Origin of the sequence: Microcoleus pseudofavosus SVA1_A4 (assembly GCF_036700565.1) — a bacterium.
Taxonomy (GTDB): Bacteria; Cyanobacteriota; Cyanobacteriia; order Cyanobacteriales; family Microcoleaceae; genus Microcoleus.
In genome coordinates this window covers 1-57,671 of sequence record NZ_JAUBPE010000024.1, presented here as the reverse complement: position 1 = coordinate 57,671, position 57,671 = coordinate 1, and the positions used below count along the sequence as shown (strand labels likewise).

Annotated in this window: 47 protein-coding genes and 3 pseudogenes (1 of these 50 running past the window's edge); 27 read left to right on the top strand and 23 right to left on the bottom strand. The window is 44.9% G+C overall.

The genetic code is table 11. The features are described from left to right. Positions 1 to 581, bottom strand: partial view of a Uma2 family endonuclease gene (locus QUA02_RS12700; RefSeq protein WP_333028157.1) — the 5' portion only. 16 nt of this gene lie to the left of the window's left edge; the window shows 581 of its 597 coding nt (coding positions 1–581); the start codon lies at positions 579 to 581; its stop codon lies beyond the left edge, outside the window. A gap of 680 nt (positions 582 to 1,261) precedes the next feature. Here QUA02_RS12700 and QUA02_RS12695 point away from each other — a divergent pair. After that, positions 1,262 to 1,558: a hypothetical protein gene (locus tag QUA02_RS12695; RefSeq protein WP_333028155.1), complete on the top strand. Its 297-nt coding sequence runs from the start codon at positions 1,262 to 1,264 to the stop codon at positions 1,556 to 1,558. A 65-nt stretch (positions 1,559 to 1,623) separates the two neighbouring features. On the opposite strand, the gene QUA02_RS12690 is transcribed toward QUA02_RS12695, so the two are convergent. The 6 genes from QUA02_RS12690 to QUA02_RS12665 all read right to left on the bottom strand — a co-directional run bounded on the left by QUA02_RS12690 (position 1,624) and on the right by QUA02_RS12665 (position 12,228). Then, entirely contained in the window at positions 1,624 to 3,489 is a 1,866-nt protein-coding gene (locus tag QUA02_RS12690; RefSeq protein WP_333028153.1) for an ABC transporter ATP-binding protein, read from the bottom strand. Positions 3,490 to 3,632: 143 nt separating this feature from the next. Continuing rightward, positions 3,633 to 7,382: a WD40 domain-containing protein gene (locus QUA02_RS12685; RefSeq protein ID WP_333028150.1), complete on the bottom strand. Its 3,750-nt coding sequence runs from the start codon at positions 7,380 to 7,382 to the stop codon at positions 3,633 to 3,635. 336 nt (positions 7,383 to 7,718) lie between these two features. Beyond that, entirely contained in the window at positions 7,719 to 8,093 is a 375-nt protein-coding gene (locus tag QUA02_RS12680) for a DUF5615 family PIN-like protein (protein WP_333028148.1), read from the bottom strand. Then, positions 8,068 to 8,412 (bottom strand): DUF433 domain-containing protein, encoded by a 345-nt coding sequence (locus QUA02_RS12675; RefSeq protein ID WP_333028145.1) that lies wholly within the window; start codon positions 8,410 to 8,412, stop codon positions 8,068 to 8,070. Before QUA02_RS12675 ends, QUA02_RS12680 begins: the two co-directional genes overlap by 26 nt. Before the next feature lie 214 nt (positions 8,413 to 8,626). Next, positions 8,627 to 10,963, bottom strand: coding sequence for a glycoside hydrolase family 31 protein (locus tag QUA02_RS12670; protein ID WP_333028144.1), 2,337 nt, complete (start codon positions 10,961 to 10,963; stop codon positions 8,627 to 8,629). A gap of 152 nt (positions 10,964 to 11,115) precedes the next feature. Further along, a complete protein-coding gene (locus tag QUA02_RS12665; protein ID WP_333028143.1) occupies positions 11,116 to 12,228 on the bottom strand; it encodes an ankyrin repeat domain-containing protein in 1,113 nt (370 codons plus the stop codon). Between the two features lie 676 nt (positions 12,229 to 12,904). Between QUA02_RS12665 and QUA02_RS12660 the strand changes: the two genes are divergently transcribed. The 4 genes and pseudogenes from QUA02_RS12660 to QUA02_RS12645 all read left to right on the top strand — a co-directional run bounded on the left by QUA02_RS12660 (position 12,905) and on the right by QUA02_RS12645 (position 19,224). After that, positions 12,905 to 14,059 (top strand): FIST signal transduction protein, encoded by a 1,155-nt coding sequence (locus tag QUA02_RS12660; protein WP_333028142.1) that lies wholly within the window; start codon positions 12,905 to 12,907, stop codon positions 14,057 to 14,059. Positions 14,060 to 14,240: 181 nt separating this feature from the next. Continuing rightward, positions 14,241 to 15,143: pseudogene (locus tag QUA02_RS12655) on the top strand (sensor histidine kinase); the annotation flags it as partial. 404 nt (positions 15,144 to 15,547) lie between these two features. Beyond that, positions 15,548 to 16,159: a 2OG-Fe(II) oxygenase gene (locus QUA02_RS12650; RefSeq protein WP_333028140.1), complete on the top strand. Its 612-nt coding sequence runs from the start codon at positions 15,548 to 15,550 to the stop codon at positions 16,157 to 16,159. Between the two features lie 893 nt (positions 16,160 to 17,052). Continuing rightward, positions 17,053 to 19,224: a glutamine synthetase III family protein gene (locus tag QUA02_RS12645; RefSeq protein ID WP_333028139.1), complete on the top strand. Its 2,172-nt coding sequence runs from the start codon at positions 17,053 to 17,055 to the stop codon at positions 19,222 to 19,224. A 245-nt stretch (positions 19,225 to 19,469) separates the two neighbouring features. Here the strand turns inward: QUA02_RS12645 and QUA02_RS12640 are convergent, their stop codons facing one another. The 5 genes from QUA02_RS12640 to QUA02_RS12620 all read right to left on the bottom strand — a co-directional run bounded on the left by QUA02_RS12640 (position 19,470) and on the right by QUA02_RS12620 (position 26,943). After that, complete coding sequence (locus tag QUA02_RS12640) at positions 19,470 to 22,361, bottom strand: two-partner secretion domain-containing protein (protein WP_333028137.1); 2,892 nt, start codon at positions 22,359 to 22,361, stop codon at positions 19,470 to 19,472. Between the two features lie 141 nt (positions 22,362 to 22,502). Continuing rightward, positions 22,503 to 23,912, bottom strand: a complete 1,410-nt coding sequence (locus QUA02_RS12635) for a cation:proton antiporter (RefSeq protein ID WP_333028135.1) — start codon at positions 23,910 to 23,912, stop codon at positions 22,503 to 22,505. A gap of 224 nt (positions 23,913 to 24,136) precedes the next feature. Continuing rightward, positions 24,137 to 24,910 carry a 1-(5-phosphoribosyl)-5-[(5-phosphoribosylamino)methylideneamino]imidazole-4-carboxamide isomerase gene (gene hisA, locus QUA02_RS12630; RefSeq protein ID WP_333028134.1) on the bottom strand — a complete coding sequence of 258 codons (774 nt, stop codon included), beginning with the start codon at positions 24,908 to 24,910 and terminating at the stop codon, positions 24,137 to 24,139. Positions 24,911 to 25,049: 139 nt separating this feature from the next. Next, the gene (locus QUA02_RS12625) at positions 25,050 to 25,727 is read right to left on the bottom strand and encodes a TIGR02117 family protein (RefSeq protein WP_333028132.1); all 678 of its coding nucleotides are present in this window, start codon (positions 25,725 to 25,727) and stop codon (positions 25,050 to 25,052) included. A 13-nt stretch (positions 25,728 to 25,740) separates the two neighbouring features. After that, positions 25,741 to 26,943: a glycoside hydrolase family 10-like protein gene (locus QUA02_RS12620; protein WP_333028130.1), complete on the bottom strand. Its 1,203-nt coding sequence runs from the start codon at positions 26,941 to 26,943 to the stop codon at positions 25,741 to 25,743. 541 nt (positions 26,944 to 27,484) lie between these two features. On the opposite strand from QUA02_RS12620, the gene QUA02_RS12615 reads away from it, so the two are divergent. From QUA02_RS12615 to QUA02_RS12590, 6 genes are all read left to right on the top strand, one after another. Beyond that, positions 27,485 to 28,255: a cysteine hydrolase family protein gene (locus QUA02_RS12615; protein ID WP_333028127.1), complete on the top strand. Its 771-nt coding sequence runs from the start codon at positions 27,485 to 27,487 to the stop codon at positions 28,253 to 28,255. Between the two features lie 213 nt (positions 28,256 to 28,468). Then, positions 28,469 to 28,921: a cupin domain-containing protein gene (locus QUA02_RS12610; RefSeq protein ID WP_333028125.1), complete on the top strand. Its 453-nt coding sequence runs from the start codon at positions 28,469 to 28,471 to the stop codon at positions 28,919 to 28,921. Positions 28,922 to 29,042: 121 nt separating this feature from the next. Next, entirely contained in the window at positions 29,043 to 29,390 is a 348-nt protein-coding gene (locus tag QUA02_RS12605; RefSeq protein WP_333028122.1) for a DUF952 domain-containing protein, read from the top strand. Between the two features lie 13 nt (positions 29,391 to 29,403). Beyond that, a complete protein-coding gene (locus tag QUA02_RS12600) occupies positions 29,404 to 29,571 on the top strand; it encodes a hypothetical protein (protein WP_333028121.1) in 168 nt (55 codons plus the stop codon). 65 nt (positions 29,572 to 29,636) lie between these two features. Next, on the top strand, positions 29,637 to 30,731 hold the full coding sequence (locus QUA02_RS12595) for a GmrSD restriction endonuclease domain-containing protein (RefSeq protein WP_333028119.1): 1,095 nt from the start codon (positions 29,637 to 29,639) through the stop codon (positions 30,729 to 30,731). Beyond that, positions 30,728 to 31,381 carry an MAE_28990/MAE_18760 family HEPN-like nuclease gene (locus QUA02_RS12590; RefSeq protein WP_333028117.1) on the top strand — a complete coding sequence of 218 codons (654 nt, stop codon included), beginning with the start codon at positions 30,728 to 30,730 and terminating at the stop codon, positions 31,379 to 31,381. Before QUA02_RS12595 ends, QUA02_RS12590 begins: the two co-directional genes overlap by 4 nt. A gap of 19 nt (positions 31,382 to 31,400) precedes the next feature. On the opposite strand, the gene QUA02_RS12585 is transcribed toward QUA02_RS12590, so the two are convergent. Next, entirely contained in the window at positions 31,401 to 32,651 is a 1,251-nt protein-coding gene (locus QUA02_RS12585) for a tRNA nucleotidyltransferase/poly(A) polymerase-related protein (RefSeq protein ID WP_333028207.1), read from the bottom strand. A gap of 107 nt (positions 32,652 to 32,758) precedes the next feature. Here QUA02_RS12585 and QUA02_RS12580 point away from each other — a divergent pair, with 107 nt between their 5' ends. The 3 genes from QUA02_RS12580 to tsaB all read left to right on the top strand — a co-directional run bounded on the left by QUA02_RS12580 (position 32,759) and on the right by tsaB (position 35,643). Further along, positions 32,759 to 33,007 (top strand): Ycf34 family protein, encoded by a 249-nt coding sequence (locus QUA02_RS12580; protein WP_333028115.1) that lies wholly within the window; start codon positions 32,759 to 32,761, stop codon positions 33,005 to 33,007. 204 nt (positions 33,008 to 33,211) lie between these two features. Further along, positions 33,212 to 34,930 carry a protein kinase domain-containing protein gene (locus tag QUA02_RS12575; RefSeq protein WP_333028113.1) on the top strand — a complete coding sequence of 573 codons (1,719 nt, stop codon included), beginning with the start codon at positions 33,212 to 33,214 and terminating at the stop codon, positions 34,928 to 34,930. Between the two features lie 2 nt (positions 34,931 to 34,932). Beyond that, a complete protein-coding gene (gene tsaB, locus QUA02_RS12570) occupies positions 34,933 to 35,643 on the top strand; it encodes a tRNA (adenosine(37)-N6)-threonylcarbamoyltransferase complex dimerization subunit type 1 TsaB (RefSeq protein WP_333028111.1) in 711 nt (236 codons plus the stop codon). 150 nt (positions 35,644 to 35,793) lie between these two features. On the opposite strand, the gene QUA02_RS12565 is transcribed toward tsaB, so the two are convergent. Next, entirely contained in the window at positions 35,794 to 36,057 is a 264-nt protein-coding gene (locus QUA02_RS12565; protein ID WP_333028109.1) for a hypothetical protein, read from the bottom strand. 183 nt (positions 36,058 to 36,240) lie between these two features. Here QUA02_RS12565 and QUA02_RS12560 point away from each other — a divergent pair, with 183 nt between their 5' ends. Continuing rightward, the gene (locus QUA02_RS12560) at positions 36,241 to 39,267 is read left to right on the top strand and encodes a CHAT domain-containing protein (RefSeq protein WP_445305167.1); all 3,027 of its coding nucleotides are present in this window, start codon (positions 36,241 to 36,243) and stop codon (positions 39,265 to 39,267) included. A 264-nt stretch (positions 39,268 to 39,531) separates the two neighbouring features. Here the strand turns inward: QUA02_RS12560 and QUA02_RS12555 are convergent, their stop codons facing one another. Together QUA02_RS12555 and QUA02_RS12550 are read right to left on the bottom strand one after the other, a co-directional pair. Further along, positions 39,532 to 40,353, bottom strand: a complete 822-nt coding sequence (locus QUA02_RS12555; protein WP_333028107.1) for an SDR family NAD(P)-dependent oxidoreductase — start codon at positions 40,351 to 40,353, stop codon at positions 39,532 to 39,534. Positions 40,354 to 41,066: 713 nt separating this feature from the next. Further along, positions 41,067 to 42,500, bottom strand: coding sequence for a carotenoid oxygenase family protein (locus QUA02_RS12550; protein ID WP_333028105.1), 1,434 nt, complete (start codon positions 42,498 to 42,500; stop codon positions 41,067 to 41,069). A 73-nt stretch (positions 42,501 to 42,573) separates the two neighbouring features. Here QUA02_RS12550 and QUA02_RS12545 point away from each other — a divergent pair, with 73 nt between their 5' ends. The 4 genes from QUA02_RS12545 to ctaD all read left to right on the top strand — a co-directional run bounded on the left by QUA02_RS12545 (position 42,574) and on the right by ctaD (position 47,578). Beyond that, positions 42,574 to 43,611: a S66 peptidase family protein gene (locus QUA02_RS12545; RefSeq protein ID WP_333028102.1), complete on the top strand. Its 1,038-nt coding sequence runs from the start codon at positions 42,574 to 42,576 to the stop codon at positions 43,609 to 43,611. Between the two features lie 104 nt (positions 43,612 to 43,715). Beyond that, entirely contained in the window at positions 43,716 to 44,474 is a 759-nt protein-coding gene (locus QUA02_RS12540; protein WP_333028101.1) for a class I SAM-dependent methyltransferase, read from the top strand. A 218-nt stretch (positions 44,475 to 44,692) separates the two neighbouring features. After that, positions 44,693 to 45,694, top strand: a complete 1,002-nt coding sequence (locus QUA02_RS12535) for a cytochrome c oxidase subunit II (protein ID WP_333028099.1) — start codon at positions 44,693 to 44,695, stop codon at positions 45,692 to 45,694. A gap of 78 nt (positions 45,695 to 45,772) precedes the next feature. Next, entirely contained in the window at positions 45,773 to 47,578 is a 1,806-nt protein-coding gene (gene ctaD, locus QUA02_RS12530) for a cytochrome c oxidase subunit I (protein WP_333028097.1), read from the top strand. A 52-nt stretch (positions 47,579 to 47,630) separates the two neighbouring features. Here the strand turns inward: ctaD and QUA02_RS12525 are convergent, their stop codons facing one another. Further along, positions 47,631 to 47,822, bottom strand: coding sequence for a hypothetical protein (locus tag QUA02_RS12525; RefSeq protein WP_333028096.1), 192 nt, complete (start codon positions 47,820 to 47,822; stop codon positions 47,631 to 47,633). Between the two features lie 24 nt (positions 47,823 to 47,846). Here QUA02_RS12525 and QUA02_RS12520 point away from each other — a divergent pair, with 24 nt between their 5' ends. From QUA02_RS12520 to QUA02_RS12510, 3 genes are all read left to right on the top strand, one after another. Next, a complete protein-coding gene (locus tag QUA02_RS12520; RefSeq protein WP_333028094.1) occupies positions 47,847 to 48,470 on the top strand; it encodes a cytochrome c oxidase subunit 3 in 624 nt (207 codons plus the stop codon). Between the two features lie 171 nt (positions 48,471 to 48,641). Further along, positions 48,642 to 48,923, top strand: coding sequence for an HNH endonuclease (locus QUA02_RS12515; RefSeq protein WP_333028092.1), 282 nt, complete (start codon positions 48,642 to 48,644; stop codon positions 48,921 to 48,923). A gap of 88 nt (positions 48,924 to 49,011) precedes the next feature. Then, positions 49,012 to 50,247, top strand: coding sequence for a hypothetical protein (locus QUA02_RS12510; RefSeq protein WP_333028091.1), 1,236 nt, complete (start codon positions 49,012 to 49,014; stop codon positions 50,245 to 50,247). A gap of 14 nt (positions 50,248 to 50,261) precedes the next feature. Here the strand turns inward: QUA02_RS12510 and QUA02_RS12505 are convergent, their stop codons facing one another. From QUA02_RS12505 to QUA02_RS12490, 4 genes and pseudogenes are all read right to left on the bottom strand, one after another. Further along, entirely contained in the window at positions 50,262 to 50,561 is a 300-nt protein-coding gene (locus QUA02_RS12505; protein ID WP_333028089.1) for a (2Fe-2S) ferredoxin domain-containing protein, read from the bottom strand. A 151-nt stretch (positions 50,562 to 50,712) separates the two neighbouring features. After that, positions 50,713 to 51,687, bottom strand: a complete 975-nt coding sequence (locus QUA02_RS12500; protein ID WP_333028087.1) for a cysteine synthase A — start codon at positions 51,685 to 51,687, stop codon at positions 50,713 to 50,715. 65 nt (positions 51,688 to 51,752) lie between these two features. After that, positions 51,753 to 52,337, bottom strand: coding sequence for a Uma2 family endonuclease (locus QUA02_RS12495; protein ID WP_333028085.1), 585 nt, complete (start codon positions 52,335 to 52,337; stop codon positions 51,753 to 51,755). 35 nt (positions 52,338 to 52,372) lie between these two features. Beyond that, a pseudogene (locus QUA02_RS12490) lies at positions 52,373 to 52,456 on the bottom strand (Uma2 family endonuclease); the annotation flags it as partial. Positions 52,457 to 52,514: 58 nt separating this feature from the next. Here QUA02_RS12490 and QUA02_RS12485 point away from each other — a divergent pair. After that, positions 52,515 to 52,694, top strand: coding sequence for a hypothetical protein (locus QUA02_RS12485; protein WP_333028083.1), 180 nt, complete (start codon positions 52,515 to 52,517; stop codon positions 52,692 to 52,694). Positions 52,695 to 52,876: 182 nt separating this feature from the next. Beyond that, positions 52,877 to 53,110: pseudogene (locus QUA02_RS12480) on the top strand (IS66 family transposase); the annotation flags it as partial. 81 nt (positions 53,111 to 53,191) lie between these two features. Here QUA02_RS12480 and rimI read toward each other — a convergent pair. Then, positions 53,192 to 53,806, bottom strand: coding sequence for a ribosomal protein S18-alanine N-acetyltransferase (rimI, locus tag QUA02_RS12475; RefSeq protein ID WP_333028081.1), 615 nt, complete (start codon positions 53,804 to 53,806; stop codon positions 53,192 to 53,194). Between the two features lie 125 nt (positions 53,807 to 53,931). Between rimI and lysA the strand changes: the two genes are divergently transcribed. The 3 genes from lysA to uppS all read left to right on the top strand — a co-directional run bounded on the left by lysA (position 53,932) and on the right by uppS (position 57,191). Further along, positions 53,932 to 55,350: a diaminopimelate decarboxylase gene (lysA, locus tag QUA02_RS12470; RefSeq protein ID WP_333028078.1), complete on the top strand. Its 1,419-nt coding sequence runs from the start codon at positions 53,932 to 53,934 to the stop codon at positions 55,348 to 55,350. 183 nt (positions 55,351 to 55,533) lie between these two features. After that, positions 55,534 to 56,448, top strand: coding sequence for a diadenylate cyclase CdaA (cdaA, locus tag QUA02_RS12465; RefSeq protein ID WP_333028077.1), 915 nt, complete (start codon positions 55,534 to 55,536; stop codon positions 56,446 to 56,448). Further along, on the top strand, positions 56,445 to 57,191 hold the full coding sequence (uppS, locus tag QUA02_RS12460) for an undecaprenyl pyrophosphate synthase (protein WP_333028075.1): 747 nt from the start codon (positions 56,445 to 56,447) through the stop codon (positions 57,189 to 57,191). The genes cdaA and uppS overlap by 4 nt, the downstream gene beginning before the upstream one ends. A 121-nt stretch (positions 57,192 to 57,312) precedes the next feature. On the opposite strand, the gene QUA02_RS12455 is transcribed toward uppS, so the two are convergent. Further along, positions 57,313 to 57,585 (bottom strand): DUF3143 domain-containing protein, encoded by a 273-nt coding sequence (locus tag QUA02_RS12455; protein WP_333028073.1) that lies wholly within the window; start codon positions 57,583 to 57,585, stop codon positions 57,313 to 57,315. Between the last annotated feature and the right edge of the window lie 86 nt (positions 57,586 to 57,671).

Genomic DNA, 57,671 nt, shown 5'->3' with positions numbered 1-57,671 from the left:
GGTGTAATATCTAGAAGAAATCCGGGAAGTACATCTTCACCCGAAAGTGTAGGCGGTTGGTCAAAAGAGAAATTAATCACTTCTGCTACATCTTCAGACAAGCGATAGATTTCTACTAAAGGCGTTTGGGGGTCAATTAGCCAACCTAATCGACAGCCGTTTGTTCGATAATACCGCATTTTAGCCCGCAATGTTTCTAGGGAATCACTTTGCGAGCGCAATTCAATTACAAAGTCCGGGCACAGGGGAGGAAATTTGCGCTTATCTTCTGCGGATAATGCTTCCCAACGTTCTAGGAGTACCCAAGCAGCATCAGGGGAACGCTTCGCACCGTTGGGTAATTGAAAGACAGTGGAAGAGTCAAAGACTTTTCCCAATCGAGTCTGACGATTCCACAAATTTAGGTCTGTAGTCAAATCCGAATTTCTGATGCCGCTTTCGCCGCCTGTTGGAGGCATAATAATTAGTTCTCCTTCGGGGGTTTGTTCTAATCGCCACTCTTCATTAGCGATGGACAATTGATAAAATTGTTCGTCGGTTAAAGCGACGGCGGCAGGTAGGTTGAGAGTTATAGTTTCCATCGTTGATATTATTGCCAACTAGGTTGGTTTTATTATAACTCGCACTTTCTGACAATTTTCTCAAAAAGATCGCACGCTCAGAAACCGGGTTTCTTCCGATATTTCTCTTGCGAGGCCGCAAATTGTCGCAGAAACCCGGTTTCTCGCCACGCAGCGACAGAAATGCGATTCCCTACGGGATAGCTGCGCTTCACGTGAATTCGTCATTGGGTGCGGGGGGGTTTATATAGATTGTTGGTGAGAGTTAGAGATGGTTGATGAACCCGCCCCTACGGGAATTATGTTTATTTAACTCTAAATGTGGGATTTAATGCGCGATCGAAAAGTAAATTTAGTTTAGTATGTAATGGAGGTAGCTCTTTCAGTGTGACTGCTCATGTGTTCGAGGTGGATGCTTGCCGAACTCGATCGAGAAAAGGAGAACCCAACATGGGGTAAGAATGAGTTGGCATAGATGAGCAAATTGCGGTATTTTTAAGTTATAATCTTTAAGTAGTTCCATTAGTATGGAGACATTAAACGTGCTAAAACGCAAGCTTTTCGATGAATACGGTGGATTTCGTGACAAATGAATTAAAAATTTAGACAAGGGTGAGCGTTTTATTATCGACGATCGCTCTCCTACCCAAGATTTTGGTTCGCAGGGATTATATTCATATTTGTGTGAGATATTTGCAGATGTGATTTCAGAAGGTAAAGTTAGAGTTGTTTTATCTGGGAATATTCCAATTAATCAAGGCGTGACAGACTGGATTGCAAGCCATCAAACAGAATTTCGTAATGATGGCAGTTACCTGTCATTTACTGTCGAAAAAGGACAAGAACACACCGTTAATGAGTTGGCTGAGCTTATTGAATCTATAGTTGCTCCGGGTGGAGAGCACTATGATACTTCGAGCTACAAGTATGTTTGTCCTAGGACAGCTAAATCACTTCGTCGGTTTGTAAATATACTTAAAGAATACTGGAACGCTTAGCCATACTTTCAAAAACCTGTTTCTGGTACTCATCAGGCTAACATCGTATGTCAACTGTCAACTGTTTAAATATAGCTGCTAGCTTGACGGGTGAACATCGAGCAGTAAATTCCGTTTGATGCTATCAATTGGTCGTGAGTTCCTATTTCTGCTATTTTACCGTTTTCCATCACGGCGATGCGATCGGCAATTTTTGCTAATCCCAATCTGTGACTGATGACTATGGTTGTTTTCCCGGCGGCTATTTGGCGGAAGATGCTGTAAATTTCGTGTTCTGTCTTGGGGTCGAGGGCGGCGGTTGGTTCGTCAAAAATTAGCACTTCGGCTGTAGAAAGCCGCATTAAGGCGCGGGCGATCGCAATTCTTTGCCACTGTCCCCCCGATAAGTCTATGCCGTCTTCTAATTGTTTCCCCAACGGTGTTTCTAAACCTTGCTCTAAACTGTTGACTTTAGCTGCAATCCCTGCTTCGGAAATAGCTTCGTTAATTGCGGTGTCATCCGACAGTGAAAGCAAGTCGCCGAAACCGACGTTTTCGCGGACTGTGGAGGGGAAACGGGCGTAATCTTGCATGACGACGGCGATGCGCGATCGCACGTATGCTAGAGAGTACGATCGCAAATCTTTGCCGTTCCAGGCGATCGTACCGCTTGTCGGATCGTACAGGCGGCCGAGGAGTTTGCCAAGAGTTGTTTTACCCGCGCCATTTTCACCAACAAGCACTAGCATTTCACCCTGATTAATGGTTAAGTTGATATTTTCAACCGTGCTTTTATTGCTGCCGGGATAGCAAAAAGATAGATGCTTAATCTCGATGCCAATTTTATCTTTTGTGGCGCTAGCATCTTGCCCGCCATTTGGTAAACTAGGCAGGCGAGATGCCACATCCACAAGCGGAGACTGCAATTCTGGTTTGAGTTCCAAAAGTTGAAAAATCGGACTAACGCCGAGGGAAATATCGTACAAATTAGTATAATTGCCAATCAATAATTGTAAACTTTGCTCCACCTGGACAATCAAACCCGAATAAAGCGCCAAATCCCCCAAAGTATAGCGTCCTCCCAAAGCTCCCATTACCACATAAACAAATGGCAAAGCTACTCCTACTCTACTAAACACTGACCAGAAAAGTACAACAATTGCTCCTTTTTTTCGGATGCGTTGCATCTCGCTAAAAAACTGCACAAACTGACCCTGCCAGCGTTTGAGCCAAAGTTCCTGCAAGCCAAACAAACGCAATTCTTTAGCGTATTCTTCTCCCGTCAATACTCTAGAGGATAAGTTCATCTCGCGGCTGATTTTAGCTTGCTTTTTTTGAACTCTCCAGATGATTCTGCTATATTTCCTTTGGATGTAAATTGAGGGAGATGATGAGATTAACATCAGCGCTGGCACCCACCAAGCTATCGCAGCAGCAAGGCTAATAGATGGAATAAATATAAAAATCCCCGTGATGGTCATGCTGAGAGTAAATGCTAGTTGCTGTATTTTGGATACTCCGGTTTTTGCGAGTTCTACAATATTTAATAGTTCGGGGTTTTCAAATAGGGCGATATCGTCGAAATTGGCGACTTTTTCGAGGACTTTTCCTTCGACAAAGCCTTGAACGCGATCGCGCAAAGATGTCGATGCAAAGGAGCTCATTGTTTCGAGGGAGTCGCCGACTAACTTGAGACTTAAAACTCCGCCAATACTCCACAGCAATATGGGGTGAGAAAGCATCAAAGCAAAAGGCTGTGCTGTTTGGGTTTGCGACAGCAACCGAGATACTTCATCAATGATTAATTTATCTAAAAAAAGCACGCCTGATGGGGCCGCACCGCGAATGATGTTGAGTAATATTAAATTGCGGAGTTCTATAGGTGCGGCTTTGATTATCAGGCCCAAGCTGCGCCGCAAAGCTTGGAATGTGGTAATTTGGATGGGTTGCATAGTTTGTGGGTAGGTGTCGGGTCTACTCATCCCCGGACGCTATATTATAACAGTATTTATTAACTGTTTGCCAAGCATTTAAAATTAAATACCTTAGTTAGTTTACTCTGTTAATCCGGGTATTTTATTCATCAATTAAAATTTTATTCCTCCATTAGGTACTCTAAAAAGTTCCTAGCGTCCATATAGGTTAAATAATCAGTATAATTATAATCATATAAATCATTAATACTATAACCATCGTAAAAAAGCTGGCTTCTGTAAAACCAATTATCAATTTTATACTCAAAAACATCGTAATCAACATCCTCCTCTAAAGCTTTAGAATTACTTCTGACATTATCGGTATCATTCTTAAAATCCTTATAAGCACTAACCTTAGCTGCGTCCTCAACAGCATCATCTTGTTCATCACCCCGACCAACTTTATTTGCAGGAACTACAATAACTTCAACATTTGCAGGGACTACAATAACTTCAACATTTGCAGGGACTACAATAACTTCAACATTTGCAGGAACTACAATAACTTCAACAGAAGCACTAATCTTAGCTGCATTAATAAATAGTTGACCAGCCAAGTCTAGAATCCGAGCGACAATCTTAAAGATGTTTTTCTGTAACCACGCTTCTATATCAAAACCAAGGATCTCGGTTTCTTCATTTGTAAAATCTGTTTCTGTATTTTCTGCTTGTTCTGTTTGTTGACCAGTCGTAAAATTACTTTTTATAAGCTCGACAGCCGACTTGAGGATGAAATTACTTTGGGTAAAATTAACCAATGAAAATACATGATATAAAAGCCTCATGTATATTCCTAAGATTAAGAGTTTAGCCCTTACCCCAGATTCAGATATTTCAGTAACAGTAGCTCTTACCTTAAATGTACCTTTGGCATTATGACCGGCAGTAAAATTACCGCTTGGGTCAATTTTTCCACCTGTTGTTTCCCAAGATATTTTTCCAGTATCTATTCGATTGCCATATTGGTCTAAGCCTACTGCTGTAAATTTTTGGCATTCACCAGGCTTGAGCTTTACTACTTTTTGAGGATAAATCTCTAATCGTCTTAAAACTGGGAGCAACGTAACTTTAACTGATTGAGTAATTCCTTCGACTGTAGCATTAACCGTAACTTCACGCTTTTCATAACCTCCTATAAAAGTTCCATTGGTGTTAATTCTTCCCCCTTGAGTACATTGCCAATATACTTGATTAATGTGTATTGGTTCATCTTGTTGATCAAATCCTATAACATCAAAAGTGAAATTTTCTTCTGGTTTAAGTGCTACTTCCTTGGGAAAAATAGAAAAGTATATCAATACAGAAACTACTGTAATATCAGCAAAGGTACTGATATTGTATTCCGTGGAAGTAGCAGTTACTCTAAACTTACCTTTAGCATTGATGTCAGCTATAAAATTGCCATTTTGGTCAATAGTACCGCCTGTTGCTTTCCAAACTATCCGTCCAACTGCGATTTCACGAGCCCACTCATCTAAACCATGAAGCTGGAATTGTTGATGCTGTCCAGGCTTTATTTCTACTTGGTTTGGTGAAATTACTAATGTCGTTAGTTTTGGTGGTTCAACTATAGTGACATCAGCAGAAACGCTTATTTCTCCCAGAGTAGCAGTAACAGTTATTTTCTCTTCTTGATAACTAGCGCGGAACATTCCATTATTCAGAATTGACCCGCCCGTTGTACTCCAGGTTATTTGTCCAATATTTATGTTGTCACCATACTGATCCTCACCTTTTACTCGAAACTGAAAACTCTGCCCAAACTCTAATTGAGATGTTGAGGATGTAATAATTAGTTCTGCTAGCTTCGGAGGTTCAATAATCGTAATTGGGATAACTCGACGAATAGAACTGACTGAAGCGAGAATTTCAAAATTTCCTTGCTTGCTTCCAGCTATAAAATTGCCATTTTGGTTAATTGTTCCACCTCCGCTACTTGCTGACCAAGTAATTTCCCCAGTTTGTATGTTGTTATCATACTGATCTAAGCCCTTAAGTTGAAAGTGAAAGCTCTGACCAAATTCTAATTGAGGTATTGAAGATATAATAATTAGTTCTGCTAGTGTCGGAGGTTCAATAATCGTAATTGGAATAACTCGACGAATTGAACTAACTGAAGCTATAATTTCAAATTTACCTTGCTTGCTTCCAGCTATAAAATTGCCATTTTGGTCAATTTTCCCCCCTCCGCTTACTTCCCATAATACAGTTTCCTGCATCTGATTTCGTCGTTGATCTAAAACTTGTGCTGTGAATTGTTGCGTTTTACCAAACTCTAAAGTAATACTAGAGGGAGCAAAAGAAATATCAGTGATTCTTGGAGGCTGAATAATAGTAATTGTGACAGAAGTCTCAAAAATGCCTATCTTTGCTTTAACTTCAAATCTTCCTTCTCTTTGACCTGCGGTAAATAAACCCTGTTCGATTTTACCACCAGTAGTTTCCCATGTAATATCTTGATCGTTAAAGTTCATTTCTCTATTATTCTGATCTAAAAATTTAACAATAAAATGCTGCTCTTGACCACAAAAGAGTGCTTGGAAAGTTTCATAAATAACAATTTTGCTTAGTTTAGGATAAGAACATCCCTTAATAGCATGAAGTGGTTTTCCGGTTTCTGCCTCCAACAATGTTACCCAATCTTTACCTGCAACAGCAAGAGTTTTTCCATTAGAGTTAATTGCTACAGAGTTAATAAAACCAGACTCTTCTGGTAAATCATAGATGATTTTATTATAATTATCTCGTAAATCAAATATTTTAATGTTTTGGGAAAAGCCTACTACAAGTATATTTTGATTGACATGATAAGCTAGAGAATTAATTGATTGATTGTGAGAGTAAGTATTGGTGCATTCTAAATTTAGAAGAGGTAGTACAGAAGCATCTCCATTATCTGCTGCGGCCACAATAATCCTACCTAAAACCCAAGCCCCTACAGCTATAGGCCCTCCTAATGAAAATCCTGCTATAGTAGCTGCTACATCTACTAAACCTTTACCCAAAACTGAACCTGATTGATTTGAAGACTCTTCTTTAGTTTTGGATTGCCAAAATTTGATAACCCCATCACGACTTCCACTAATTAAGGTTGTGTTGCCTGAAGTAATACTTAAAGATTGAATCCAATCCGAATGCCCTTCAATACTGCGTATGAGTTGACCGCTATCTAAATTCCATAATGTAATTTTATTATTAGTGCTTCCACAAGCGATGACTTTTCCATCATGGCTAATACATAAGCTCAAAACACAAAATAGTTCCTTTTCATTTTTTATGGTTTTACTTAGCTTACCTGTATTTAGCTCCCATATTTTGATGGTTTTATCTGCGCTACCGCTAACAATTCTGCCGTGAGCAGCGATAGCAACAGCAGTAATCCAACTAGAATGACCATTGAGCGTCCGAACAACCTGGCCTGTTTTTAAATTCCATACCTTAATAGTTTTATCTGCACCTCCGCTAACTAATATACTTCCACCCGGACTAATAGCCACAGACAAAACCCAGTGCGAATGTCCTTCAATACTACGAATCAGTACCCCTGTTTGCAAATCCCATACCCAAATTTTTTTCCAACTCCCTCCTACTAAAATAGTATTGCCTGGACTTATTGCTAGACAAGTAATAACATCTGTTGGGCAAGTTGTTAAGTTTTCGGGTGTATTTCCCCTCAAATAAGAATTATCACCACGAAAAACTCTGTAGGCAAATTGTTTAACTCGGTCTGATGGATCTTTGATAGACTGTTCAATCAATAGTTCTAAACCTTGTTGACCATAATTGAGAGTTTTTGATAAAGCAGCGAGTCTTTCTTGCTCAGTTTGACTAGATAACTGCTTCTTAACTTCTTCAATTGTTGTAGACATTCTATTTCTCTCCCAATCATTAACTTTCTGGTTTTTGGGCAGCGACAAGCAACAAATTAGCTAGGTGATAGGGTTCTCCCGTAAATGTGGTTGTAATAAAATTTCCTAGAGATTATAACAGATTATGAGTTGATCAACATTCACTGACTGAAAATTGCGCCAATTTTTCATAGCTATATGGGAGATAATCATTATTTTAACCTAACCCAGAAATAGTTGAGCATATTGGATTTGGCATCTCAAAAATAACTCCGTTATGTAGCCCATAGCGTCCGTTTTTGGGTGTCCATTCCAGAAAGTCGTCAAAAGTTATTAATTTCGGTATCGCTTGAGTCATCAGGAAACCTCTTTAGTGATAGGTAGATGAATAATTTGATCTTGATATTCATTGAGAAAAGAACATTCAGCAATCAAAATTAATTCCTCTATGTTTTGCCCAACGCTTAAATTCGCATTTAAAATAAATATCCCAGGAATATGACGATTTGCTTGCAAATGATCGTTTAAGTGAACGGGCATGGATTTGCGGTTATTCGTGACTAAGATGAAGTCATAATTTTCACACCATTCTAAAATTTCCGGGTCTTTAGTTCCTTTTGCTGGTATGGAAGGTTCGCCAATGACCCGAATAATTAATCCTACTTGTTTTCTCCGAATTTGAGTAGGATAAATTGGGTCAACATTTTCATCCATGAGATACTTGAGTGCCATTTTTTTTATTTCTTTCTTCCTTGATTTTTTGGAGCCTGACCGAAGCTGGATGAGGGTTTAATTCTTGAGCTTTTCGCTGTTCGTGCGACCATTCGAGCCAGTCTGCAATGTATTTATCTAAGGCAGCTTTATTGTTCAAATAATACAGGATTGTCGCATAAACTTGATCGAGGGTCAAAGTGTAAAAGTGTTTTAAGATTTCCTCTGGTGAACGTTGCTGATAAATATATTCATAGAGGATGCTTTCTATTCCTACTCTTGTGCCTTTTACTCGAATGTCATCATCGGCTAAAAACTCAAAATATTCTTCTATTAGCATGGTTTATTTATCCATCTGTTGATTCTTGTTGAGCGGGAGCGTCTCCCTTGCAAGCTACAAGCTCCCACTCTTATGATAACTGATTAACTGGACACGATAGAACATCCACAGGGCAATTTTATCTACCTTCCCAGACTCTATGTTTCCTGCTGTCATCGCCACCATCTCAAAACTCAACTCTACAGACAGGCAATATTCCATCCTTATCCCTACATTATCCAAATATCAAACGCCGCACCGTACCGTCATCTGTAAATCGCTGTTCGGCAACGCCAACAACTTCCACAATAACTTCGCGTTCTGATATCAAAAATTGACCCTCCCGCGCGGCAATTTCAACGATAACTTTTTCCCCTTCCAAATACACCTTGTAATTAGTCGTAGCCCAGACACCTTTTTCATGTTCAAAACTGTGTCCGTCGTCCTCATAAAGCGTCCATTCACCGCTGCCGGGCCAAATTCGCATTTTTAATGACTCAAGGGGTTCTTCGCTGACAAATTGCTGCACGGGCGCGATCGCAATTATGCCCCCACCCCGCACGTAAAGCGGCATTCTCTCCAAAGGTGCATCAGCCAAAATGTGCGTCGGGCCCTGATAGCATTCGCCCGTCCACCAATCGTACCAAGTACCCTCCGGCAAATACACGGCGCGATGCTCAACTCCCGGCCGGTAAACAGGTGCAGCCATCAGCGACGGGCCGAGCAATACTTGATCGTAAAGGTGATAAGTTGTGCGATCGCGCGGAAAGTGATACAGTAGCGGTCGCAAAATCGGCGTTCCCGTCGTCGCAGCTTCCCAAAACAACGTGTAAATATAAGGCAACAACTGATAGCGCAAATTGATGTATTCGCGGCAAATCTTCTCAGTGCGATCGCCAAAAAACCACGGTTCGTGCTGCGCCGTACTAATCGCCGAATGAGCGCGCATCAAGGGATACAGCATTCCCACCTGCATCCACCGCGCGAAAAGTTCAGCGGTTGCATTCTCCGCAAAACCGCCGATGTCGCAACCGACAAACGCCACGCCGGAAAGCCCCATATTGCAAAGCATCGGCATCGACATTTCTAAGTATTCCCACTGCGATTGATTGTCGCCCATCCATACCGAGGAGTAACGCTGAACGCCCGCAAAACCCGATCGCGTCAGCACAAAAGATCGCTCACCCGATCGCACTTTTTGCAGCCCCTGTGCACAAGCTTTCGCCATCATTAAACCATACAAATTGTGCGTTTCAGCGTGGGTGGCGCCCTCGGATTCCGGGCCTTGCGGTGCATCCAGCGGAAACCAGATGTGTTGGTGGCCGTCGCCAAAAGGCCGTTCTGCGATCGAAGGTTCGTTCATGTCGTTCCAAATCCCCGCAACGCCCATATCTGTAAGGTTTTTGTGCAATTCGCCCCACCACTGGCGCACCTCTGGCCGCAAGAAGTCGGGAAACACCGCTTTTTCGGGCCAAACGTAACCGTGGAATAGCCTTCCCTCTGCGGTGCGGACGAAATAGTCGTTTTCCACACCCCGATCGAATACTTCATAATCTCCTTCCGGTTCGTACTTGACACCGGGATCGACAATCGTGACAACCTTAAAACCGGCTGCTTTCAAGTCTGCGATCAGTTTCGCGGGATCGGGGAAACGCTTCGGGCTCCAAGTAAAAACGCGGTAGCCGTCCATATAGTCGATGTCAAGGTGGATGACATCGCAGGGAATCGCCCGATCGCGAAATTCCTTCGCCAACTCGCGCACAACGTCCTCGGATTCGTAGCTCCAGCGGCATTGGTGGTATCCCAGCGCCCATTTTGGCGGAAGTGGCATCCGGCCGGTTAACTGCGTGTAGGTGGCGATAATTTGGGCGGGTTCCGGGCCGTAAATGATGTAGTAATCGAGTTCCGGGCCTCTGGTTTCCATCCGCAAAACTCCCGGTTGTTGGGCGCCGATATCGAATTGACTCCAAAATGTAGTGTTGAAAAAGATGCCGTAAGCGAGATCGGGATTCAGGGCGATATAAAATGGGATCGCCTGGTACATTTCATCGCTGAGGGAATTGTAGTCAAGCGCGTCTATTGTCCAGTTTGTCTTGACTTCGGAGAGTTTGTCGAGAAAGCCGGTGCGTTCGCCGAAACCGTAGAAGTGCTCGTCTGCTTCGATGTGCTTCCAGCCTGCGGTTGCGCCTGTGCGCCATCCCATACTGCGATCGCAGTCGCTAGCAAAGGGTTTTCCCGATTTGTCAAAGCATTCGATTGCAGGGCGATATCGCTTGACTGAAATCGTTATTTGTGCTGTTTCTATTTCTATTTTTTCGTCTGTTTCTCGCACTTCAAATGGTGTAATTTCCCACTCTTCGTCAGCGAGAGTTATTGAGTGCGATCGCTCTTTAAATTCACCCGTGGGGGACATTCGCACTCGGATTAAGGTCGGTGCGAGTACGCTGATTGTGAGAGAGGAATTGGTACAGTTGAAGTGAATTGTGCGATCGGTTTTACTTATAGATTGTACTGAGCCGATCGTTGACCAAGGCTGTTCTGTTGTTTGGAGTTTTCCGAAGTATTGCGGCATGAGTAATTTTAGATTGTGGTTTATAACTATGATGGCAGTGTAGAGAGAAAAGTGCGCTCTCTCTTAGGTTAGAAGCGCTAATAGCTAATGCACAAAACAGCTCGATTTCATTTTATACTGTAATATATGGGATATGTTTCAACCGCCGAGTCTTATCTTTGAGCGCCGTGCTGTTTTAACAGCTTAACAATCTCCGGGGTGGATGATTTATCAGCAATACTTAAAGCCGTTTCACCCTTTTTATTGCGAGCGTTGACATTAGCACCTTTTGAGAGAAATAGCTGAACTAATTCTGGTTTTAATGACGGGGAGATCCCAGTGTTCGGTAGAACAATTTTTATCAAAAGAGTGGTATTGTCATAAGCATCGAACTCGTTCACATCAGCACCGCGCTCGAGCAGTAATTTTGCAACATTAATATCTCCCTGAGACACGGCACTGTACAGCAAGCCAGGAGCGATCGTGGCTCCATTTTTAAGGAGTAACTCAACTATATCTTGTTTTACTTTCCCAGGTTTAAACCTACCAATCACAGCGAACAAAATTTTATCATTTTTCAGATTAGCGCCTCGATTAATCAGGATTTTCATTGCTTCAGCATTACCGCTTTCTGCTGCAACATTAAGTGCTGTGCGTTCGTTCAGATCGATCGCCTCCATATCAGCACCGTTGGAGATTAATAAATCGATAGTGTCACTACCTTTGCCTGCTGCTGCTTTGTGCAAAACCGTTTGTCCAGCTTTGTCGATTGCCTTTATATCCACGCCTTTTTGCAGCAATAATTGGGCGATTTTCCGATCGCCTCCAACAGCCGCCGCGTGTAACAATGTTTGATTTAAGTAAGTCTGGAAATGGATATCTGGATTTTTGGCTATGATTTTTTCAACTTCTGCCAGATTCCCCGTGTAAGCGGCACTAAACAGCAGAATATTGATATTATCTATTTTTGGTAATTCCCATTGATCGAACATCCCAACCTCAACACGCTCCCCCCGCCAATCTACAGAAACAAGTTGAACCATCTCAAAGCTTTTACTTTTCAACTCTCTTCCAGACGCATCAAAAAGATATACATCGCAGGGAGCATCGCTTCCTCCACCAGGCATAGAAAACAGCAGCGGATGTCTGACAATCGCGATCGAATATTTGCCATCAGGGCTGAACCCAGCGCTGCGAATACCCGATTTTTTAATTTCTCGCGGCGCAACTGAGAGGATAATTAACAAACCTAAAAGACCAATACAGCCGAAACGAAAGAAACGCATAACTAGATAAAAATAGTTGATTCTGGGGAATATTTTAACATAAAGTTCGATCGCCCTTTACCTCCTATCTTCATAAACTGAAAATACATTTTCATTTCTAGCCTACTATCTCTCAAATTTTGCAAAATTATACGTAATAAGCTGTTCGGCATTTAAAGGAGGATAGTAGGGTGCGTCAGTAAAGAAGCGTTTCCCATGTATAGTAAGCGTTCTAGCTGACGCACCTTACCTGGATCGTTAATGGTTTAAATGCGTAACAGCTTACTACCGATAGGATTTTTTCAAGGTGCTTGCGTTCCTCAGCGCTCCATCTCCCTAGTGTTAAAAATTTTACCAGCAACCAAAATTTTGACGATCGCCCGCCAACACCAGTTCCCATCTCCTCTTCTAAAATTTCAAATAAAGTGCGATTTGTTCCGGTTTTTCAGTTGCTGAGTATGCTATATTGATTGGAAAGGTTTAATGCTAAGGAAACAAGTCTGTTAGAATCGCAATATAAATTTTAAAGTGGTAATTCATTCAAGTTTACTACTTCCCTGTCATAAAAACTCAACTCTAAATACTGAATGACTTTTCCTAGATTAAGATGGACAGGCATTGGCTTATAAGTATTTTCACTCACGCAGAGCAGTCACCTTTACACTTGTACTGACGGTACAATTACTGGAGTAAACCGATGTTAAAAACTGTAGTTGGTCATAGCAACGATCCTGACTCTCTCTCGGCCATAACAGAGGTACTAGAGCAATGTCAGCAATCCCTCTCAGGATCATCTCCTCAAGCAGGTATATTGTTCGCTGCCATTGACTTTGAACATACTCTAATCTTAAATCAAATTCATGAGACTTATCCAGGAATTGAGCTAATTGGTGGCACAACCGATGGAGAGATGTCTTCTATTTTAGGATTTGAACAGGATTCACTCACTCTGATGTTATTTTGTTCGGACAGCATCACGATTCGTGCTGGAATTGGACGAGACATTTCCCAGGACTTGAACGGCGCCATTCAAACGGCTATTGTTCAAGCAACAACAGGTCATACAGATCCGATTAAACTCTGTATTGCTTTGCCAGAAAGTCTCAGCACCAGCGCCGTTTTGATTTTAGATAGCTTGAATCAAGCTTTAGGGGAAAAAGTCCCTATTTTTGGCGGACTCACGGCGGATAGATGGCAGTTCAAACAAACCTATCAATTTTACAAAACAGAAGTTTGTAGCGATTCAATTCCCATTCTCTTAATCTCTGGGCCTATTCTATTTTCTCATAGTATTGCTAGTGGTTGGAATCCCGTTGGTAAGCCAGGTAAAGTTACGAAAGCTTCTCAAAACGTAGTCTACGAAATTGATGGTCAACCCGCTCTAGAGTTTTATCACCACTATTTAGGGAAAATGCCACCATCCTTAGAATATCCCCTAGCCGTGTTTGATGTCAATAAAACTCATTACTATATGCGAGCGCCCAGCGGATTTTATGATTCCGCAGTTGGCAGCGTGACCTTTTTTGGGGATATTCCAGAACAAGCGATCGTTCAAATTACCGAAACCACCCACGATCGTATTCTCTCTGCATCTCGAACATCGATGATGCAAGCCTTAGAGAATTATCCAGGTAAAGAACCTGCCGCCGCTCTGTATTTTTCCTGTTGCGGTAGGCGACAGATTCTAGGTACTCGCACTAAAGAAGAATATGCACTAACTCAAACCTGCTTGACCAAATCATTGCCGAGTTGTGGCTTCTACACCAATGGCGAAATTTCTCCCTTAGAACAGCAGGGCATCTCCTATTTTCACAATGAAACATTTATCACTTTGCTACTAGGAGAAGCGTAAGATGAAGTCAGAACAAATAGATGCTCTGGCAAGGATTCAGCAGCTTGAAAAAGAAAATCGCATTTTGCGAAAAAAGTTAGAGCGTTCGGAGACAACTTGCCTAGGACTCGAGCAAACGAATCAAAAGAAAGAGTATTTGCTCCGACAGATCATCAATGAGCTAGAAAATTCACAAAAAGAAGTCAAAGAAAAGCGTCAGTTAGAACAGACTCTGCTCGAACTTCAACGAACTCAAGCCCAACTCGTTCATGCTGAAAAGATGTCCAGCTTAGGGCAACTTGTAGCGGGTGTGGCTCATGAAATTAATAATCCAGTTAACTTCATCCACGGCAACCTAAGATACCTTGAGGAATATTCTCAAAATCTGCTGAATCTCGTGCAACTTTACCAGCATCACTACCCGAATGCGGTAGCTGAAATTCAAGCGCAGGAAGATGCAATTGACCTAGATTTTTTGCAGAAAGACTTGCTCAAAATTATGAACTCTATGAAGCTGGGGACAGATCGCATTCGGAACATTGTGCTGTCCCTCCGCAATTTTTCCCGCACCGACGAAGTTGATATTAAACCAGTAAACATCCATGAAGGGCTCGACAGCACTCTGATGATTTTGCAACACCGCCTGAAAGCTCGCTCAGAAAGACCGGAAATTCAGGTGATTAAAGACTACGCTTCTCTACCGCTGGTGGAGTGCTATGCAGGCCCGCTGAATCAGGTGTTTATGAATATTCTCTCCAATGCCATTGATGCCTTGGAAGAGAATAATGCGCGGCCCAAGTACCGGGAAATTCAAGAAAATCCCAGTCAAATTACCATCCGAACCTCTGCAATCGATGCCCAGTGGGTTGAGATTGCGATCGCCGATAACGGTTCGGGTATACCGAAAGAGATCGGGCAGCGCATTTTCGATCCTTTCTTCACAACTAAACCTGTTGGCAAAGGAACGGGAATGGGGATGTCGATCAGCTATCAAATTGTTACTGAAAAACATCGGGGAAAGCTGGAGTGTTTCTCTACTCTGGGTGAGGGAACAGAGTTTGCAATCAAAATACCTGTCAGACAAAAAATTGACCGCGTTAGCTAATACTAAAAATAGTTTTTAATTTTGATTTGTGAGTTGTGAGTTTGAAATTAAAGAGTTAACAAGTTTTTAGTTCATTAATAAATCAAAAACTTCTGGCTGCGCCCCCGCACGTTACCCCTACCTACAGTTTGTAGGGTGCGTAAGGCGCGCCTCCCCCTTACTTATAGCGGGTTAAAAAATTTGTAGGTCTGAGTTTTGCCATCGGACGATCGCAGAAACAGTCGATCGCCTGTATAGTGATATTCTGCAGTTGCTAGTCGGTTGCGAAACTTGCGGGCGATCGCTTTGACTTAAGTACGCGGACACAAATAAACATTATTATGTCCGCAGCAAGGAACGAAGCAATCCCAAGTATCAGCGATTGCTGCATTCCTATCTGCTGTTTCCTTAAACTTTAACGATTTTTGAGCGCCTTGAAATACTACAGCCAACATCCTAACGCTTTCTCGATCGACTACCTCAACGACTTGCGAGGAGCAATTCTAGCGTCCCCTTATCTAGCAATCAACAACCTCAACCGCGATTTCATTGGCACAAAAGGGTTTTCCGTGGTGTTTCAACGTTCCGAAATCGCCGAAGTAGAACGGCGGTTTCCCTTGTTCAAACCCTATCTAGACCAAGCATTACAGCCTGAATGCAATGCTTTTTACCTCAACCCGCTGCTGCTGGGTGCAGGTTCCCGCGTCGATCCGCATATCGATCGATCTTTGCGATCGTACTGCAAAACTGTTGAACCTCCCGCAGCCGTCAGCGTTTTGTACGTGCAAGTGCCGCCGAACTTGCAAGGGGGAGAGTTGATACTGCGGCGCAACAAACAGCAAGTCGGACTCATTAAGCCGCAAGCCAACTCGTTGGTCTATTTTCAAGGAGATTTGACTCATTCTGTCAACGCTGTTAAAAGTACCGGGACTCGTTTGAGTTTGGTTTGCGAACAGTACAGTTTGAGCGAAACTCAATTGCAAGATATTCCCGGATTCACAGTGGAATCAAGGGCTGTGAAAGCAAAAATTAAGTAAGGTTTATTGGATAATTGATATCTAGTCCTGTAAATTAACCACAATACTTGTAGGGGCGGCTTTCACCAACAATCTTTCATTCACATCCACAATATCTATAAACCCGCGCCGACTCGATAGATAAAATTTTATAACGGGCAATTCAACGGACATGATATGACAGGTAAACTTCGGCCAGGAAGTTAGTAGGGCGCGTCAGCTTTGAGCCGTGAGTTATTGATAAAATAACGCGCTGCTGAGGCACCATACAACTGATTTTTACCCGCTCAGCTTCGCCGAAGGGAGCCTTCTGCACGTGCGATCGCCCCCAGTTTCAGCGAGCATGGCGTCGTGTTAAACTGAAATCCTGCGGTTGTCTGCTATCCGTGCGATCGACCGTTCAGAAAAAAAACTCATTTTTTGTAGCTGGCGATACATTTATTTCGTTAATGATTGTTTAGACTCTCCAAGTGTAGATTGTGTACTATCCATAATTCTCCAAAACTCTAAACAAGTGTGTTGTTAGCTGGACTGCGATTTATCGATCGCACAACAGTGAAAAACCCTAAATCGATCGGCACAAAATTTTTCAGCTTACTCGGGGTTAAGGATTAGGTACTAAATCTGTGCAATGTTGACATCTATAATATTGACGCAAGTTTAGTACGCGCTCTTGTCATCTATTGTTTTGCTAATAACCGAAATCCCACCGCATCTGAAACTGGATAGTCATCAACATGATGGTAAAGCGATCGCACATCGCTATAATTAGCATAATTAAGATTGGGTTGTAGTAAGGACTAAAGTCCTTATAGGAAAACAAGAAAGAGGACAAACGTCCTCACTAACAACCGGCTTTTCCTAAGCCGGATCTTTTCAAAACTACTCGTCTCACAATCCCCATAAAAATAACCATGAGTGGAAACGAATCGCGCGTTCAAGCAATTTCTCAAATCGTCAACCGCAAACTGATGCCGGCCAGGCCTCCCAAGCGGCTAGAAGATATGTGGGCAACAGACGTTTTTAGTCTGAGCAAGATGCAAGAATGTCTGCCCAAAAGCATTTTCAAATCAGTAAAAAATACCGTTCAAACCGGCAAAAAACTCGACGAGTCAGTCGCTGATGTAGTTGCAGTAGCAATGAAAGATTGGGCTATTTCCAAAGGAGCGCTGTACTACGCCCACGTATTTTACCCGCTCACCAACAGCACCGCCGAAAAGCACGACGGTTTCATCTCAGTCCAAAGCGACGGCTCAGTCATCTCAGAATTTGCCGGTAAAGTTCTCGTACAAGGCGAACCCGACGGCTCGTCCTTCCCCAACGGCGGCATCCGTTCCACCGCCGCCGCTCGCGGATATACAGCCTGGGATGTCACCAGCCCCGCCTACGTCATGGAAACAGACAACGGCATGACATTGTGCATTCCCACTGTTTTCATCTCCTGGACAGGCGAAGCATTAGACAAGAAAACGCCGCTTTTACGTTCGATTGCCGCAATGAACAAAGCAGCAACCCGAGTGTTAAAGCTGTTAGGAAATACCGAAGTTGCCCCGGTAAATTCCAGTTGCGGTGCCGAACAAGAATACTTCCTGATAGATTCAAATTTTGCTAACAATCGCCCGGACTTAATGTTAGCAGGTCGCACACTTTTTGGAAAACCTCCTGCCAAAGGTCAGCAATTTGACGACCACTATTTTGGAGCAATTCCAGAACGCGTTCAAGTTTTCATGCAGGAAGTAGAAGAAAGAATGTACCGCCTGGGCATTCCTGCCAAAACTCGCCACAACGAAGTAGCTCCCGGTCAATTTGAAATTGCACCATTTTTTGAATCAGCAAACGTCGCCAGCGACCACCAACAATTAACCATGACAATTCTTCGCAACACAGCGAAGAAACACGGTTTTGCCTGTTTGCTGCACGAAAAGCCCTTTGCAGGCATTAACGGTTCCGGCAAACACGTCAATTGGTCTGTTGGCAATGCCACCCAAGGAAACTTATTAGACCCCGGCGATACACCGCACTCAAACGTGCAGTTCCTCGTTTTCTGCGGCGCTGTAATTCGCGGCGTTCACAAATACGGGTCGCTGTTGCGCGCGGTAGTTGCGACTGCCAGCAACGACCACAGATTGGGTGCTAATGAAGCTCCCCCAGCGATTATCTCTGTCTATTTGGGATCGCAATTAGAAGATATCTTCGAGCAAATTAGCAAGGGAGGAGTTAAGGATTCTCAAGGCCGGGGCATCATGAATTTAGGTGTAGAAACACTGCCTACTTTCATGAAGGATGCCGGCGACAGAAACCGGACATCGCCCTTTGCTTTTACTGGCAACCGTTTTGAATTCCGCGCAGTAGGTTCGGGTCAGTCTGTTTCCGGCCCGCTGGTGGCGATGAACACAATTCTGGCAGATTCTTTGGACTGGGTTGCTAACAAATTAGAAAGCGATTTGGCTAACGGAACTGAACTCCATGCTGCTATCCAAACTCTCCTGAAAGAAGTGATGGACGAGCACGGTGCGGTGGTATTTGGCGGCAACGGCTATTCTGAAGAATGGCACAAAATGGCCGAGGAACGGGGTTTAGCCAACTTGCGGACTACGGCAGATGCTTTGCCCGTGTTGAAGGAAGGATACATTGAAGACTTGTTTGAAAAGACAGGTGTTCTGACTCCTGTTGAATTGGAAAGCCGTTACGATGTCTATGCAGAGCAGTATTTGCTGGCAATTGAAGTCGAAGCAAAACTGGTATCAAGCATGGCAAAAACCATGATTTATCCGGCAGCAGTCAGCTATTTGTCGGATCTTTCCAACACAATTGCTGGCTTGAAAGAGATTGGCATTGACCTAGAAAAAGAAACTGCTCAAACAGTAGCCACCCTGGTTAAATCGATGATGGATAGTGCGAGCAAGTTGAGTGCTGCTTTGAGCCAGCACGATTTTGCTTCGACAGAAGAGCATATGCAGTATGCTTCGCAAACAATTCGTCCTTTGATGGATGAGGTTCGCCAGTATGCGGATGCTCTGGAAGCTGAAATAGCTGATGATTTGTGGCCGCTGCCTACTTATCAGGAAATGCTGTTTGTTAAGTAATCGGAAATTTGGTTAATTTCTGATGAGATTTGTAGGGACACGGCAGTGCCGTGTCCTTTGATGTTATGGGGGAAATTTGTATTTTGAGCAACGCCTTATATCAAGTTCGGTTAATTGCTTATAAGAACCAGCCGGGCGGGTTTATGAAATTGTCAGTTTTAGGCAATTATTATTGGTGAACCCGCCCCTACAAAAATTATATCTATTTAACCGAACCTGATATTACAGCCGCGATCGACCAGATTTCAGCGCTCCCGGCAAACAGGCAAAGCTCGCCTCGATCGCTGCGGAACTCGATCCGTTGTATTGTAAGCTACAAGCGTTACTTGACCTCGATCGTCCATCACCCAACCTCCAGCAGGAATAACTGCCTTTGGCTGAATTTCTCTTTCTGCCTTTGTACCCTGTACATTCTGACTTCCACCGACGGGTGGTTCCACCCAATTAAACTGAGCATAATCCCTACTGAGCACATCATTAGGATTCGGCGGTACTCCTCCTTTACCAGTAATATTAAACTCATTTCCCGCCTCTATATTGCAAGGATTAGTCACAATTAACTGCGTTGGATCGACAACATTTTGCGGCAATTCTACTAATCCTTGAGCCGGATTGACACCAGTCGTGCTAAAGGTTACTGCCCCTTGCAAAGCCGGGCCAGCTTGTTGAGAAATGGCGGCGATATCGCTAGTGGGAAGTAAAGAAGTTGGATTGACTTGTAAGTCGGCAAATTCAGCGTCAGTCAGTTCTAAACTACTTCTAGCTGCTTCGCGATTAACAGCCGTAAAACCAAATATATTCGGTACATTGACTGTAACTTGTCCTCCAGTAGCTGTACGAGCATTAGCTGTGATATCGCTATTTTCTCGCGGGAGGGCAACCAAAATATCGCTGTTAATCCTGATATTGCCACCGTCAGAACTACCTGCATCCGTCGTAATTCTGCTGTTGCGCCGCAATTGAATGGATCGCGCTTGGAGGTTAATATTTGCTCCAGTACCGGAGACAGTTGTACCGTCTATGCTGGCTTTGTTATCGAGGGCGATCGAGTCTGCAACCACATTAATATTACCAGCACGACCACTTCCCAAAGCCTCAACATTGACTGTGCCTCCATCTCGGACAATCAATCGATTTACATTCAGATTCAACGAGCCGGCATTCCCCGTAGCATTGGGATTGACAAAAGTATTTGCGCTGCCAACCGAAGCCTCAATTTTACTCCTGAAGCCACCGTTACTCCCGATGCCTTGCACTTCTGTACGATCGGCATTAACTGTAATATCTCCCGCATCTGCTGCACTCAAAGAGCCCGCAGAAATAATCCCCCCATTCCGCACAGCGAGCAGGGGCGTGAAGAGGCGGATATCTCCACCTCTACCAGAGGTTGTAGTTTGAGTACCCAGGGCACTCGGTGCGAAGCCCCCATTCCCCAAAACTCCAGACACGCCGCTCACTTCGATCGACTCTGAGGCTCTAACAGTTAAACTTCCTCCAGGCCCCCCACTCCTAGAAAAAACGAATCCGCCAATAATCGCACCCGTCGATAAAGTAATTACAGCTCCATCCGAAACAGTCAGCCGCTTAGTGTCGATGGTAATATCCCCGGCTTTCCCATTCCCATCGAAAGAGTTAGCAGCAAGCGCCGTTTGCGCCGTACTTCCAGGAAGACTCCCCGACAATTCTACCGATTCATTCGCTTTAATCGCGATATTCCCTGATGCTCCATTACTGCGACTGATGCTGACGAGATTGGAGCCATCGCGCATGATTAACCGTTGTGCGTCAACAGTTATGCTTCCGCCTTGACCGGTACTTACCCTAGTTGTTCCGTTGCTGAGTACAGAACTAACGATCTCGACGGTATTGGCGCGGAAAGTCATATTTCCACCATTTCCAGCACTAAATGTAGAGGTACCGCCCACTACGCCATCGCGCAGCAGCAGCCGTCCGGTGTCAACGTTAATATCTCCGGAGGCTCCGCTGCCAACAGTACCAGCATTCAGAACAATTTGCGGATCGAAGGGGTTGAGCGTTCCAGATGCCACATATTGGCTGTAAACTCGCTGATAGCCTTCAATTCCCAGCCCGGTAAGTTCTACTGAGTCAGTAACGCGGAGGTTGATATCGCTCCCCTTCCCCTCTGCCAGTGTAGCAGTGAAAATTTGCGACCCCCCCTCTACTCGCAAGTTTTGGGCGTTTATGTCGATACCTCTGCCATCTATATTTCCTAGTGTTAGTCCATAAATTCCCGAACGGCTGAGGGTGACGTTTGATGCCCTGATGTCAATTTTCCCACCTCCTAATCCGCTGGTGTTTATCAACGCACCGTTCATTTCAATATTGCCGAAATTCTGAATATTGCCGTAGTTTAAATTCACACCTAAAGCTGTTTGTTCAAATTGCACCAAACCTGGACTTTTGACGCTACCCAACAGAATTTGTCCGCTATAAGCGGTTAGATTTCCTTCTTGTAGTTGGATCTCTCCCCCGATTAACCCTAAAGTTTGACCGGGGTCTACTGTTAAACCAAGTTTGTTAGAAACAGGAATTTCTACGGGCAGTGGCGGTAAGGTTGGTGTTGGGCCAATTGCTTCTGAAGAGTTGACAATTGTGCCGGGATTTTCTCTAAATCTCAAAGCCACAGGAATATTAATCGCTAACAATGGCACGGCGCTGGGGTTATTACTGCTAAATTCAAAGCCATTATTAAACAGAACGTCGCTAGCAGTTGCACCGATAAATGAGCCGCGCAAATCTAACCGCGCATTGGGGCCGAAGATAATTCCTTTCGGGTTGAGTAAGAATAAGTTGGCGTTTCCTTGTACTCCTAATGTTCCTAATATATTGGAAGGATTGCCACCTGTGATGCGGGTGAAAATATTAGCAATGCCGTTAGGAATGGCAAAATATGCTCCTCTGCCTTCACCGACGTTGAATTCTCGGAAACTGTGAAATAAGTTAGGGCCGCGAGTTGCACCGCCTTCAATGCGGTCTGATGGTAGATTATTGATAGTATCGGATACGGTGCGGGAGTTTTCAGTGCCTAGAGTGCGATCGGGGACGATTTGAGCGAGAGTGGCCGTGGGAAATAGCAGCAAGAAAGCAAACAATAGAGTGGAAGATATGCGGGACATAGTTCAGCTTCCTATATAATATTTGAGGGTAAAATAATCTTTTTGTTAGATACCCGACTTCTTTAAAAAGTCGGATATCTGGCTACTGTATTTGTGTTTCCAAATCAGCCGATCGCCCAGACTAACATTCCCTAACCTGAATCAAACGATTTGCTCGCTAGAAGGTTCTCCTGTAGCTGGAGGTTCTACCGGTTCGCCAAAAGCAATCCGCAAAAATGGCGGCGCTAAAAATGTCGTCAGAATCACCATGATAATAATCGAGACTTCCAGCGGTTTATCCAAAACCCCACTCGCGGAACCGATGCCGGCAAAAACTAACCCGACTTCCCCCCGAGGAACCATCCCCACTCCGATCGCCAATCGATTGATTCCAGGCTGACCAAACACCGCCCAACCTGTTACGATCTTGCCCAAAATAGCAACCACAATCAAAAATACAGCAATCAAAAGTCCCGCCCGATTGTCCGGCACTGTTGGGTTCAAAACCCCCAAATCCGCCCGAGCCCCCACCGTTACAAAGAAGATGGGCACAAATAAATCGGCGATCGGCTTCACCATTTCATCCAACTCATTGCGCGCATCGCTTTCATCCAACACCAAACCAGCCGCAAACGCACCCAAAATCGCTTCGAGATGAATTGCGTTGCCCAGAAAAGCCATGAAGTAGGCAAAAATAAATGCCGGGATGATAATATTGCCGCGAGTTTTGAGTTGACCCACCACCGCCGAGAAGGTTTTGTCGAAGACACCACCCAACAGAATCGAACCTAGCAGAAAAACAGTTGCACTGACAATCAAATAGATGACATTAACAACATCAATCTCCCCGGTTTTGGCTAAACTGGCGACAACAGCCAGGACAATAATTCCCAACACATCATCAATCACCGCCGCACCGACAATAATTTGACCTTCTTTAGAGTTCAGTTGTCCTAAATCAGACAACACTTTAGATGTAATTCCGATGCTGGTTGCCGTCAAAGCTGCCCCCGCAAAAATTGCTGGAATTGCCGCCGTGTGGAAAATTATCATCAAGCCCGCAGTACCGGCGGCAAAGGGAACTGCCACACCTACGCAGGCGACAACGGTAGCTTGAATTCCGACTTGCTTGAGTTGTTTGAGATCCGACTCTAAGCCAATTTCAAACAGCAGAATAATCACGCCTAATTCAGCTAGCACTGCAATGACTTCACTCTGGGATTCAAAGACGCTGGTGAGGGCGGCAGGAGACAGATGATTAATCGATTGCAGAACTGTCATAATCCCTGAGTTGGATGCTGACAGCCCGCTTCCGGGAAAAACGATCAAGTGTAAAGCAGATACCCCAATAATCACCCCTGCTACAAGTTCACCCAAAACCGGCGGAAAATCAAATTTTAGAGCAACTTCCGCGCCGATTTTACTGGCGAGATAAATCACTACCAAACTGAGCAAAACTCCGCTCATAACGATCGGCGAATTTTCTGCCTCGACTGTTGCTAGCAAAGGTATGGGAGCAACTAGGGATGCCATCCCAGAACTGAAAGCTGTAATTGTATGGTTCAAAAACATGGGTACGATGATGGTAAGAAAGACGATTCTACGCTGACTGTTGACTGTTGACTGTTGACTGTTGACTGTTGATTGTTGATTGTTGATTGTTGACTGTTGACTGATGACTGATGACTGATGACTAATGACTAATGACTAATGACTGATGACTGTAGACTGTTGACTGTGAGGGGGAAAATTGATAACTGTTACATATTGGGTAGCCAGTTAACTCGACATTACTATCAAGCAAAGCTTGAAGAACCCAAATCTGGCGGTACATCCTGCCACCGCCCTTGTCCTACTGCTTGAATTGCTTCTTTTAGCAAGATATCGCCGGTATAAATTGCCCTACCGACGATCGCACTTTTGACACCAATTGGTTCCAAAGCCAGCAAACTCAACAAATCTGCGATCGAACTAACGCCGCCGGAAGCAATCACCGGAATCGAAATAGCGTTAGCAATTTCCCGCAAAGATTCCAAATTCGGCCCTTCCATAGTACCGTCGCGGTGAATGTCAGTGTAAATAATTTCAGCCGCCCCTAACTCTGCCATTTTTTGCGCCAATTCAGTTGCTAAAACTTCCGAAGTTTCTAGCCACGCTCTAGTCGCAACTTTACCATTTCTGGCATCGATGCCGACCAGAATTCGGTCGGGAAATTCGGCGCACAATTCGCCGACTAATTGCGGTTGTTCGACGGCGACAGTGCCGAGGATGACGCGCCGAACGCCTAAATTGAGGATAGCAGCAACAGAAGCGCGATCGCGCATTCCCCCACCTACTTGACAGGGAACGTCTACCGATCGGACGATCGCTTCAATAGCTGCTTGGTTGACTGGATGACCTGCTTTGGCGCCGTCGAGGTCTACTAAATGCAGCATGGTTGCGCCTTCATTTACCCACTCTCTGGCGACTGCGACGGGGTTGTCGTTAAAAGTTTGAGACTTCGCGTAGTCTCCCTGATACAATCTGACGCATTTTCCATCCAATAAGTCGATCGCTGGAATTACATTCATGATTTTTCCTCAAATTGGTAATTATACCAGTTTCAAAAAAGAATGCAACTTTAGGCAAGAGCCCAACCCATACATAATCATTCATTCCGAATTTTAAAATCTAAAATCTAAAATCTAAAATGGTATTACCCATTACCATTTATTTTTGACATTCGCAACCGCTATTTAAATGAAACATAATTGCCGAAGAAAGCGTTGACCATAAAGGAGTATTGACATCGGTTTTTTGCAAAGCTTCTGCCGTCCAGTCGTTGCAAGTTCTTAAAATATAGTAACTGCCTTTGGCTTCATAAAAACTGTCGCTGTTACCGTAGCCGTAGCTAATTTTCATTTTCTTACCTGCTGCGTCTAATTGGAATGAATTTTTAATAAAATTTACCAGCATCAGATAATTTTTCCCACTAATTTTAACACATTTGGTTTCAATATTTAGGGGAAGAACCCGATAACCTTGAACGTGTAGAGTAGAGGGAGTAAGGAGAAATAGCGCCTTAAAAGCTGTAATTGGGTTGATACTTCCTGATGTGGGAGTTTCCAGCATAAAATCTCTATCTCCCCAGCCAAAAGACAAATATTTATAATCAGAATTGGCATCCCGCCCTATTTCTGGTAGAGGTAAAAACTTATTCCAGTCAAAATATTCATTTTTAACTGGAACGATGATTTCGGTGTGGATGCCTTGGTTGGAAATGTATAGAGAGATTGTGCAATCTGCTTGCGAGTAATTTCCCCACTTTCTGGGAGTTAGATAGCCAATTGTTAGGAAAGCGGTTAAAGATAAGATGACAATTCCTAAACGCTGTATGATTTTTCTCATTTTAACCGTGGTGTCAAATTCTGCTTTCGGATGGCGGGCGCTGCATCTTTGTGGGAAAGAATTCTTGCAAGGCAGAATTGCGCTGTTCGGGGGTTTCGCTGGCCCAATTCGACAAACTTTCGTAGAAAAAGAAAGACACGCCAGCGAAATCTCTTTTTCGCACTTCTTGCACTTGTTCTTGAATTTGTTTTAGGGGCACGGAATTATTTTTAAGACCAGTTAAAATGCCGATCGCAGTTGGAATGTGAAGTTTAGCCAGTTTGACTTCTTCCCGTTCCAGTTCCGCACTAAAACGCTTGATATCGCTGCGATAAACCTGCAATACAATTTCTTGGATGTAGCCGCGTCTTTCCCAGGTAAACCAGTCCTGCAAGTGGGCGGGTAAAGCAAAGTGAAAAGGGTTTGGAGATAAGCTGACAATACATTTTTCTTTGCGGGATTTGATGGCGCGGGAAACTCGCCCCATGAAGTCATTAATTTTGTCCGCGCGCCAGCGCACCCAGAAGGTTTCGCGGGCGTCGTCGGAGGGATGGCTTTTGATTTGTTCCTGATACATTGACACTGTTAGCGGCTCGTAGCCAAATTCTACTGGCAAGCCGAAATGGTCGTCAAATTGAATGCCATCTATATCATAATTATCGACAACTTCTAGGATTAAATCTAAGATAAATTGCTGGACTTCGGGATGAAAGGGATTCAGCCAAACTCGCTCGTGTTCGCCTTCTTTCCAAATAGTTGAACCGTCGCGCCGCATCGCCAGCCAGTCTGGGTGAAGTGTGGCTAATTCCGATTCGGCGGGAGCCATGAAACCAAACTCAAACCAGGGGATTACTGCTATACCTTTTTGGCGGGATTGTGCTATAATTTCTTTGAGGATGTCTCGGTCTTTCAATCCGGGCGATGGGTCGATCGACTGTCCGAATACTCGTTGGGCGGCAGCACTCGGATAAAGCGTATAGCCTCCTTGCCAAACCGTGGGATAGATGGTATTAAAATTGAGTAGATCGAGTCGATTTACAGCGTCAATGATGTTGTTGGGGGAGAAAATAACGTCGCTGTCAATGTTCGTCAGCCAGACGCCGCGCAATTCGGTTGTTGGGGTGGTGGGCGGGGTTTGAGCCAAGAGACGCGGGGATAAAATCGCGGAGGAGGTAAGGGCGATCGCAAAAACAACTATTAAAGCCAGTATCCGCTGCCATTGGTGCAGTTTAATCATCAATTTTTCGCAAATATGATTATTGTGAGAGTTCTATTTTACCTCACTCAATAGCACCATTCTCAGCAACAGGCAAGATGCCTGTTCCACAAGAGTGAATTTTTTTCTTGTGGGGTGGGCTTCTAGCCCGCCCTTAAAAAGCTTATTCAAAATGATGCAATATCTCAGTTTTACCTCATATGTTGCACCATTCTCAATAATCCTTTTAGGAACAGGCATCTTGCCTGTTCCACCAGAAAATTCGGCGTTGCTGATTCACGGTATGAAGCAACTTTTCGCTTGATGTTACAAAACTCACCTTACTTGACTTATAGCAATTCCGAAATCTTCCATTCATACCTGTATTCAGCAACGCCAATTTTTATTTTATGATTCCCAGGCGCTAACATTGGCGATCGCCCCACTGTAATAAAGTTAATAAATCCTAAAAATTCTAAAAAAGTGGCTGCGGATACTTAAATTTAGCAAATATTTAAGATATGACAAGTTAGTAACAATCAAATAGTTATAAGATTGAAATTGTTTTTGAGTCAAAATTCCTATGAATCCTGATTCTCTCCGCACCTTGGGCGTGCCGCCGAATGCTTGGAAAGTTGATGCCAAAATTGCCGACATCACCCGATCGCCGATCGCACCTCAACCTGTTACTCTGGAAACAGAAACTAAAACCCTGCGTTTGGACTTAGCCAAAGCAGCAATGTTGGTGATAGATATGCAAAACGATTTCTGTCATCCCGACGGTTGGCTGGCGCATATTGGCGTAGATGTAACGCCCGCCAGAACTCCAATTAATCCTTTAATAAATTTGCTGCCAAAATTGCGATCGCACGCAATGCCAATTATTTGGATAAACTGGGGAAATCGCCCCGATTTGCTCAATATTAGTGCAGCTTCCCGTCACGTTTACAATCCCACAGGCGACGGCGTAGGTTTGGGAGATCCGCTGCCAAAAAACAACGCACCTGTACTGATGGCAGGGAGTTGGGCGGCGCAGGTTGTCGATGAATTGGAACCGAAATCGGAGGATATTTGCGTTGATAAATATCGGATGAGCGGCTTTTGGGATACTCCTTTAGATAGTATCTTGCGGAACCTCGGCAGAACTACACTTTTCTTCGGAGGAGTAAACGCCGATCAGTGCGTCATGGCTACACTGCAAGATGCTAATTTTCTCGGTTACGACTGCATTTTGGTCAAAGATTGTACAGCTACGACATCGCCAGATTATTGCTGGCAAGCTACTCTTTATAACGTTAAACAATGTTTTGGCTTTTTGTCGGATTCTCAGGCTATGTTAGAAGCAATTAAATAGCAGTCATCAGGGGACTATCCCTCTGGAGTGTAAAAAGCGTTTTTTAGGAGTGCGAGATTCCCGCAAAGCTTTGCCTATATATCTCGCTTCCTGCTCTGACAGCGAACTCTCCTGTGAAATCAATAAACTTTGGAGGTTGAGCGGCGGACTAATGACTCTGGATTCTCACTAATGACAGCAGAAACATAACCACTGACAACTAACAATAAAAAAATGACAAACCAGTGCGTGATTCCTGTTATAAAGTCTCCGAAAGACTACCAAGCATTTCGCATCAGTCCGGGCGATACTAATCGATTAGCGATCGTCTTCGATCCGGCAACAGCTAATGTGTCATTAACTGTTTGCGTGGAGATTTTTGATGCGGGCGGTAAAACTCCTCCCAACCGCCATCAATTTGCAGTAGAAATGTTTTTTGTACTCAAAGGAAGAGGGCAAGCAACCTGCGACGGAAAAACAGTTAGTATTAAACCGGGAGATAGTTTGTTAGTGCCTCCAACGGGCACTCACCTAATTGAGAATACGGGCAGTGAACGTTTGTACACTTTGTGCATTATGGTGCCGAATGAAAATTTTGTGGAACTGATTCGCAGCGGTACGCCAGTGGAACTTGACGAGGAAGATTTGAGAGTTCTCGGGCGATCGGATGTACTCGTATCGTGCTAGTTTTGTAGTAAGGACTTTAGTGTTTTAATCTTCTAGGCTCTGCCTGGGAAAGCAGATCCCCGACTGCTTAAACAAGTCGGGGATCTAACAAAATACTGTTTTACGTTAAAAGTATTCAATTATGAGCGTTATATTTCACATTGCTAAAAGCCAACAGTGGCAAGAAGCAAAACACCTTCAATCCTATCGCGGCGATACCCTAGACTCTGAAGGATTCATCCACTGTTCGACACTCCCGCAAGTTACTAGAAGTGCCAACAAATTTTTTGTCGGACAAACAGGATTGCTTTTGCTGTGGATTGACTCGGAAAAAGTAGAATCTGAAATTAAGTATGAATTGGCTGCGGGTGAGAATTACCCGCACATTTACGGACCGCTGAATGTTGATGCTGTGTTGAAAGTTGTTGGGTTTGAACCGGGTGCAGATGGCAAGTTTGAATTGCCGGCCGAATTAAAAGATATTACCTAACATAATTTGATAAATGTTGAGTTTGGCTTGTTTTCGCGCTGGCGATGTAAATGCGGGAACCGCGATCACTGTGAGGAAAACGCAGGCGATCGATGCTAAAATTGTTGCACTGACTGTGAGTTGCGGTGGCGAGCGTCCTGAAAGAGCATTGTTAGGTGCGATGGAAATCAATTATAATTAGATATGTCACCTTTCAACTGAGAATCTCATTATTAATAGCTTGATTAGCTAAGGAGGTAAAATAGTATGAGCTTGCAAGAAGAAATTACCACAAAAACTAAAGAATTTCGCACACTGAGTTATTCTATGTCTATTGGGGAAATCGCTAATCTTTATAAAGATGGCGAACTCATCATCGATCCAGAATTTCAAAGATATTTTAGATGGAGCTTACAACAAAAGTCAAAATTTATTGAATCTTTATTGCTTGGTATACCCACCCCTCCTATTTTTGTATATCAAAGAGAAGATGGTATCTGGGAGTTAGTAGATGGATTGCAAAGAATATCAACTATTTTAGAATTTATGGGTTATCTAAAAGAGGAAAAAGGACATGAAAAACCGCCCTTGGTTCTTGAAGGGACGGAACTGCTTCCCAGTTTAAAAGATGCGGTATGGGAAACTGAGGAACGCAATAATACTGCGATTTTTCCTAAATTTGATTTCCGAAGAGCTAAAATCAACGTAGAAATTATTCAAAAAAGCTCAGATATTAATGCCAAGTTTGAAGTATTTGAAAGGCTGAATACAGGCGGTTCCTTTTTGTCGTATCAAGAGGTTCGCAATTCTTTGTTGGTAATGATTAACAAAGATTTTTATTTGTGGTTATCTGATTTAGCAAGTAATGAAGATTTCCAAAACTGTATTTCCATAACAGACAGGCTTTTGCTAGAGCGTTACGATATGGAACTTGCCTTAAGGTATGTAATTTGTTCACACTTTGACTTAAAAAATATGAAAGATGTGAATCAGTATTTAACTGACTGTTTGGTGAAGTTATGTAAAAACAATGACTTTGATCTTGAATTAGAAAAAGGAAAATTCTACAAAGTATTCTCGCTTCTGAGCAAATCGACGGGAGAGAATAGTTTCAAAAAATATGACGGGGAAAAGTTTAAGGGAAAGTTTCTGGAATCTGCGTATGAAGCAGTTACCATTGGATTAGGTGCAAACGTTGATAGATATTCAGACACGGAGTCTGACCGAGAATTGTTAACTGAAAAAGTAAAGCAGATGTGGTCAGAAAGTGATTTTATTGCTTACAGCGGCTCTGGTTCCAATGCGCGCGTTAGAATTCCTAAAATGCGTCAGTTTGGGATCGCGTACTTTAGCAAGCAATGAGTAAAGAAAATAGAACTCTTCTCGCTCTTCAGGATAACATAGATCGAGATTTGGCCTGGAGAATCAAGGAACTTAGCCTACTTAAAAGTAAAATTCCCAATACACCTAACAGAGATCCTTTACAAGATGTACTAATCAGAGCCGGTGTCACAATGTTATACGCTCATTGGGAAGGTTTTGTCAAGTGTGCGGCAGAGAATTATTTAAATTATGTATCATTAAAAAGATTGAGGCACGATCAACTTGAGTCATGCTTTGTGGCTCTTTGTCTCAAAAAGAAAATTAATGAAATGGATAATACTAATAGATTTGACCTGCAAACAGCAGCCGTTGATTTTATGTTACAGCAGTTAAATGAAAGGGCTTATATTCCCTATCAAGGAATAATTCAAACAAAATCAAACTTGAGTTTTTTTGTTTTTCGCGATATTTGTACTGTTATTGGGATTGATTATAAAAAATATCAGCTTCAAGACACCTTGATAGATCGACAGCTACTTTCATTAAGAAATAGCATAGCTCACGGGAAATATTTAAGTATAAATTTTAATGAATATCTTGAGATTTACGATCAACTTATTAAAATGATGCGAGATATAAAAGACGATATACTGAATGCAGCAGCTACTGAAAAATTCAAAAGAAGCTGATAATTTAGATATCTATCTTTTAGTTATCTACCAACTCTGCCGCCAATTTTAGCGCATCTTCGCGAGTCGCAATTCTCCCCTCCACGCGCGCTAATTGAATCTCCATCAACAATTTACCTATGCGCGGACTTCTGGGCAAATTTAAATATTCCATTAAATCATTGCCGCTCACTAATTGTGTGGGATGAGCAATAATATCATCCCTATCGAGATAGCGATTAATTAAGATTGAAATATTCTCAACTGCAACTCCCGCCGCCACCGCCAAAACTGCTAAGGCTGGAAATACTATTCCCACATCCCGAAACAAAAAATACTGTTCTCGCAAAGACATTTCCGCAATTGGTTTTGCTTGCAATTGTGGCAAGTATTTCAAAAGCCCGATCGCACTTTTAATCTCCGCATTGCTATACTTCAACCGCAGCAACTGGGTTTCAGCAATTGTGGGGTCGGAATCTGCCAAAACAGCCAACTTCGCAACCGCCAACAACGGCGTTTTAATTGTATCTCGAATCTGACGCCCGAATTCCTTCCCTAATTCCGGGTAAATTGCCGCTAATTTGTCAGCAGATGCGTCAATTTTTGTCAAAATATCAAAACGGTCGATCGCACTTTCAAACCAAATCGAAAACAAACCGTCTTCGCAACCGCGACAAATCCAAGGAACACCGTCAGGATTGCTCAACAAATAACCTAATTCCGTCCGCACCCGTTCCACCGCTACCCGACTCAACAGCGGCGCTAATTCCCGAATCGCCGATTGAGTTTCAGGTTCGATCGCAAAACCCAACTGCGCCGCTTGGCGGTAAGCTCTTAATAACCTGAGCGGATCGTCCTCCAAATTTGACCGCGAAACCATCCGCAGCAAACCCAACCGCAAATCAGTTTGACCGTCCAAAGGATCGATGATTTCTCCTGTAAAAGGATTGCAGGCGATCGCATTTATCCGAAAATCCCGGCGCAGCAAATCCCCCTCCAGACTCCCCCCTTCCGCTTGCGCCAAATCCACCGTACCGCCCGCAAACACCACCCGCGCAATTTGGCGTTCCGCATCCAACAAGACAAATCCACCTTTCGTGCGATCGGCAATGTTTCGAGCAGTCTTCACCGCCCGTGTTAGCATAACGAAATCCAAATCAAAATAGTGCGATCGCCTCCCCAGCAGCGCATCCCGCACCGCACCGCCCACCAAATAAACAGGCGGCGTCAGCAGTTCCAAATCAAACGGCCAAGTATCAGGAGATAGCACAGGTGGCAAATTAATCGGCATCGCAACAAAAATAAATAAACTTACAAACAATAAAGCTCTTGCTACGCTAGATTAACAGAAAGCTCAAAATTCACCAATCTTTTTGAAATGCACAGAGGATATCAAGAATGTGTATTTGTATTAACTGCCACTATGTAGACCGCTGCTTCACCTACCACGCCGTAGAAGGACAGCACGAACAGATTCATCTCACCGAAACACCTGATTTCGACCCCGTAGAACCGACAATCAACGTCAACATCCGCCCCCGCCAAGACGAAATTGAAATGGAATGGGATGTAGTCGGATGTCAAAGTTTCAAGCAAGAGACCGGCAAATGGGCTGCATTGCGGCCAGGCGAACTCGTCCCGACTTAAGGAAGAAGTCATTAGTCAGTAGTCATTAGTCATTAGTCATTAGTTATTTGTTGGTTGTTGGTTGCTATTTGTTGTTTTTTATGGTTTTTTTGTGAGTAGTTGGCGATAACAACCAATAACCAATTCCCAATTCCCAATTCCCGATGCCCGATGCCCAATTCCCAATTACCAATTACCAATCTAAAATCTAAAATCTAAAATCCAATGTGCTATTGCTTAAACCCAACTTGTCACAATCCGCAAAACCTCGGTGATGCAGAGTTGTGCCAAAGTTGCGGCTCAAAATTGTTGTTGACTATTGACCCAGAAACGCCATCAGCATCTCGCTACCGAACCATAAAGCCGATCGGACAAGGAGGCTTTGGCAGAACATTTCTAGCAGTTGATGAAACAAAACCCCTGATTTTTTCGCAGTGCGTAATCAAGCAATTTTTGCAGCAAAATACCGCAGCCGAAAAAGCCGCTCAACTATTTCACCAAGAAGCAGCCCAGCTAGAAACCTTGGGCAAACATCCCCAAATTCCAGAATTAATCGCGCATTTTGAACAAGAGGGGAGACAGTATTTAGTACAAGAATTTATAGACGGCAAAAACCTAGCCAGAGAATTAGAACAAAAAGGAGCATTCACCGAAACTCAAATTCGGCAAATCCTCAACGATTTATTGCCAGTGCTCCACTTCGTCCACAAATCCAAAGTTATTCACCGCGATATCAAACCAGAAAATATAATTCGCCGCCGGCTATCTCCAACTCCTTTACCCGCCTTAGAAACTTCCTATCAACCCTCTCCTTTCCAAAAAGATATTGTTTTAGTAGACTTTGGTGCAGCTAAGAAAGTAACAGCAACTGGCTTGCCGCAAACTGGTACAATCATCGGCAGTGCTGCTTATACAGCCCCAGAACAATTGATGGGGAAAGCAGTTTTTGCCAGCGATATCTACAGTTTGGGCGTTACTTGCATTCACTTGCTGACTGAAATTCCTCCCTTCGATTTGTTCGACAGTACAGAAGATTCTTGGGCTTGGCGAAATTATTTGAAAACCGCTGTTAGCGATGATTTCGGCCGCATCCTCGACACCATGCTCCAAAGTGCCACCAATCGGCGCTACAGTTCAGCATCAGCAGTCATCCGGCACTTGAACCCCAAACCGGTACCGGTGTATTTAGATGCTTCGCCTGTGTTAGACGCGCCGGAAACGCCCGCAGAACGGGTGGTTACACCTGCGCCCGGTGTGTCGCTTTTCACTCGCCAACAGCAAGCCGAAATTCAGCAAGCTTTGCAAGAGGCGATCGCCCCGTACAATGTTACAATCCAAGTCAGTCAAGCCAAGCAACAGCTCAATATCGTCATCAACAGAACCGAAGACAACCCAGTTTACTATCCGCACTTATCTCAAATAATTGCCACCCGACTCACCGATTTGCAGTTAAATAAAGTCGCAGCCGTGAAGCTGTTGGGAAGAGTCAACAATTCTCGCCGCCCGGAGTGGAAGCAAATATTGCAAATCGATCCCAAGATTAAATTGAGAAACAAACTCGTGCGGCTGCAACACAATCAATTACTCAAGAAAATCGCCTCTGTTACTACCCAAGAATTTTGGCTGCCGAAGTTGAAAACTCAGGATTTTTGGATAGATGCGCTAATGTTTGCCTTAGTTTGGTTTATCTTTGGTTCTCAAATAGTCATTTTTAATTCGTGGTTTGCGCTAATAGTTTCTTCGGGTTTTATGGCCGTCAAGCATCAAGTTTCCCAAAAGAAAGAATTTGCCAATAAAAATTTATTTGCAAGTTTAGTAGTGCTGTTCTTGATGACTGGGGGCATGGGTAATTCCAGGATTTTAAATACGGGAATATTTGGCATTCTTTTGGGTTGCTTAGTTGTGGCTTTGCCGCTGTTTTTTGTTAAGGAAAATTATCAGTAATCGTGAATAGCAATCCCCAAGACGGAACATCAGTTAAAAAATACGGCTTAGCCTTGCACACAGCTAGTCGGGAACTCGGTTTAGCCATCAGCAATTTTGCCGGGGATTCTCGCTGCCAAACTTGGAATTTGGATCGCGATTTAGCCACTCATTTGCATCAGTATTTAGTCGAGTTTATTCAGCCGCAAACTTGGGCGGATTTGGCTTTTATTGCAGTGGCGAAGGGGCCCGGAGGTTTCACGGGGACTCGGATGGGTATGGTGACGGCGCGGACTTTGGCTCAACAGTTGGATATTCCTGTTTTTGCGATTTCAACTTTGGCGGCTGTCGCTTGGGCGGAACCCCCCCTTGCTAAGAGGCTTTTGGAATTAGAACCCCCCCAACCCCCCCTTACTAAGGGGGGGCTTTTGAGAGATGATATGGCGCTGCAAATGCCTGCACAGCGGGGACAATTGTTTGGCGCTGTTTATTCAGTTAACAAAGATTCTGGTTTAACTGAGTTGTTTCCTGATACGGTGATGACGGCGGAATTCTGGCAGGAAAAGTTGGAAAGTTGGGAAAATTCTTATCAGTTAATTGAAGTTGGCAGCGAGTTGGGCTGGTCGGTTTCTAGTGTGTTGGAATTGGCTTATTTGGAGTGGCAAATGGGAAGTCGTCCTGATTGGTCGGATGCTTTGCCTTTTTACGGTCAACATCCGGTTAAGGGACACTGAATATTGGGAAGAGGGCATTGGGAATAGGGAATTGGGCATTATTTCGTTTCAGTTAAATCAACTTGTAGAGTGCGTTTTTTTTCCGACCATGCCCGATGCCCGATGCCCGTAAATGATTTATAAGCAATTAAGCAGACTTTATATCGTTGTTTATTTAAGGGCGATACAAACTTCGAGGCAAAAAGTTAATGTTAGGGGGTCTGGGCTTTCGGTTCGCAATCGATCGATCTCAGCTCGATCGCAGCCGCGAGATTCCATAAAATCGAGCATCCAGTTAGTTATTGTCGCGAGATCGATGTATTTTGCTCCGAGACAAACAGGGCAAATTTCGGGGCTGAGGGTACCGGTGCCGCCGCATTCGGGGCAATCCCAGTGGGTTGTTACGGGATCGGGGGTAGTTAGGATGTTGTTCATGCTGGGAAAAAGTACGCGCGGCGTAGCGATCCCGCAGGGAATCGCACTACTCGTTAACTCTAGCAAAAATGCCGATCGCCCTTACTTCTTCCTGCCTTTACACTAAGGGGGCTAGTGATTAAAATTGACAACAATACAAAAGGGGTGGCTATGTTCGATCGCACTCAATGGTTTTTGGCTGGTATGTCGATCGCACTTTCGCTTCAGTTAAGTCAGCCAGTGGCAGCAGCCGTGCTCGTTGGCAACGCCGTACAAACAGCACAAACTAACAGTAGCGAGGCTGCCCAAAAAGTATATGAAGAAGCAGAGAAACTCTACGAACAAGGAACAGCGGAAGCCTTAAGAGGTTCGATCGTCAAATATGAAGAAGCATTAAAACTGTATCGAAAAGCGGGCGATCGCGAGAAAGAAGCTGTCACCCTTAACAGCATCGGTTTAGTTTACTCAGAATTGGGAGAGCAACAGAAAGCGCTACAGTATTTGAACCAGTCGCTTCCCCTGAGTCAAGCAGTCGGCGATCGCTCGCAAGCAGCTATTACCCTTAACAGCATCGGTTTAGTTTACTCAAAATTGGGAGAGCCACAAAAAGCGCTACAGTATTTCAACCAATCCCTGCCGCTGGGGAGAGCCGTCGGCGATCGCAGCGGGGAAGCTATCACCCTCAGCAACATCGGCAAAGTCTACTCGGATTTGGGAGAAAAACAGACAGCTTTAGAATATTACAACCAATCTCTTCCCCCCACTCGCGCCTTGGGCGATCGCCACGGGGAAGCTATCACTCTCAACAACATCGGCAAAGTTTACTCGGATTTGGGAGAAACACAAAAAGCTTTAGAATATTACAACCGATCGCTTCCCTTGAGTCGGGAAATTGGCGATCGCTTGCAAGCGGCTACCACGCTCAACAACATTGGCGCTGTCTACTTAGCTTTGGGAGAGCAACAGAAAGCTTTAGAGTATTTCAGCAAATCCCTTCCCCTGAGTCGGGAAGTCGGCGATCGTAGCGGGGAAGCTGTCACCCTCAGCAACATGGGCAAAGTCTACTCAGATTTGGGAGAGAAACAGAAAGCTTTAGAGTATTACAACAAATCCCTTCCCCTCAGTCAGGCAGTCGGCGATCGATGGGCGCAAGCTAATATCCTCAACAGCATCGGGGCTGTCTACTCAGATTTGCGAGAGCAAAAGAAAGCTTTGGAATATTACCATCAATCCCTTCATCTAAGTCGGGAAATCGGCGATCGCAGCGGGGGATCTATCACCTTCAACAACATTGGCAGAATCTACGACGATTCGGGAGACAAACAAAAAGCTTTAGAGTATTACAACCAATCCCTTCGCCTGAGTCGGGAAGTTGGCGATCGCAGCAGGGAAGCTACCATCCTCAAAAACATCGGCTTAGTTTACTTAAAGTCGGAAGAGAAACAAAAAGCGCTACAGTATTTTAGCCAATCCCTGCTTCTGAGTCGGGCTGTCAGCCACCCCGTAATAGAAGCTGTCAACCTTTTCGGCATGGCTTCTGTCAAGCGCGATTTAAGTAATTTTAACGAAGCCCTCAAAGACATCGAAGCCTCTCTCAAAATTATCGAAAACCTCCGCACCAAAATTGCCAGCCCAGAACTCCGCAGCTCATACTTTGCCACAGTCCAGAACTACTACGAATTCTACATCGATTTGTTAATGCAACTGCATAAAACTAATCCTAAATCCGGTTATGATACAACAGCCTTAGAAGCCAGCGAACGTTCTCGTGCCCGCAGCCTCCTCGAACTTCTCCAAGAAAGTAACGCCAACATTCGCGAAGGTATTTCCCCCGAGTTACTGCAACAAGAAAAGAGCCTGCAACAGCAACTCGATGCCATTGAAAAGCAGCGCATCGAAACAATCAGCAGCCCCAACCCCAACGCAACTAAAATCGCTGAAATCGACAAACAGCGCCTCGCACTTTTGCAAGAATATCAGCAAATTCAAGCCCAGATTCGTAGCGCCAGCCCCCGCTACGCCGCCCTCACCCAACCCCAACCTTTAACACGGCCTGAAATTCAAAAACAGATTCTCGATGAAAACACGATTTTATTGCAGTATTCCCTCGGCAAAGACCGCAGTTATTTGTGGGTTGTGACATCAACGGGACTAACTAGCTATGAATTGCCAAAACGCGCCGACATTGAAACAGCAGCAGTGGCTTTCCGCACCGCAGTCACTAGCCCAACCCAGAGAAATATTCCCCAAAAAGTTGCCCAAGCAAGTGCAAATCTCGGTCAAATAATTTTACAGCCTGCCGCAGCCCAATTAGCAAACAAACGCTTATTAATTGTTCCCGACGGCGTGCTGCACTATACCCCTTTTCCCGCTTTAACTCTTCCCCAAACCGCCGGACAAAATACCAATGTTCCCTTAATTGCCGAACATGAAATTATTACCCTGCCTTCCGCCTCAACTCTCGCCATTCTCCGGCAAAATTACGGAGATAGAAAACCGCCCAGCCAAACTTTAGCAATTTTAGCAGACCCTGTTTTCAGTCCAGACGATGAAAGAATTAAAGGAAAAATCACCCAAGCAACAACAGAAAAATTAGAAGCAAATAACCTCGGTTTAAATCGCTCGGTTCGCGCTTCCGAGATAAAATGGCCCCCCGATCGTCTACCATTTACCCGCCAAGAAGCCCAAACAATATCCAGCTTATTCCCCTCAGCTTCTAGCCGTCAAATATTTGATTTTGATGCCAGTCGCACTACCGCTACCGATGGAAATTTAGTCAATTATCAAATCATTCACTTAGCCACCCACGGCCTTGCCAACAGTAAAAATCCCGAACTGTCAGGAATGGTGATGTCGATGGTAGATGACAAGGGCAATCTTGTCAATGGTTTTTTGCGCCTCACGGATATTTTCAACTTGAAACTGGCGGCAAATTTAGTGGTTTTAAGTGCTTGCCAATCGGGCATGGGACAGAATGTTAAAGGCGAAGGAATGGTGGGATTAACGAGGGGGTTTATGTATGCAGGGGCGCAGCGGATAGCGGTGAGTTTGTGGAGTGTGGATGATGAAGGAACTGCTGTGTTAATGCAAAAGTTTTATCAAAAAATGCTGCAACAAAAGTTAACATCGGCGGCAGCTTTGAGGGCGGCGCAGATGGAAATGATGCAGCAGGAAAAATGGAAGTCTCCCTATTATTGGGCTGCTTTTACGTTGCAGGGCGAGTGGAAATGATATCAACTCCGGTAGCATCGGAATTAATATTACTCACAGTCAGGACACGGCAGTGCCGTGTCCCTACCCCCATTAATTGTAGGGACACGGCACTGCCGTGTCCTCGGTATCATTCCGATGCAACCGGAAACGATATGACTAACCGTTAAAGTGTTTGCCAAATGTAAGGTGCGCTTAGCAACGGGCAAGATGCCCGTTCCACAACACATCCAATTTCTTGTGGGGAGTAGGGGTTGGGCCGAAGAGCCCGCCCTACTAAAAAGTTTATCGCCCGCTAGCTAAAGCCTCCCGCAATTTGCGGCCCCGCGATTTATCCCGAAGTTCGGGAGTCGCCATCCGCAACACAAAATCCAGCAGCCAAGGAGCAATTCGGTGACACCAAACTGCTAGATGACTTTGATATCCTACCAAGATTTCCGGCGCATCTTTGTGCAATCCCGCGACAAGTGCTAGGGCAACTTTTTCGGGAGTTGTCGGCACTACCCAGCGGAATTGTTCCAAGTCTCGCACCATGTCGGTATCTGTTAGAGATGGCAGTAAAGCTGTGACTCGAACATTGTACTGACTTAACTCGCTGCGTAAAGCTTGGGTGAATCCCAAAATCGCAAATTTGGTAGCAGAATAAGTGGCCATTGTCGGAGCGGCAATTTTTCCCATCAAGCTCGAAACATTTACGATTGTTCCCTCTTTTTGAGTCGCCATTCGCCTCGCAATCAAACGGGTAATTGTGTAGGTTCCGAGCAAATTTAAGGCGATTTCTTCCTCGATTAACGGCAGCGGGGAACGCAAGAATGATGCTTGGTGGGCGACGCCCGCACAGTTGACTAGCAGGTGAATCGGGCCGCAATCTCGCCAAGCTTGGGCGATCGCAATATTCACCGCTACCGACTGAGTTAAATCCAAAGCTAACGGCACTACTTCTGTGCCAAAAAGATCGATTTCCTCTGCCAGTTCAATTAATTGCTTGCGGTTGCGCGCCACAATCAACAAACGTTTGACTCCTTGTCTCGCTAATTCCAGGGCGATCGATCGCCCAATTCCGCGCGAAGCTCCTGTAACAAGAGCTGTTTTTCCTTGAAGTTGCATAGATTAAACCTTTTGGTTGATGCTCACCGCGGCACGGAGTTATGAGTTGTGAGTTGTGAATTATTAGTTATGAGTTGAATGTTTTGGCGGTAACAACTCATAATTCATAATTTTGGGAAAGGCTATCTTGTTCCGATAAGCCTAATTTATTCGTGGGGTTAACTCAAAACAAAAAACTTTTGAATCGCTAACGTGCGCGTGAGTTGAACTAAACTTTGAGTTTGCCAGGAATCAGTCAAATATCTTGTCACTTAACCTCATGCAAGCAGACAAACGTGAGACGATAAAACCTAGTCGTGAATCATGCCAAAGCTGGCTTTAGTACCGCTCTTTCTTCAGTTAGCGGAGGGGGACTTGGCCTGTGCAGCCGCGAATAAACTCGCCGGAGATTGGTTTTCTTCAGTCCGCAGAGGCGGACTTTGCCTGTGTAGTCGCGAATTTATTCGCCGGGAATATTCGCCTGGATTGGTTATTCGCCAGGGCTTAATTACCCCTCTTTTTTTAGTCCGCAGAGGCAGACGATATCCTGTGCAGCCGCGACTGAAAATCACCGGGGATTCGTGCGAATTGGCACAGGATAATTGAGCAATGCAGATTGTCAAATCCACACCTCCTAGATATGAGAATTTCCTATCTACACACACCTTAACAACTAGAAGTTAAAGCGGCAACAATTTTTAATAAATCTTCCGCAACACTTCTTTACAATTTTCTCAGACTGCCGGTTTCCAAGTGCCGTGAAAGCCCAAAGGTATGACACCGGGCAATTCTAGCTGGCAAACAGGAGAATCTGAAAGTCCGTCGCTGTCAAATATCCAGACTTCGCTGCTGTCAGAATTGCCGTCATAAATAACTGTTACTATCCAACCTTTCTCCGAGGAAATATCTGGAACGTAGATGGGCTCTGTGGGATAGCGATTTTCGCCCAAGTCGGCAATTGTGAGATGGCGGCTTTGCGTGTCAAAACGGGCGATCGCACCGTAACGTTCCGCTACAATATCAACGTCAGGCCGATACATTGCCAGATAAATATATCGCGAGTCTTGCCCTATTTCTGAAGCAGGTACCGTCGGAAACTCGCAAGGTTTATCCAGCAATTCTTCGGCTGCTGTCACTTTGCCCGTCAGAGGATTGAGATGCACCCGCCACAGAGTCCCCTCCGCATCGGTGCGAGTTTCACCCGCCGCTACTTCTTTCAGCCGCTGATTAGTTTGAAAGTCAGCGAAGCGCACAAAATCTACAGCCACCGAACCATCTTCTTTGACAAAACCGTTAGCAAAATGCCACTGAAACCAAGAATCGGTTTCGCCGCGACTAACTAAAGATAGAGTTTTAGAGTCAATAACTAATATCTGCGTTCCTAACTCCGGTTTCCATTCCAAAGAGTCGCTGTAACTGCTAATTCCAGCTAACACTGGCAAAAATTTTACTCGTACTGGCGGCACAAAAAATATTACATACTTTCCAGCCAAAACAAAATCGTGGAGCATAGGAGGGCCATCTAAAGCAACAGTTGCTTGTTGCACAATTTTGCCTGTAGGATCGCTTTTATACAGATTCAACTTTGTACTCGCACCATGTGTAATTCCAAAGTTAAAAATATTGCCAGTAATCGGGTCGCGCTTGCAGTGAGCGGAATAAGAAGATCCACTCTCTAAACTTCCTAAATCGTCCGTTCCCTGAGTTTCCAAGGTTTGCAAATCGAGGCTGTGAGGCAAGCCGCCTTCCCACAAAGCTAAAAGGCGATCGGGCAAAGCTAACACTGAAGTATTGGCAGCATTTTTAACAGATTTAGTCCAGCGGAACCACGCAGGCCCCGGTGCTGTCATGCCATAATTACTGTAGAGAAATTTATCAGATTTTTCCTCAGCTTGATATCCCGCTGTTTCCACGTAGCGATAAACAGCCGCAGCACCCGCATCGGTAAAATGTACTGCCAAAATTGCACCGTCGCCGTCAAACCAGTGTCCCGCATTCATGCCGCCGCGTTGCAAACGTGCGGGCCCGTTGCGGTAGAGAGTGCCCCGCAATCCTGCGGGAACTTTACCGCTTTTAACCAATAGCTGAGTCAGCGGAAATTCCGCAGCCGGACGGGCTAAAGCTTTAGCCCAAGATTTTTTAGCTGAGATTTTAGTGTCTGTTTTCATTTGAAACTCGCAATTTTAAACTGATATGACAGATATTTTGCTATACAATTATAGCAAAAATTAACTAACAGCTATGACTCTCCGCCGCCGCGCTCTGATCAGAACTTTTGGGCTGACTGCTATTGGTACTCAGCTTTTGCCGTTAGCGAAGCCCTCGAAGAGGATCGCCCAAACCAACCTATCTCCCAAAAGTGCGATCGTTAAGCCGCGCCGCCTGCAAGTTGGCGATACTATAGCTTTAATCAATCCTGCCGCTTTCAATTACAAAAAAGAAATCGAGGATTTTTTTAAAGTTATCGAAAATCTGGGATTAAAAGTTAAACTGGGAGAGCATTTTTACGATCGCTACGGCTATTTAGCGGGCAAGGATGCCGATCGCGCCGCCGATGTCAACGCAGCCTTTGCCGATGACTCAGTGCGAGCTATTTTTACCGGGATGGGCGGCTGGGGCTGCGGTCGGATCTTGCCGCTCCTGGATTACAATATTATCCGCAACAATCCCAAAATTATTATGGGATTCAGCGATATTACTGCGCTGTTATTGGCGATTTATGCTAAAACTAATAGAGTTACTTTTCACGGCCCTTTAGGTGCGTCAACTTGGAGTCCCTTTACAGTGGATTACGTCAAAAAAGTTTTGTTTGACGGAGGTTCTGTGACGATGCAAAACTCCAAAAGCGTGCAAGTTCAAACAATCGGGCGGGGCACAGCTAGGGGGAAACTAATCGGCGGCAATTTATCAGTAATCGCAGCAATGGTGGGTTCTGCATATTTACCGCCGTGGGAAAACAGTATTTTGTTTGTTGAGGAAGTTGGCGAAGAGGTTTATCGCATCGATAGAATGTTGACGCAGCTCAAATTAGCAGGCATTCTCGATAAAATATCAGGTTTTATTTTCGGACAGTGTACCAAGTGCGAAGCTGAAAAACCGCAAGAGTCCCTAACCTTAGCTCAAGTCTTGTCCGACCACATTCGCCCTTTGAAGATTCCCGCGTGGTACGGTTCAATGGTGGGACACATTCGGGAACAGTTCACTTTGCCGATCGGTCTAGAAGTTGAAATTGACGCTGACTCTGGTACAATTAAACTGTTAGAATCCGCTGTCAATTAAGTCTTGAACTCTTCTGGGTATTACCGAGGCAGAGCCTCTGGATATGCGTTCCCCGGCAGAGCCAGGGAACGAGAAATAAATTTAAACACAAAATCAGAAATATCGTGAAAAAAACAGCACAATTAATTAAACCCCTAACATTAATAATCTTCGCAATAATTTGCCTGTTGCCGCTCAATGCCTGTGCAGCAGCAAGTAAAACCGCAAATGGCGACACAATTTACCAGCAGCGAACCGTCCACAATCCCGACGGCACAGGCAAATTTTACATGGGTCGAGAAATTGCCCAAGTCATGGGATATCAAGGTGCTGGTTGGCTGGAAAGACCGTCTCGCGGCATGGAAGAAAAATCAGCTCGATTAGTGAACAATCTCGATTTAAAACCAACCGATATTGTAGCAGATATTGGAGCGGGAACGGGATATTTTAGCTTTCGCATCGCTCCCTTAGTTCCAGAAGGAAAGGTTTTGGCAGTTGACGTGCAGCCGGAGATGCTCAATCTTATTGAGTTGAATAAAAAAGAAAAAAATATCGCTAACGTTGAGCCAGTTTTGGGCAGTATCGACAATCCGAATTTGCCGGAAAACAGCGTGGATTTAGTGGTGATGGTGGATGCTTATCACGAATTTGCATATCCCAGAGAAATGATGCAAGGAATTGTGAAAGCACTCAAACCGGGAGGCCGCACGGTATCGATCGAGTATCGGGGCGAAAACCCGCTGATTCCCATTAAAGGTTTGCACAAAATGACGCAGAAGCAGGTGAAAAAAGAAATGGCAGCCGTCGGTTTAGTATGGAAAGAGACAAAAGATATGTTGCCCCAGCAGCATTTAATGGTGTTTGAGAAACAATCTCAAATTTAGCAGCCAAACAGAGCGATTATATAGCATTTTTAATCAATTTTGTCAAGGTACAAAAGACGTATTTATGCGCCGGGGCGATCGGTCAAACATACTAAGCCTTAAGTAACCCTTAAGATAGACATTTTACTAAAAATACCATTTACAATTAAAAATTGATAACCCAGAGGCGCTTCCTTCCTTTTTCAAGCGAAGAAGTGTCGCTACTAAGAAGTACCAGCGTGAACATTCCAAGTTCCATCCTCACCATGCTCGCCGGCATCGGAGTGACTCTGATCAGTCTCTGGTACGGGCAGAATCACGGTTTACTGCCGATCGCCGCCTCTGATGAAGCATCCGATATAGACGCACTATTCAATACAATGATGACCATTTCCACTGGATTATTTATCATGGTCCAGGGAGTGCTGATCTTTGCTGCAATTAAATATCGCCGCCGTGAAGGAGACAACACAGATGGGCCGCCTTGGCATGACAACTTTCCCTTAGAAATTCTTTGGACAGCCGTGCCGGCGGTGATTATTTTAGGAATCGGAGTCTACAGTTTTGAGATTTACAACTCAATGGGAGGCCTCGATCCGATGGGAAATCACGACCACGGCACCATGCAAGCGCACTCTAAAATGCGGGGAAGTGCGATCGCCGCCACACTCTCAGATACACCCCAAAACACCCCTCAAATTCCGCCTCAAAAACTCGTTGCTCTAGGCGTAGGCGCTTCCCCAGAAAATGAAGACAAACCAGCAGATTTAGTTGTAAATGTCATGGGTTTGCAGTACGCCTGGATTTTTAGCTATCCAGAAAGCGGCGTTAGTTCCGGCGAACTGCATATGCCAGCCAACCGCGACGTACAGCTAAATATCTCAGCCCAAGATGTGCTGCACGCATTTTGGCTGCCAGAATTTCGCCTCAAACAAGATGCAATTCCCGGGCGGCCGAGCGAGCTGAGATTTACAGCAAATAAAGTCGGCGAATACCGGGTTGTTTGTGCTGAATTGTGCGGCGCTTATCACGGAGCGATGAAAGCTTTAGCAGTCGTTCACACGCCCGAAGACTTCGACAGTTGGCTGCAAAGTCAGCAAGTTGCTAGCAGTCAAAACTTAGAGCAAGCAGTTGCCGTCAATCCGGGGAAATTGTCAGACGGAGAATTTTTGGCTCCCTACGTCCGGGAAATAAAAGTTAATTCCGAAACCCTAGAACAACTTCACCCAACTCATCACTAAAAATAGTCATTAGTTCCTGGCACTGGGTCTTCGATCCTTAGCTAATAACTAATGACTAATAACTAATGACTAATAACTATGACACAAGCACAGTTCCAAGAAAGTGCCAACACTGAGGCTCGCGGAACAGCGCCCGCTGAGAGACATTGGCGCGACTACTTCACTTTTAATACCGACCACAAAGTCATAGGTATTCAATACCTGGTAACAACATTTACTTTCTATCTAATCGGCGGCGTGATGGCCACTTTGGTGCGAACAGAACTCGCCACCCCCGACTCCGATTTTGTCAGCCCCGAACTCTACAACAGTTTATTTACTGTTCACGCGACGGTGATGATCTTCCTGTGGATCGTACCCGCCGGAGCCGGATTTGCTAACTTTTTGATCCCCTTAATGATTGGGGCACAAGACATGGCATTTCCCAGGCTGAATGCGATCGCCTTTTGGCTGATTCCCGTAGGCGGCGTGTTGCTATTGAGCAGTTTTTTGGTGGGAGCTCCGCAGGCGGGTTGGACTTCCTATCCGCCTTTGAGCTTAGTTACTGCTCAAGCCGGGGAAGAAATTTGGATTCTCAGCGTTTTGATTCTCGGAACTTCTTCGATTTTGGGGGCGGTGAATTTTGCCGTTACCATCTTTACCATGCGGGTTCCGAGCATGAGTCTCAATGAAATGCCTTTGTTTTGCTGGGCGATGATTGCGACTTCAGCGCTGACTTTAATTGCTACTCCAGTCTTAGCCGCAGCTTTGATTTTGCTGTCGTTTGACTTGTTAGCAGGGACGGCCTTTTTTAACCCGACCGGCAACGGCGATCCCATCGTCTACCAGCATTTATTCTGGTTTTATTCGCACCCGGCAGTTTACATTATGATTATGCCCTTTTTCGGGGTGATTTCAGAAGTTTTGCCGGTGCATTCGCGCAAGCCAATTTTTGGTTATTTGGCGATCGCCTATTCCAGTCTCGCGATCAGCTTTTTGGGCTTGATCGTGTGGGCGCACCATATGTTTACCAGCGGCACACCAGGCTGGCTGCGGATGTTTTTTATGATCACGACTATGATCATCGCCGTACCAACTGGGATTAAAATATTTAGCTGGTTGGCAACTATTTGGGGAGGAAAACTCCGGCTCGTTAGCGCCATGCTATTTGGGATGGGTTTTATCTCAACATTTGTCCTCGGCGGCATCACCGGGATCATGGTAGCTTCCGTACCTTTCGACATTCACGTTCACGACACTTATTTTATCGTCGCTCACCTGCACTACGTGCTGTTTGGTGGCTCGGTGTTTGGAATTTACGCTGCTTTTTACCACTGGTTCCCCAAAATGACGGGGCGGATGATTAATGAATTTTGGGGTAGAGTTCACTTTGTTTTAACCTATGTTGGCTTTACTGTAACTTTCTTGCCGATGCACGCTTTGGGGATGCAAGGAATGCCCCGGCGGGTGGCAATGTACGACCCGAAATTTACCACAATTAATGTCATTTGTACTGTCGGTGCTTATATGCTGGCAGTGTCTACAATCCCATTTATCATTAATGTGATTTGGAGCTGGAGGTACGGCCCGAAAGCAGGTGACAATCCTTGGCAAGCTTTGAGTTTGGAATGGATGACGACTTCGCCGCCACCTATCGAAAATTTTGAAGGAGTGCCGGTGTTGGCAACGGGGCCTTACGATTACGGCATGGAAAAAATTCAGCGGACAGGGGAACGTCTCAGGCTCAAGTTGAGGGAAAATGCCAGCCGCAACGCCCAGAAAACAGGTATTCCTATTGCGGAGGCTCAAGCTTCAACTTTCTTTGGCGGTACTGCAACTTTGGTCGCTCCTGAATCAGAGATAAATGTTGATTCTCCTGCTGATGAAAGTCAAGATGGCGAATAGTTATTAGTCATCAGTCATCAGTCATTAGTCATTAGTCATTAGTCATGAGTTATTAGTTATTGCACGTTACAATATGAGAACTTTTGACTGATGACTTTTGACAGCAACAGCACACCCGCAATGTAGGGATAAAATTTTTCCCCTCTTCCCTCTTCCCTCTTCCTTCTTCATTCTTCCTGACATCCGTTACATCCGTTACATCCGTTACAGAATCCGTTGCCGAACTTCCTTCTTCCTTCAACATCCCATTACCAACTAGCAATTTATTATGCAAATTCCAGCGATCGATCCGGCAAAAACAGCCCTGAATTACCACCACAATGCCGAGGTAGAAGCACACGGTGTCGAGCATCCCGACCACCGAATGTTAGGTGTAATTGTGTTCCTGTGCGCTGAAGGCATGATATTTTTCGGTATGTTTGCCGCGTATTTGATTTATCGGGCGATGGCCCCCGTGTGGCCTCCTGAAGGTACGCCGGCGCGAGAGTTATTGCTGCCGGGAATTAATACGCTGATTTTGATTTCTAGCAGTTTTGTGATTCACAATGCTGATACTGCAATCAAAAAGAATGATGCCGCCGGAATGCGAAATTGGTTGCTCGTAACTATTGCTATGGGCGCAGTTTTCTTGTTCGGTCAGGTTTACGAATACACTCATTTAGAGTTTGGCTTGACGACGAATTTGTATGCCAGTTGCTTTTACGTTTTGACTGCTTTTCACGGCTTGCACGTTACGTTGGGAGTGCTGCTGATGGTGGCGGTGGTGTGGCGATCGCGCGCGCAAGGTCACTATTCTAGCGAGCACCACTTCGGAATCGAAGCGACTGAGCTTTACTGGCACTTTGTGGATGTTATTTGGATTGTTTTGTTTTTGTTGCTGTATATTTTGTGATCCCAGAGGCTTTTCTGCCTCTGCCACAAGAGATTTGTATGACCCCCAATTGGGGGTTTTTTATTGTTTGGAGAGTGCGATCGACTTTCATTCACCCTCTCAAAGCCGATCGCGCTAAATTAAGCTAAATTAAAAATAGCAATTCTCCTATCCAGCAGCATTGAGAAAATTATGCCGTGCGAATTGTGCGATCGACCAATGGAAGCATTAACCGCCCATCACCTCATCCCCAAACAAAACACCAAGCGGAAAAACGAAGATCCCAGCCCGACGATCGACATTTGCTCGGCCTGTCACCGCCAGATTCACTCTCTATTCGACAACAAACACCTCGCCCAAGAGCTCAACACCCTCGAAAAGCTCAAAAATGACCCTGAACTCCAGAAATTTATCTCTTGGATTAAGAAACAAAAAACCGACAAACGCATTCAAGTACGCGGCAAAAAAAACTGAATCCAACCATCGATTCCGGGTGCATAGCGATCGCCCCCGAACTCAGGTATAGTTATTTATCTATTCCGACGGGCTACAATCAACTATTATGAACCCAACTCCCCTAGAAATTGCAAAAGACCGATCGCGCATCTTTAAAAACTACCTCCAAATCGAAATAGATGCCAAAGCTAACATAAACAAACTAGCCTTTTTAGACCGGGGCATTCAAAACTTCCCTTACCAAAAAGAAATTAAAAACTATCCCGATTATCTCAAACATAAACCCGACGGCTTAAAAGTAATTAGCAACATTCCCCCAGCCAATAATCCTCTCAAACTCAGCCTCTTTCCCAGCCTCGGACAACAACCTCAAATTAACCCACAAGCTTTAAACTTTCTCCACGAAGACATCAAACAAGCCTGCGTTTGCATTGGCACTTTTGTTGACGGCAAAATTCAGGCGCAGTGGCTGGGAAAAAACGCACTTACCAAGGCTCAGTTCTGGAGTGCTACTAAAATTATCCCGCTCCTTAACATCGTCAGTCAAGTAAATAGCAAATATCCTGACTGCGACATTGACAACTGCGTTATTAGAGATGGCAACGGGCAAAAACAAGATTTTTACTTTTATGATGTAGCAAAAGACATGATTAGCTATACCTCAAATATAGCAAGTTCAAACTCCTTAGCCGCGATGTTCAAACGCTTCGATACTCGTACAGGACTAGAGCAGTGGCTGAAGAACACTACTGGCAATAACGACCTAAATTTTCGCAGTGATTACGGCGAAATCCCTTATCTCAACAACCCCAAAATATTCGATCTAAGCAAAAAACAAGTGCTGCTAACTGCGGCAGAAAACAGCACCCAACAAAATAATTTTGTATCTGCTTATGACTTGACCAGGCTGATTTCAATGTTAGGATGGCACTTCCATCTCGAAGGGCGATCGCGCATGAGAGGATCTCAGTGGAACAGCCTAGAAACCATTGTCAGAGCAATGGGACATGACACCGCTCGATACGCGGACGAAGCAATCAAAACTTTGGGGATGGATAGCGCCATCACTTCTCCAGTAATTATCTCAAAATTGGGTTACGGAGTGAGCTCGCTCAGGGGAACCCTAGAAACAGTTTATGTGGCTTTAGTGCGGTTTGTTGACGAGCGGCCTTATGCTGCGGGAAAGCCGGCAAAACTCAGAACTTTAGCCCTGACTTTGCGGGGTGAAAAAGTTTTAGACGGTTCCAGCAGTGGCGATCGCAAAGCGATAGAACTCGACGCTAGAGTCTGCGCCGAAGTCACCGAAATTCTCCGCCGGTTGTTTGCGGAAGAATTTTTGTAAACGCGGGCGATCGACTAATGAGAAAGCTGGTGAAACTTGCGGTAAAGCATCCTCTCTACGGGCTTTCCTCCCCGCAAATGTTGCTCAGCTATTGTCGCAACTTCCTCCTGACAAACACCGCTATACCAAACCTCTTCTGGCAGCACCAACACCATCGGCCCGTTGCCGCACTGTCCCAAACAACTGCTAGCAACAACTTCAACTTCTGAACCAGACAATTTCTGAAAAGCTGCCAGTACCTTTGCGGCACTTTGCTTGCGACAAGTGCGGTTTTGGCAAACAAGAACTTGTCTAGAAGATTCTTTAATTTTCATGTTTTTTTACTTGACATTCTGCTACATATATGCTATTTTTTTATCATGGGAATAGGTATGGCCATATATGCCCGAATTGTCAGGTGATTTTTAGTAGGGACACGGCATTGCTTTTTAGTAGGGACACGGCATTGCCGTGTCCCTACTACGGTTAATCTGGTGACAAACCTTTGGAAGCCAACCATTGTCGATCGAACAAACGCGACTGATACCGAGCCCCGCCGTCGCAGAGTACCGTAACAATCGTATGTCCAGGCCCCATTTGCTTCGCTAAAGCCACCGCCGCCGCGACATTAATCCCCACAGAACCGCCCATAAACAGCCCTTCTTTCCTCAGCAGTTGATAAATTACCCTCACAGCTTCAGTATCGTTAATTTGGATGGCGTCGTCTACCGGGGCATTCTCCATATTTGCAGTCACGCGAGTGGTGCCAATTCCCTCAGTAATCGAACTGCCTTCAGTTTTAATTTCCCCAGTTTTGAAATAACTGTAAAGCCCGCTGCCCATCGGGTCTGCCAAGACAATTCTAACAGCAGGATTTTTTTCTTTCAAAAACATTCCTACGCCAGCAAAAGTGCCGCCTGTACCGGTAGCTGTTACCCAAGCATCAATTTTCCCGTTTGTTTGTTCCCAAATTTCCGGGCCAGTTGTCTCGTAATGAGCTCGGCGATTGGCTAAATTGTCAAACTGATTTGCCCAGACTGCATTCTCCATTTCCTCCGCCAATCTTCCCGACAATTTGACATAATTATTCGGGTCTTTGTAAGGAACAGCGGGGACAGTCCGAACTTCAGCGCCCAAGGTTTTCAAAGCATCGATTTTTTCTTGAGATTGGTTATCGGGAATCACGATCAAACATTTGTAACCTTTAGCGTTGCAAATGTGTGCCAAGCCGATGCCTGTATTGCCCGCAGTGCCTTCTACTACAGTTCCCCCCGGTTTCAGCAAGCCTTTTTCTTCAGCGTCTTTGATGATGTATAAAGCGGCCCGGTCTTTGACGGAACCGCCGGGATTGAGAAACTCTGCTTTGCCGAGAATTTCGCAGCCAGTTTCATCGCTGAAGCTGTTTAAGCGAATTAGTGGGGTGTTGCCGATTGTGCCTACAAAGCCGTTTTTAATATCCATATTTTTTGCGTGTTTGCATCCTATTATTAATTTTTACAATAAGTTGATATTTATTGCTAGCAGTTCTACCAAATCTTGCTCATATTGAGTACGAAGCCGGGCAAAACGGGGTCGCCCCTAACTGTAGCCGGATTCTCCAAACATTCCTCTGGCAAACCGGGACGGTAAATGTAAACGCGGCGATTTTTGCGGTCAATCAACCAGCCTAACTGCACTCCTGGTTCTCTCATATATTCTTGCATTTTTTCTTGCAATGGCTTGAGATTGTCAGAAGCCGACCTGAGCTCTACTACAAAATCCGGGCAAATCGGGGCAAATTTTTGCTTTTGTTCTGGTGACAAAGCATTCCACCGTTCCAGTTTAATCCAAGCAGCATCCGGCGACTTTTGTGCACCTGTTGACAGAGTAAATCCTGTACTCGAAGTAAACGCTAAACCAGTACCATTTTGTTCTGCCCAAACCCACAACGGCCCAAATATATTACCTTCTCGGTTTCCCGTCTCCGAACCAGTAGGGGGCATAATTAGCAATTCTCCCGATTTGTTGCGTTCAATGCGCAACTCACTATTGATTTGACAGAACTCGAAAAACTCGTCGTCTGTCATTTGCAATTCTGGTGGTATTCGCAATACGATTGTTGATGTCAACATAATTGATTTCCTCGATCGTTGCTCCTATACTAAGCTTACCAAATCTTGCTCATATTGAGTACGAATCCTGGCAAAACGGGGTCGCCGCTGACTGTCGCGGGATTCTCCAAACATTCTTCTGGCGTAAGGATTCAGGTCAAAAAAGACTTAAGTGTCAAAAGCTGGTAAAATAAAGGAATGAAAAAGCCCGCAGCCACCAGAGAGCAGAAAAAAACCGAAATAGAGCAGTTGAGCCAAGCTGAACTCGTGGAAATGGTGTTGGGGCTGCAAAAAATCATTGAAGAATTACAAGAAAAACTAGCGATTGCTACGGGAAAAGGTCGAACAACCGTAAGGATTCAGGTATCTGAAACGTAGTCACAGAAGGACTTGTAGAATTAAAGCCTTCGCTAAATCAACAGTTTCATTCTCAATAGGTACGAAAATAAAAGCTTTCATGGTTTCTTAATAAGAATGGATATTTGATGATTATTCAATCAAATGGTTACACCGTATAGGTTTTACTGTTTTTCACATGACCTGAATCCTTACGAACAACCAGTAAAACTTCTTCAATTCCTCCATCAACGGATCTACTCCAAAAACCAGAGAAAGTAACAGTCAAAACAGAAGAAGACCAGAAAAAGAAACCAGGTGGACAACCAGGTCATCAGGGGAAAACGCGAAAAGGATTTGGACGAGTAGACAGAACAGAAATTAGCTCACCCAGCATCTGTCTTAATTGTGGTAGTCAAGAATTAAGTGAAGTAATTAACATCCACAGGCAGGCAGTGCCGTTTCCCTACAATTAATCCCGGTAGGGAAACGGCACTGCCGTGTCCTCCGTTGCTTATTAAATTATTAACAAATTACACTCACAACTCAAAAATGTCGATCGCCCAATGCCAATTTTTCAGATACAGCCGATCGCACATCTCCTGTTCCTCAACCGCCAAATATCGCTGAAATTCCGGTTTTTCCAGGCCGCTGCGCCACATTACCAGAGCATCTTCTCCGGTATCTTCGTAGTATCGTTTCCGCCGTCCAGCTTCTTTAAAACCAAACTTTTTGTACAGAGAAACTGCCGCTAAATTAGAATCCCGCACTTCTAAAGTTGCGCGCTCTAATTGTCTGTCGCAAGCCGATTTTAGCAAAGCCAAAAGCAGAGCTTGTCCCAAACCCTGACGTTGAAAGCTAGGATGAATTGCCAGCATGATAATGTGAGCTTCCTCTAAAATCGCCCACAAACAACCGATACCGATGAGAGTTGGGGGAATCTGTAGGGGCAGTGCCCCCGTGCCCCCCAACTTTTGAGCGGATTCAGAGTCCTCAGTTTCCCACGTCCACAAACCCAGTAAATCGCTGTTAGGACTGTCTAACTCGCGCCTGTAGCCTTCGATCGCCCAAAGTCCCCCAAAACAAAGTCGATCGAGTTCTACCGCACAAGGCAGGTGTTCTGGGCCCAGATGTTTAATTTCTATAAAACGCACAGGGGATTTTAGATTTTAGATTTTAGATTTTAAAATTACTCAAAAGCATCAATCTGGGGCCTGATGACCCAATTGCTTGCGGTCAATTGTACACTGGAGAACACAGTAAGGATAGTTATTTCGCGATGGTATCAACTCAATCTGTCGGGGTGGAATCTGGACTTCAGTACCTGTCTGAGTCTCAAGATGCCCTGCAAAGTCGATCGCCCAATCAAGAGCTTTTACCGCTGACAGCCAGTGTTAACAGTCGCGATCGGTTGGAAATAGGAGGCTGCGAGGTGACAGCTTTGGTGGAGCAATTTGGCTCGCCACTGTACATCTTAGATGAAGAAACGCTGCGAGCGACCAGCAGCCAGTACCGAGATGCTTTTAAACGGTACTATCCGGGCGAATCTCAAGTGCTCTATGCTTCTAAAGCTTGGAGTTGTTTGGCAGTTTGCGCGATCGCAGCTTCGGAAGGTTTAGGCATAGATGTGGTATCTGCGGGGGAAATCTACACTGCACTGCAAGCCGGCGTGAATCCCGACAAAATCTATTTTCACGGGAACAACAAATCCCGCGAGGAAATCCAGCTAGCTGTCGAAAGCGGCTGCGTTACCGTAGCCGACAATTGGCTTGATTTGGAGACTCTAGCAGAGTTGGGAAAATTGGGTGTCAGCAGCAAGAGTGGCGGACCGACACGGGTTATGGTGCGGTTTACCCCTGGAATTGAGTGTCACACTCACGAATACATTCAAACTGGCCAAATCGACAGTAAATTTGGCTTCGATCCCAACTCGCTCGATCGAGTTTTTAGTTTCCTCAGCAAGCAACCCTCGTTATCGTGCGTGGGAGTACACGCTCACATCGGCTCTCAGATTTTTGAAGTGAAACCGCATCATGATTTAGCCGAAGTCATAATTCAGGCCTTGACAAAAGCACATAGTTATGATTTAAAACCGACAGAAATTAATATTGGCGGCGGGTTGGGCATTCGCTATACTGAAGCGGACGATCCTCCCAGCATTCAAAAGTGGGCTCATACAATTTGCACCGCAGTGGTAGCAGCTTGCGATCGGCATGACTTGCCATTGCCTAAGTTGCTTTGCGAACCGGGTCGATCGCTCGTGGGTACAGCCTGCGTCACCGCTTATACCGTTGGCTCTCAAAAAGTCATTCCGGGAATGCGGACATATTTAGCAGTCGATGGCGGTATGTCGGACAATCCGCGCCCTATTACCTACCAATCAGTTTATCGAGTTCTCGCAGCCAACCAAATGTCTGCTCCCTTAACGGAAACAGTGACAGTTGCTGGCAAACACTGCGAATCAGGCGATATTCTGATTAAAGATGCTAAGTTGCCAGAGTGTCAGGCAGGAGATGTCCTCGTCGTCACGGCTACAGGGGCATACAATTACAGCATGGCTTCTAACTACAACCGAGTTCCCAGGCCGGCTGCGGTTTTGGTGAGAAATGGGGAAGTTAACACGATCGTACAGCGGGAAACTTACCAAGATTTGCTGAGGTTTGACCGCCTTCCTGAACGACTCGGAGCTCAAAAGTAAAAAGTAAAAAGCAAAAAGTAAAAAGAAAAAAGAAAGATAATTCATTTTGAATTCTTGATGATTGTCTTTTAACTTTTTACTTTTGGCTTGTTCAGTCACGCGATTGGAATAATAACTGTTCATGGTTCATGGGTTAGAGTGCATCACGGTTCGCGGTTCACAGGCGGTAGGGTTCGATGAACCATGAACAATCAACAATCTGGCTATGACTTTGGCCTCGTTCAGTCCTTATTGATTCAGGCGATCGATATTGGACTGGTATTTGCGCTTGCGTATTTGGTGCTCGTCATTGTTGGGGAGCGCAGGACGCTGTGGATGGTACGGGGATTTATCATTTTGATGCTGGCGGCGGCGGTGAGCAACTGGGCTGGATTGAGGCTGTTGCACGTTGCCCTCAACAGCTTGGTGACGGGTTCGGCTGTGGCAATGGCGGTAATATTGCAGTCGGAGTTTCGCCGATTTCTGGAACAATTGGGTCGGGGGGAAATTCGGCAATTGTTTGGACGCGATCGCCGACCAAATCCCGAACCGGACAGCGTAATAGATGAAATTGTGGACGCAGTAAAAGAACTTTCGCAAAACCGCACGGGCGCTTTACTAATTGTAGAAACAGATTCTCCGATCGACGATCGGGATTTTTCGGTGCCGGGAGTGAAGTTAAATGCTGAAGTTTCTAAAGAATTGTTGCAGACTATTTTTCAACCACAAACTTTGCTTCATGACGGGGCTGTTTTGATTCGAGCTTCGCGGATCGTGTCGGCGGGGGTAATTTTGCCTTTGTCCGATCGCAGCGCGTCGCGGCAGTTGGGAACCCGCCACCGGGCGGCGATGGGGATTACGGAACGGGTGCAAGCTTGCGTGTGCGTGGTGGTGTCCGAGGAAACGGGTTCTATTTCTTTGGCGCAGATGGGAACTTTAAATCGACCTTTAACTAGCAGCAAACTGAAAGAATTGCTGGAAGCAAAACTGTTTCCGTCGGAGGGAGAAAGAGCTGTGGCTCCAATTCCGATCGGCAATCTCGGACGGCAGATAGGATTGAAGGGAGTGACACTGTTAAAGCGGATAATGCGCCGGTCGGGTAATCGGGAGAAACCATGAGTCAAGGAATTTGCTTGGAAAAGTTGCCGGAGGATCTGCAACAAGAACTACTGCCTAAGCACATAGCAGTGATTATGGACGGGAACGGGCGCTGGGCTAAGAATAAGGGGTTGCCGCGGATTGCGGGGCACCGCCGAGGAGCTAGCACTCTCAAAGAACTGCTGCGCTGCTGCAAAGATTGGGGGATTCCAGCTTTAACGGCCTATGCTTTTTCGACGGAGAATTGGGGGCGGCCGGCCGGGGAGGTGGATTTTTTGATGAGTTTGTTTGAGGGCAAGCTGCGGCAAGAATTGCGAGAGATGGTGGACGAGGACGTGCAAATTCAATTTATGGGGAATTTGGAGGCTTTGCCGAAGTCTTTGCAGGCGGAAATCCAGCGTTCTGTGACGGCAACTCAGCACAATCAGGGAATTCTGTTTACGGTGGCAACGAATTACGGGGGGCGTCAGGAGATTGTACAAGCTTGTCGGGCGATCGCCACTCAGGTGCAGGAGGGCAAGTTGCAGCCGGAGGAGATTGATGAGGTTTTATTTAAACGCTATTTGTATACTGCTGATATTTGCGACCCGGATTTGCTGATTCGGACTAGCGGGGAAATGCGGTTGAGCAATTTTCTGCTTTGGCAAATGGCTTATTCGGAAATTTACATTACTGAGACGCTGTGGCCGGATTTCGATAGATCGGAGTTTCACCGGGCTTTGTCTACTTATCAAAAACGCAGCCGCAGATTTGGGAAAGTGTAACAATTTTAGATTTTAGATTTGCGATTTTAGATTGGAAAATACAGACAAAAACGCCCACTTTTCTGTACATTCACCGACAATCCATCAATCTAAAATCCAAAATCTCAAATCTAAAATCGAATTACGGCCCGGAAAAAACTGCGGCTTCGATATCCTGACGCGAGAGGGAGTATTTGAATACTCGGTGGATGTCTTGGCCGTCGTTTCCGGCATTGATGTAGCGGATGGTGAGTTGGTCGAGGTCGAGGGAGAGTTCTGCTTTCCACGCAGGTCGATCGATGTTCCAGCAGTGCAGTTCCCGCAGGTTTTGCTCGCAGCCGCGGCTTTTTAGCCACTGCTCGATTTCTGGGAGAGGATGGTTGTACAAAGGGGTGTCAGCGGAAGGAAGAGTCATAGGATTTTAGGCGTTGCTGAATTGATGTATGATGTAGCGATCAAGATCCAAAAACATTATTCAAAACAGGATGGAATCTTTAGCTA

Excerpts from the sequence above, each read along its gene's own strand:
- QUA02_RS12690 (WP_333028153.1), bottom strand. The coding sequence starts at position 3,489 with ATGCAACCCATCCAAATTACCACATTCCAAGCTTTGCGGCGCAGCTTG.
- QUA02_RS12685 (WP_333028150.1), bottom strand. The coding sequence starts at position 7,382 with ATGTCTACAACAATTGAAGAAGTTAAGAAGCAGTTATCTAGTCAAACT.
- QUA02_RS12680 (WP_333028148.1), bottom strand. The coding sequence starts at position 8,093 with ATGGCACTCAAGTATCTCATGGATGAAAATGTTGACCCAATTTATCCT.
- QUA02_RS12675 (WP_333028145.1), bottom strand. The coding sequence starts at position 8,412 with ATGCTAATAGAAGAATATTTTGAGTTTTTAGCCGATGATGACATTCGA.
- QUA02_RS12670 (WP_333028144.1), bottom strand. The coding sequence starts at position 10,963 with ATGCCGCAATACTTCGGAAAACTCCAAACAACAGAACAGCCTTGGTCA.
- QUA02_RS12665 (WP_333028143.1), bottom strand. The coding sequence starts at position 12,228 with ATGCGTTTCTTTCGTTTCGGCTGTATTGGTCTTTTAGGTTTGTTAATT.
- QUA02_RS12660 (WP_333028142.1), top strand. The coding sequence starts at position 12,905 with ATGTTAAAAACTGTAGTTGGTCATAGCAACGATCCTGACTCTCTCTCG.
- QUA02_RS12645 (WP_333028139.1), top strand. The coding sequence starts at position 17,053 with ATGAGTGGAAACGAATCGCGCGTTCAAGCAATTTCTCAAATCGTCAAC.
- QUA02_RS12640 (WP_333028137.1), bottom strand. The coding sequence starts at position 22,361 with ATGTCCCGCATATCTTCCACTCTATTGTTTGCTTTCTTGCTGCTATTT.
- QUA02_RS12635 (WP_333028135.1), bottom strand. The coding sequence starts at position 23,912 with ATGTTTTTGAACCATACAATTACAGCTTTCAGTTCTGGGATGGCATCC.
- hisA (WP_333028134.1), bottom strand. The coding sequence starts at position 24,910 with ATGAATGTAATTCCAGCGATCGACTTATTGGATGGAAAATGCGTCAGA.
- QUA02_RS12625 (WP_333028132.1), bottom strand. The coding sequence starts at position 25,727 with ATGAGAAAAATCATACAGCGTTTAGGAATTGTCATCTTATCTTTAACC.
- QUA02_RS12620 (WP_333028130.1), bottom strand. The coding sequence starts at position 26,943 with ATGATTAAACTGCACCAATGGCAGCGGATACTGGCTTTAATAGTTGTT.
- QUA02_RS12615 (WP_333028127.1), top strand. The coding sequence starts at position 27,485 with ATGAATCCTGATTCTCTCCGCACCTTGGGCGTGCCGCCGAATGCTTGG.
- QUA02_RS12610 (WP_333028125.1), top strand. The coding sequence starts at position 28,469 with ATGACAAACCAGTGCGTGATTCCTGTTATAAAGTCTCCGAAAGACTAC.
- QUA02_RS12605 (WP_333028122.1), top strand. The coding sequence starts at position 29,043 with ATGAGCGTTATATTTCACATTGCTAAAAGCCAACAGTGGCAAGAAGCA.
- QUA02_RS12600 (WP_333028121.1), top strand. The coding sequence starts at position 29,404 with ATGTTGAGTTTGGCTTGTTTTCGCGCTGGCGATGTAAATGCGGGAACC.
- QUA02_RS12595 (WP_333028119.1), top strand. The coding sequence starts at position 29,637 with ATGAGCTTGCAAGAAGAAATTACCACAAAAACTAAAGAATTTCGCACA.
- QUA02_RS12590 (WP_333028117.1), top strand. The coding sequence starts at position 30,728 with ATGAGTAAAGAAAATAGAACTCTTCTCGCTCTTCAGGATAACATAGAT.
- QUA02_RS12585 (WP_333028207.1), bottom strand. The coding sequence starts at position 32,651 with ATGCCGATTAATTTGCCACCTGTGCTATCTCCTGATACTTGGCCGTTT.
- QUA02_RS12580 (WP_333028115.1), top strand. The coding sequence starts at position 32,759 with ATGTGTATTTGTATTAACTGCCACTATGTAGACCGCTGCTTCACCTAC.
- QUA02_RS12575 (WP_333028113.1), top strand. The coding sequence starts at position 33,212 with ATGTGCTATTGCTTAAACCCAACTTGTCACAATCCGCAAAACCTCGGT.
- QUA02_RS12565 (WP_333028109.1), bottom strand. The coding sequence starts at position 36,057 with ATGAACAACATCCTAACTACCCCCGATCCCGTAACAACCCACTGGGAT.
- QUA02_RS12560 (WP_445305167.1), top strand. The coding sequence starts at position 36,241 with ATGTCGATCGCACTTTCGCTTCAGTTAAGTCAGCCAGTGGCAGCAGCC.
- QUA02_RS12555 (WP_333028107.1), bottom strand. The coding sequence starts at position 40,353 with ATGCAACTTCAAGGAAAAACAGCTCTTGTTACAGGAGCTTCGCGCGGA.
- QUA02_RS12550 (WP_333028105.1), bottom strand. The coding sequence starts at position 42,500 with ATGAAAACAGACACTAAAATCTCAGCTAAAAAATCTTGGGCTAAAGCT.
- QUA02_RS12545 (WP_333028102.1), top strand. The coding sequence starts at position 42,574 with ATGACTCTCCGCCGCCGCGCTCTGATCAGAACTTTTGGGCTGACTGCT.
- ctaD (WP_333028097.1), top strand. The coding sequence starts at position 45,773 with ATGACACAAGCACAGTTCCAAGAAAGTGCCAACACTGAGGCTCGCGGA.
- QUA02_RS12525 (WP_333028096.1), bottom strand. The coding sequence starts at position 47,822 with ATGTTGAAGGAAGAAGGAAGTTCGGCAACGGATTCTGTAACGGATGTA.
- QUA02_RS12520 (WP_333028094.1), top strand. The coding sequence starts at position 47,847 with ATGCAAATTCCAGCGATCGATCCGGCAAAAACAGCCCTGAATTACCAC.
- QUA02_RS12515 (WP_333028092.1), top strand. The coding sequence starts at position 48,642 with ATGCCGTGCGAATTGTGCGATCGACCAATGGAAGCATTAACCGCCCAT.
- QUA02_RS12510 (WP_333028091.1), top strand. The coding sequence starts at position 49,012 with ATGAACCCAACTCCCCTAGAAATTGCAAAAGACCGATCGCGCATCTTT.
- QUA02_RS12505 (WP_333028089.1), bottom strand. The coding sequence starts at position 50,561 with ATGAAAATTAAAGAATCTTCTAGACAAGTTCTTGTTTGCCAAAACCGC.
- QUA02_RS12500 (WP_333028087.1), bottom strand. The coding sequence starts at position 51,687 with ATGGATATTAAAAACGGCTTTGTAGGCACAATCGGCAACACCCCACTA.
- QUA02_RS12495 (WP_333028085.1), bottom strand. The coding sequence starts at position 52,337 with ATGTTGACATCAACAATCGTATTGCGAATACCACCAGAATTGCAAATG.
- QUA02_RS12485 (WP_333028083.1), top strand. The coding sequence starts at position 52,515 with ATGAAAAAGCCCGCAGCCACCAGAGAGCAGAAAAAAACCGAAATAGAG.
- lysA (WP_333028078.1), top strand. The coding sequence starts at position 53,932 with ATGGTATCAACTCAATCTGTCGGGGTGGAATCTGGACTTCAGTACCTG.
- cdaA (WP_333028077.1), top strand. The coding sequence starts at position 55,534 with ATGAACAATCAACAATCTGGCTATGACTTTGGCCTCGTTCAGTCCTTA.
- uppS (WP_333028075.1), top strand. The coding sequence starts at position 56,445 with ATGAGTCAAGGAATTTGCTTGGAAAAGTTGCCGGAGGATCTGCAACAA.
- QUA02_RS12455 (WP_333028073.1), bottom strand. The coding sequence starts at position 57,585 with ATGACTCTTCCTTCCGCTGACACCCCTTTGTACAACCATCCTCTCCCA.